Below are 43,759 nucleotides of genomic sequence, written 5' to 3' on the forward strand. Positions count from 1 at the left end.
GCCGTCCCGGCCGCACGGCCGATCCGGCGGCGGCCGGGACGGCCGGCTGAGCCCGGGGTCCGCCCGGGCCGCGGCTCGCGGATCCCGGACGGGGCGCCGAGGGCGCCGGGCGGGCCCGGACACCGGGGGCGGTCACCGCAGCGCCGCGCCCTCGACACCCAGCAGGGTGCCCAGCGCGCGTTCGCCCGCCGCCGTCACCTTCACCGCCCGCCCGGACCCGATGCGCACACACCATCCCGCGTCCAGCGCGTGCCGGCACAGCGCCGCGCCCGCGGCCCCCGCGAGGTGGGGGCGGCGCTCCGTCCAGTCGAGGCAGGCGCGGGCGAGCGGGCGGCGGCCACGCCGGCCGAGGCCGATGCCGGTCGCCGCGAACCAGGCCAGACCGGCGTCGGTGAGCGCGAACCCCGTGTCCTGGCGCAGGAGTCCGCGGGCCGTCAGCCCGTCGGTGACCGCGACGCCCAGCCGGCCGGCCAGGTGGTCGTAGCAGGTGCGCCCGCGGGCCGCCGCCGAGCCCGCGCTCACCTCCCGCAGGCCGCGCGGCCGTCCCCCCGCCTCCGGCGCGACCTGCGCGGCCAGGTCCTCCACGAGCTGGGCGGCGCGGGCGTCGGCGAGCCGTACGTAGCGGTGCCGCCCCTGCCGCTCCTCGGCGAGCAGTCCGCCCGCGACGAGCCTGCCCAGGTGCTCGCTCAGTGTGGAGGCGGCGACGCCCGCGTGCCGGGCCAGTTCGCCCGCCGTCCACGCGCGGCCGTCGAGCAGCGCCAGCAGACAGGCGGCGCGGGTCTCGTCGGCCAGCAGCCCGGCGAGCCGCGCCAGGCCCGCGGTCCGGGGATCCCTCGTCGTCATGCCTCCAGCATGGGACGGCCACCCTTCGGCACCGGCCGAAGGGTGGCTAGATCCTGTCGTCGGACTCCCGCCTGCCCCGCGACGCCCTGCACGCACTCCGGCCGCACCGGGCGCAGACCCGATTACATATCCCGTACGAGGGTCCGCGCCCGGCACGCCGGGAGCACGCACCCGACGCCGCGGGGCCCGCCCTCCGGGCGGACGACGGGAGTCCGACGACAGACCCTAGGCGGTCTGCCGCACCTGCTCGTACTGCCGCGCCAGTCCGTCCAGCAGCGCCGTCAGACCGGTCTGGAAGGCCCGCTCGTCGATCTTCTCCTGCTGCTCGGCGAGCAGGTGGGCCTGTCCGAGGTGGGGGTAGTCGGCGGGGTCGTAGGCGCTCGCGTCGTCGACGAAGCCCCCGGCGAAGGAGCCGAGCGCGGAGCCCATGATGAAGTACCGCATCAGCGCGCCGATGGAGGTGGCCTGCGCCGGCGGCCAGCCCGCGTCGACCATCGCGCCGTAGACGGCGTCGGCCAGCCGCAGCGCGGCCGGGCGGCGGCCGGGGCCGCGCGCCAGCACCGGGACGATGTTCGGATGGTCGCGCAGGGCCGCCCGGTAGGAGACGGCCCAGTCGTGCAGTGCCGTGCGCCAGTCCCGGCCGTCCTCGAACATCGACAGGTCGACCTGCGCGCTCACCGAGTCGGCGACCGCCTCCAGGATCTCGTCCTTGGTGCGGAAGTGGTTGTAGAGCGAGGGCCCGCTCACCCCCAGCTCGGCGGCGAGCCGACGCGTGGAGACGGCCGCCAGACCCTCCGCGTCCACGAGCGCGCGGGCCGTCTCGACGATGCGGTCGGTGCTCAGGAGGGGCTTGCGCGGTCGGGCCATGGCGCACATAGTAGGGCTGCTACTGGAAACTAGCAGTGCTAATTTAAATGTACGGCTTTCAAGTGGGGTGGTTGCCGGTGAACCTGGAGCTCAGCGAGGAACAGACCGCCGTGCGGCAGCTCGCCCGGGACTTCGTGGAGCGTGAGGTCACCCCCCACGCCGCCGCCTGGGACCGGGCCGAGGAGGTCGACCGCTCGATCGTGGGGAAGCTGGGCGAGGTCGGGTTCCTCGGGCTCACGATCGACGAGGAGTACGGCGGCTCCGGCGGTGACCACCTCGCGTACTGCCTGGTGACGGAGGAGCTCGGCCGGGGCGACTCGTCCGTGCGCGGGATCGTGTCGGTCTCGCTGGGGCTGGTCGCCAAGACGATCGCCGCCTGGGGGAGCGAGGAGCAGAAGCTGCGCTGGCTGCCGGGGCTGACCTCCGGCGAGCTGGTGGGCTGCTTCGGCCTGACCGAGCCCGGCACCGGGTCGGACGCGGGCAGCCTCGTCACCCGGGCGGTCCGGGACGGCGACGACTACGTCGTCAACGGCACCAAGATGTTCATCACCAACGGCACCTGGGCCGACGTCGTCCTGCTCTTCGCCCGCTCGACCGACGCGCCGGGCCACCGGGGCGTCTCCGCCTTCCTCGTCCCGGCCGGCACCCCGGGGCTGACCCGCCGCCCCGTCCACGGCAAGCTCGGCCTGCGCGGCCAGGCCACCGCCGAACTGGTCCTCCAGGACGTGCGGGTGCCCGCCTCCGCGCTGCTGGGGGAGGAGGGCAAGGGCTTCTCCGTCGCCATGTCCGCCCTCGCCAAGGGCCGGATGTCGGTCGCGGCGGGCTGCGTCGGCATAGCCCAGGCCGCGCTCGACGCCGCCGTGCGGTACGCGGGGGAGCGCGAGCAGTTCGGGAAGCCCATCGCCCGTCACCAGCTCGTCCAGGAGCTGATCAGCGACATCGCCGTGGACGTCGACGCCGCCCGGCTGCTGACCTGGCGGGTCGCCGACCTGGTCGACCGCGGCCTGCCCTTCGCCGTCGAGTCCTCCAAGGCCAAGCTCTTCGCCTCCGAGGCGGCCGTGCGCGCCGCGAACAACGCCCTGCAGGTCTTCGGCGGTTACGGCTACATCGACGAGTACCCGGCGGGCAAGCTGCTGCGCGACGCTCGCGTGATGACCCTGTACGAGGGCACCAGCCAGATCCAGAAGCTGGTCATCGGGCGGGCGCTGACCGGAGTCCCGGCGTTCTGAGCGCCCTCGCGCCCCCGCGGCTGAGTACCGCTCTGAGTACGTCGGCGGATGCCCTTCAGGGCCGCGTCCGCCGACCCTGAGGGGCATGAACGACACACCGGTCAAGCAGCAGAACACGGCCGCCTTCCACGGACAGGCCGTCGCGTCCTTCACGGTCGCCCTGGCCGCCACCGCGGTCGGCATCTTCAGCCTCCGCGCCGACGCCTGGGTGCGCGGCTTCCTCGGCATCGCCGTCCTCTACCTGGTCACCTCCGCCTTCACGCTCGCCAAGGTCGTGCGGGACCGGCAGGAGGCCGGGCGGATCGTGCACCGGGTCGACCAGGCGCGGCTGGAGAAGCTGCTCGCGGAACACGACCCGTTCGAGAAGCTCTGAGCCCGTTCCGTCCCGAGCCGGACGGGCAGGCTAAGCGCCCGCTCACCTTCAGCGGTATGGTGTTGTCCCTGCCAGCGACGAGGGGTGAGCAATGAGTACGGCGGAGGAGACGGCCGGCGGCGAGGCGCAGCCGTGGGGTGAGGTCACGCCCGACGCGGCCCGACGACTGCTGGTCGCCGCCGTGGAGGCGTTCGCGGAGCGCGGCTACCACGCCACGACGACCCGGGACATCGCGGGCCGCGCGGGGATGAGCCCGGCCGCGCTGTACATCCACTACAAGACCAAGGAAGAGCTGCTGCACCGCATCAGCAGGATCGGCCACGAGAAGGCGCTGGAGATCCTGCGCACGGCGGCCCGCGGCGAGGGCGGCGCGACCGAGCGGCTCGCCGACGCCGTGAGCTCCTTCGTCCGCTGGCACGCCGGCGGGCGCACCACCGCGCGGGTCGTGCAGTACGAGCTGGACTCGCTCGGGCCCGAGGCCCGCGCGGAGATCGTCGCGCTGCGCCGGCAGTGCGACGCCGAGGTGCGCGGCATCATCGAGGACGGTGCCCGCTCCGGCGAGTTCGACGTCCTCGACGTCCGGGGTACGACCCTCGCCGTGCTCTCGCTCTGCATCGACGTCGCCCGCTGGTTCAGCGTCGACGGTCCCTGGACGCCCGAGGAGGTCGGCGCGCTCTACGCCGACCTCGTGCTGCGGATGGTGGGGGCCGGGGAGCGGCCCCGTGCCGCGCGGGGCCGGACGGCTCAGAGGTAGTAGCGCGACACCGACTCGGCCACGCACACCGGCTTGTCGCCGCCCTCGCGCTCCACGGTGAACGCGAGGGTCAGCTGGACGCCGCCGGACACCTCCTCGACGCCGGAGACCCTCGCCGTGGCGCGCAGCCGGGAGCCGACCGGGACGGGGGCCGGGAAGCGCACCTTGTTCGTCCCGTAGTTGACGCCCATGCTCACGCCCTCGACGGCGATGAGCTGCGGGCCGAACAGGGGGAGCAGGGACAGGGTCAGATAGCCGTGCGCGATGGTGGTCCCGAACGGTCCCGCGGCGGCCTTCTCCGGGTCGACGTGGATCCACTGGTGGTCCCCGGTGGCCTCCGCGAACAGGTCGATCCGCTTCTGGTCGACCTCCAGCCAGTCGGTGTACCCCAGCTGTTCGCCCACCGCCGCCTTCAGGTCGTCGACGGACGTGAAGATCCTCGGCTCTGCCATGTCCCGGCCTCTCGCGTGACGGAGTCGCATGCCTGAGCATGCCTAAGCAACTGCTTAGCATGGTCGGGTGCGGACCCCGTGTCAACGGACGGCCCGCCGGAGGGTGTCGGTAGGGTTCGAAGCGTGCCCCAAATCCCGGAGAAGATCCACGAACTCACGGTCGGTCAGGTCGCCGCGCGCAGCGGCGCCGCCGTCTCCGCCCTGCACTTCTACGAGTCCAAGGGCCTGATCAGCAGCCGCCGCACGGCGGGTAACCAGCGCCGGTACTCGCGTGACACCCTGCGCCGGGTCGCCTTCATCCGGGCCGCGCAGCGGGTGGGCATCCCCCTGGCGACGATCCGCGAGGCGCTCGCGGAACTCCCGGAGGAACGCACCCCCACACGCGAGGACTGGGCCCGCCTCTCCGAGGCATGGCGGGCCGAGCTGGACGAGCGCATCAACCAGCTCAACCGCCTGCGCGACCACCTCACCGACTGCATCGGCTGCGGCTGCCTCTCCCTGGACACCTGCGTCCTGTCCAACCCGGACGACGTCTTCGGCGAACGGCTGACGGGCTCGCGGCTGCTGGTGGGCAACGGGGCGGCGCGCCGCAGGAACGCCGCGGCCGGCCGCCGCGGAACGTGAGCCGGCACCGGGTGCCCGCCGCACCCGGCCCCCTCACCCCCACTCCGTCCCGCCCCGCGCGTCAGGTGCGCCGCCCGAGGGCGCTCGTGGCGGCGCAGAGGAAGCGGCAGTCCCACCCCCGCGCGTCAGGTGCGCCGGACGCACCGCCTCGGCGACGGCCCGGCTCCCCGGTCACCGCGCTGTACCGCTCGACGGCCGGCCGGGTCACCACGCCCTCGCGCGGGCGCGGCTCCCGCCCGCGGACCGTCCCGCGCCCCGTCCCGGCCTCCGGCGTCCGTCCGATGCCGTACGCGCCCTCGCACCACAGCCGGGCGCCGGCGGCTCCCCGCCCGGCAGTTCAGCCGCGTCCGGCCACCGCACCCGTCCGTCGCGCTGCGCCGGCACGTCGGACACGGCGTGTCCCCGGTCCCCGCGGACGGCCGACAGGCCCACCTGGGGCAGGCCGAGGGCGTCGGGGTCCGGGCGGGCGTGGCCGGCCGGCGCTTCGGCGGTGACGCGCGGCGCCGACGGGGGAGGCTCTCCCCGGTTCCCCGGGTGTGTCCCGTCGCCCCCGGCCGTCCGGGCGGGGCAAGGGACCGAGCGAGCCCGTCAACGGCTGCTGCCGTCGCACGTCCGGTTCCTCGCGCTGCTCGTCCGCGCCGCGCGCCGGGACCGCTCGTACTCCGCCAGCCCCGCCGCCACCAGATGCGCGTTGGACCGGGCCGGCCGGCCGTCCGGGAGCACGAGGGTGTCCTCCAGGCCGATCCGGGTCGCCAGTCCCAGCCGCCCCGCGAGCCGCAGCACCGGCCAGGCGCCGCCGTCCTCGCCGTGCAGCAGGACCGGGCGGCCGTGGGCCGTGCCGAGCCGCGACAGCAGGGCGCGCGCGGTGTCCTCGGCGGTGGCCGGATCCGTGTTCGTCACCTCCGCCAGCACCCGCAGCACCCTCGGTCCGAGCGGGGAGGCGGCGAACCGCGCCGCTGCGTCCGTGCCGGACCAGATGCCGGCCTCCACGCCCACCCCGCGTTCGACGAGCGCGGCGGCCACCTCCTCGGCACCCGGTTCGTGCCAGTTGACCGAGGCGTGGTCGGGCAGGACGGTCCAGCTCCGGATGCGCCGTACGCGCGCCGCCGGATCCGGTTCGGCCCACGCGCCGGTCGTCACGCCGACCGGCACCGGCACCCGCGCCCGCACGGCCCGCAGCGTCGGCGCCAGCACGCGCGGCGACAACGTGTCGTGCCCGCAAGGCGATTTGGGATGGACGTGGACGTCCGTCGCCCCGGCCGCGACGGCCTCGGCCGCGGAGCGGGCCATCGCCTCCGGCGACAGCGGCACCGCGGCCCCGTCGGCGGCTCCCCGGGAACCGTTCAGACACACCTGCACCATGTGTCCATGGTGCCCGTCGCTCCCGGGCCGTCGCCCGGCAGCGGGGGTGCGGCATCCCCGGCGCACCCCCGGCGCCCCCCGGCACCCTTCGTCAGGCCGACACCAGCATCCTCGTCCGCCGGGAGTCCGCCAGCGCCCCGGGCGTGAGCACAGGACGCGGCACCAGGATTCCGCAGTCCGTGCAGACCGGACCGGCCGAGGGCTCGTGATCCAGGCCGTACCTCCACACGAGCCGCTCCCCGTCGCACACCGGGCAGGCCGAGCCCGGCGCGCGCTCCAGGGCGGCGATCAGCCGGCGCAGCACCTCGGCCAGCGGTTCACGGGGATGGACCGCCGGATCGTCGCACCACGCCACGCCGAAACCGCCCCAGGTCATCCGGTGCCAGTCGTCCACGCTGCCCGGCCTGCGCAGCCCGTCGTGCTTCTCCTTCCTGCGCCGCTCGGCGAACTCGGTCTCGTAGGCCAGCCAGACCGCCCGCGCCTCCTCCAGTTCCTCCAGTGCGGCCACGAGCCGCGCCGGGTCCGGTGAGCGGTCCTCGGGATCGAACCCCGCCCGCGAGCACAAATGGTCCCAGGTCGCCCTGTGCCCGTAAGGGGCGAACCGCTCAAGGCACTTGCGCAGCGAGTAACGCCGCAGCGCCAGGTCGCACCGTGGATCGCGGACCTGTCTTGCCAGACTCCGGAAACCCGCCATCGTCCTGCACCTCCGTCACACCTGCACCTGTTGTCCGGTCACTTCGGCGTCGTCGTAAGGACGTCGCCGAATAGACGGGTCGACAAGCGAATCGGCTCCATCCTTTTTCCGATGGCCCCCATAAGCCGGTCGTGGGGTCTCGGAAATCAACTCCCTTGTTGCGTCTGCCCGTTGCGCTCATCCCGAAAGTGACGCTTGTTCACCTTCCATCGCGGGGATACCGGCGGTAACGTCCCGCCCACCCCTGTCGGGAGGAGCCCCCATGCCACGGCGCGCCCCACGCACCGCCCTCGACGCACGGAGAACTCCCCGGAGAACCCCCGGGTTCCTGAAGACCGCATCCGTATGCGCCCTGATCGCCGGTCTTTTGTCGCCGTTCTCCCCGGCGGCGGCCGGGGAGAACGGCGGTGCCCGGGCGGCCGCCGCGAACGACCACTGCGGCGTCCGGTGCTCCGACATCATGCCGCCCGGCCAGAACGGCAACGCCACCCTCGCCCAGATCCTCCTCCACCAGGCCTTCGGGACCCAGCCCGCCCACGCCGCCGACCAGCTCGGCCCGTACGCCGGCCTCGCCACCGGACACCGCGGCCTCACCGACGACAAGATCGGCGCCTTCTTCAACGACGCGTCGTTCGGGGTCCCCGCCGACCAGGTCGCCTCCACCGTCAGGCCCGCCGGCCGCACGGACGTGACGATCGTGCGCGACAAGAAGACGGGCGTCCCGCACATCACCGGTACCACCAGGTACGGCACGGAGTTCGGCGCGGGCTACGCGGCGGCCCAGGACCGGCTGTGGCTGATGGACGTCTTCCGGCACGTCGGGCGCGGACAGCTCACCTCCTTCGCGGGCGGCGCCCCCTCCAACCAGGGCCTCGAGCAGCAGTTCTGGCGCAACGCCCCGTACACCGAGGCCGAGCTGCAGGCCCAGATCGACCGCGTCGTCGCAGGCCACGGCGAACGCGGCCGCCAGGCCCTCGCCGACGTCCAGGCCTACCTCGACGGCGTCAACGCCTACATCGACGCCTCCGACGGCGGCCGTTACTTCCCCGGCGAGTACGTCCTGACCGGCCACAAGGACTCGATCACCAACGCCGGGACGATCGAGCACTTCAAGACCACCGACCTGGTGGCGCTGGCCTCCGTCATCGGCGCGCTGTTCGGCTCCGGGGGCGGCGGCGAGGTCGCCAACGCCCTGTCGCTGCTGGCCGCCCAGGAGAGGTACGGCGTGGCCGAGGGCACCGAGGTCTGGGAGTCCTTCCGGGAACGCAACGACCCCGAGGCCGTGCTCACCGTCCACGAGGGCAGCTTCCCGTACGCCACCAGGCCCGGCGACCCGCGGGGCATGGCCCTGCCCGACCCCGGCTCGGTGCGGCGGGAACCGCTGGTCCACGACCGCACCGGCGGCGCGGCCGGCCCGGACGCCGCCGGCGCCTCCGACGCGGCGGCGAAGGCGGCGGTCTCCTCGGCCCGGCGCGGCATGTCCAACGCGCTGGTGGTGAGCGGCGAGCACACCGCCGGCGGCCACCCCGTCGCCGTGTTCGGCCCGCAGACCGGCTACTTCGCGCCCCAGCTGCTGCTGCTCCAGGAGATCCAGGGCCCGGGCATCAGCGCCCGCGGCGCCTCCTTCGCGGGGCTGAGCATGTACGTCGAGCTCGGCCGCGGCCAGGACTACGCGTGGAGCGCCACGACCTCCGGCCAGGACATCATCGACACGTACGCCGTCGAGCTGTGCCAGGACGACCACCACTACCTGTACCGCGGCACCTGCACGCCCATGGAGAAGGTCGAGCGGAAGAACGCCTGGAAGCCGACCGTCGCCGACGGCACCGCGGCCGGTTCGTACACCATGCGGGTCTGGCGCACGAAGTACGGTCCCGTGGAGTACCGCGCGACCGTCGGCGGCAGGAAGGTCGCCTACACCACCCTGCGCTCGTCCTTCCTGCACGAGACCGACTCCATCATCGGCTTCCAGATGCTCAACGACCCGGACCAGGTCAAGGGCCCGGAGGACTTCCGGCGCGCCGTGCAGCACGTCAACTACACCTTCAACTGGTTCTACGCCGACTCCGAGCACACCGCCTACCACAACAGCGGCGACAACCCGGTGCGGGCGGACGCGGTCGACGCCGAGTTCCCGGTGTGGGCACGGCCCGCCCACGAGTGGCGCGGCTGGGACCCGGCGGCGAACACGGCCGCCTACACGCCCGCGTCCGCACACCCCCACTCCGTCGGCCAGGACTACTACATCTCCTGGAACAACAAGCCGGCCCAGGACTACACGGCCGCGTCCTGGGGCAACGGCTCGGTGCACCGCGGCGACCTGCTGGACGAGCGGGTGAGGGAACTGATCGCGCGGGGCGGGGTGACCCGGGCCTCGCTGGTCGGGGCGATGGCCGACGCGGGGATCACCGACCTGCGGGGGCAGGAGGTGCTGCCCGGGCTGCTCAGGGTCCTCAGGAGCGCGCCGGTCGAGGATCCCGCGGCCGCGGCGGCCGTCGGCAGGCTGGAGGCCTGGGTGGCGGCGGGTGCCAGGCGCACGGAGACCTCGGCCGGGTCGAAGGCGTACGCCCACGCCGACGCGATCCGGATCCTGGACGCCTGGTGGCCGCTGCTGGTGCGGGCCGAGTTCGCACCCGGCCTCGGCGACGAGCTGTACACCGCCCTCACCGCCAACCTGCCCGTCGACGAGTCCCCGTCGGCCGCGCACGGCCCGACCGGCTCGCACGCCGGAAGCGCCTTCCAGTACGGCTGGTGGAGCTATGTCGACAAGGACGTCCGGGCGGTGCTCGGTGAACGGGTGCGCGGCCCGCTGGCCCGCAGGTACTGCGGCGACGGCAGTCTCGGCGCCTGCCGGGAGATCCTCGTGAGCACGCTGAAGGAGGCGGCCGGCAGGACCGCGGCCCAGGTGTACCCGGGCGACGACCAGTGCCCGGCCGGCGACCAGTGGTGCGCCGACTCGATCGTCCACCGGACGCTGGGCGGCATCGGGCACGGCAAGATCAGCTGGCAGAACCGGCCCACGTACCAGCAGGTCGTGGAGTTCACCTCGCACCGGTAGCGCGTCACCGGCGGCGGGCCGGCGCACGCGGCCCGCCGCCGGCACCGGCCGGACCGGCCCCCGGCGCGGGATGCCGCCGCGCTCGCCGGCCGGCGGGCCGTGCCGCGAACGCGCAGCGCCAGAAGGCCCCTTGGGGCTTCTCGGAACTCCGCGGGCCGCAAAGCCGCACTCGTCGCCGGATCCGCCCGGCTGGGCCTCTCCGTCCCGTGGCCGCGTCGGCCGGGCTCTTCCGTTCCGTGGCCGTGCCGGCCGGGCCCTTCCGTCCCGTGGCCGCGTCGGCCGGGCGCGGCGCGCCCGCCGACGGGACGGACCGGTCCCGCGCCACGCCTCACCGGTACAGCAGATACCGCTCCCGCACCCTGCGGAACGCCGCCAGTTCGGTCTGCCAGTCCGCCACCACCTCGTCGGTGCCGGCGCCCGCGTCGATCATCGTGCGCACCCGCGTGGAGCCGGTGAGCCGGTCGATCCAGTGGTCCGGACGCCAGGCGAAACCGCTCCAGGCCTTCCTGGCGGTCACGAGCAGCGCGATCCCCGTGCGGACGGGGTCGAACACCGTCCGGTCGTGCACATGGATCTGCACGCCCCCGACGGTTTTTCCCTGGAACTTGGAGAAGGTCGGCGAGAAGTACGCCTCCCGGAAGCGCACCCCCGGCAGCCCGAGCGCGTTGGCCCCGGCCGCCCAGCGCCCGTCGACCCCTTCCGCGCCCAGCAGTTCGAAGGGCCGGGTCGTCCCGCGCCCCTCCGACAGGTTCGTGCCCTCGAAGAGGCAGGTCCCCGCGTACACGAGCGCGGTGTCCGGCGTCGGCATGTTCGGGCTCGGCGGCACCCAGGGCAGTCCGGAGGCGTCGTAGAACTCCGACCGTCTCCAGCCCGACATCGTCACCGTCTCCAGCGGCACGGGCGCGGTCAGGAACTCCCCGTTGAACAGCCGCGCCAGCTCCGCCACCGTCATCCCGTGCGCCTGGGAGACGGGCTGCCGCCCGACGAAGGTCGCGAACTCCTTGTGCAGCACCGGCCCCAGCGCCGCCCGCCCGGTCACCGGGTTGGGCCGGTCGAGCACCACGAACCGCTTGCCGGCCAGCTGCGCCGCCTCCATGCAGTCGTACAGCGTCCAGATGTACGTGTAGAAGCGCGCGCCCACGTCCTGGACGTCGAAGACGACCGTGTCCACGCCGGAGGCGGTGAAGACGTCGGCGAGCGGACGGCCGCTCTTGAGGTACGTGTCGTAGACGGGCAGGCCGGTCGCCGGGTCCTCGTACCGGCCCTCGGAGCCGCCCGCCTGGGCGGTGCCGCGGAAACCGTGCTCGGGTCCGAAGACGGCGATCAGGTCCACGCGCTCGTCGGCGTGCATGACGTCGACGACGTGGCGCACGTCCCGGGTGACGCCGGTCGGGTTGGTGACGATGCCGACCCGCCGGCCGGAGAGGAGGGCGTAGCCGCTCGCGGCGAGGCGCTCGAAGCCGGTGCGCAGCCGCCGGCCGCCCGCCGGGGCCGCCTGCGCCGGGCCGGCCGATGCCGCCGCCGTGGCCGTGGCCGTGAGCAGGGTCCGTCTCGACAGCTTCATGCGGTGACCTCCGTGAGCCCGGCGGGTGCCATGGCCACGCACGCTAGCGCGCGGCCGGGGCCCGGGGAACGAAGCGGACCGGCCGGGTTGCGGACGCCCCTTCCGCCGGTACATACCGACCGGTTAGTCTGACGCGGCAGCAGAGCCGAGTCGCGTCGCGTCGAAGGAGACCGATGGTGGAAGCCGTGCAGGGCAAAGGGGTCGTCGTGACCGGTGCGGGCGGCGGCATCGGGGCCGCGCTGGCCCGCCGCTTCGCCGCCGAGGGGGCCCGGGTCGTCGTCAACGACCTGGACGCCGGCCGGGCCGGGGCGGTCGCCGACGAGATCGGCGGCATCGCGGTCCCGGGCGACGCCTCCGCGATCGTCGCCGAGGCCCGGGACGCGCTCGGCGGCACGGTCGACGTGTACTGCGCCAACGCGGGCGTCGGCTTCGCGGGCGGGGACGTCTCCGGGCCGCTGGACGAACAGGGCTGGGCGGTCTCCTGGGACGTCAACGTCATGGCCCACGTCCGCGCGGCCCACGCGCTGCTGCCGGACTGGCTGGAGCGCGGCGCCGGCCGGTTCGTCTCGACCGTCTCCGCCGCCGGACTGCTCACCATGATCGGCGCGGCGCCCTACAGCGTCACCAAGCACGGCGCGTACGCCTTCGCCGAGTGGCTGTCGCTGACGTACCGGCACCGCGGCCTGAAGGTGCACGCCATCTGCCCGCAGGGCGTGCGCACCGACATGCTCGCCGCCACCGGCAGCGCGGGCGACCTGGTGCTCCGGCCCACCGCGATCGAACCCGAGGACGTGGCGGACGCCCTGTTCAAGGGCATCGAGGAGGACCGCTTCCTGATCCTGCCGCACCCCGAGGTCGCCGAGTACTACCAGGCCCGGGCCGCCGAGCCCGACCGGTGGCTGAAGGGCATGAACCGCATCCAGCGGCAGTGGGAGGCCGGCCGGTGACCGGGTCCCGTTACGCGGCCAGGCCCTGGCTGGCCCTGCTGGAGGACGCCCAGAAGGCCCCGGTCGACCCGGCCGCCTCCCTCGTGCACGCCCTGCGCCGGGGCGCGGCCCGCACCCCGGACCGCACCTGCCTCGCCTATTTCGACGGGCGGCTCGGCTACCGGGAGGTGGACGAGCTCAGCGACTCCGTCGCCGGCCACCTCGCCGCACGCGGCCTGGAGCGCGGCGACCGGGTCGCGGTCCTGCTGCAGAACTCCCCGCTGTTCGTGCTCGCCGTGCTCGGCGCGTGGAAGGCGGGCGCGGTCGTCGTGCCGGTCAACCCGATGTACAAGGCGGGCGAGGTGGCCCACGTCCTGCGGGACGGCGAGGTGGCCGCGCTGGTCTGCTCCGACCGGGCGTGGGAGGAGTACCTGCGCGACACGGCCGCGGACTCGCCCGTGCGGATCGTGCTGACCGGCTGCGAACGGGACTTCCAGACCCGTGACGACGCCCGCGTGCTGGGCTTCGGGCGGCTCCCGCGGGCCGCCGACGCCGACGACCTGGCGGCCGTGGCCCGCGCCGGCCGCACGGCGCCGCGGGGCCGCGAGCCGGGCCCGGCCGACGTGGCCCTGATCAGCTACACCTCGGGCACCAGCGGCACCCCCAAGGGCGCCACCAACATGCACGGCAACATCATGTACAACGCCGAGCGGCAGCGGACCGGTCTCGGCCTGCCCGAGGCGCCCGTCTACTTCGCGATGGCGCCCCTGTTCCACATCACGGGCATGGTCTGCCAGTTCGCCGCCTGCCTGAACAGCGGCGGCACGCTGGTGCTGGCGTACCGCTTCGAGGCGGGCGTGGTGCTGGACGCGTTCGCCGAGCACCGGCCGCACTACACGGTCGGCCCGTCGACCGCGTTCATGGCGCTGGCCGCCCACCCGGCCGCCTCCCGCGACCACTTCTCCTCCTTCCGGGTGATCTCCTCCGGCGGCGCCCCGCTGCCGCCCGCCCTGGTGGAGAAGTTCCGGGCCGGGTTCGGGCCGTACCTGCGCAACGGCTACGGCCTGACCGAGTGCACCGCGCCCTGCGCCTCCGTCCCGCCGCACCTCCAGGCACCCGTCGACCCGGTCTCCGGGACGCTCGCCGTGGGCGTGCCCGGCCCCGACACGGTCGTGCGGATCGTCGACGAGAAGGGCGAGGAGGTGCCCTTCGGCGAGCAGGGCGAGATCGTCGTGAGCGGCCCGCAGGTCGTGCCCGGCTACTGGCGGCGTCCCGACGCCACCGCCGAGACCTTCCCCGGCGGCGAACTGCGCACCGGCGACATCGGTTTCATGGACGAACAGGGCTGGCTGTACGTCGTCGACCGCAAGAAGGACATGATCAACGCGTCCGGCTTCAAGGTGTGGCCGCGTGAGGTCGAGGACGTGCTCCACACGCACCCGGCGGTGCGCGAGGCCGCCGTCGTCGGCGTGCCCGACGGGTACCGCGGGGAGACCGTCAAGGCCTACGTCAGCCTGCGTCCGGACGCCGAGGCGGACCCCGGCGCGCTGGCCGCGTACTGCAAGGACAGACTGGCCGCGTACAAATACCCCCGCCAGGTCGAGATCCTGCCCGACTTGCCGAAGACGGCCAGTGGGAAGATCCTCCGGCGGGAACTTCGTTCCCGTACACAGGACAACTAGCAGCAGTAACTGGCAGCAGTACGGAAAGGCAGGTGGCGGCAGTGCCCAGGACGACGGACCCGGACGGCGCTCCCGTACCCCAGCGGCTTTTGGCCGCCGCCACCCGGCTCTTCGCCGAGCAGGGCTACGACCGCACCTCGGTGCAGGAGATCGTCGAGGCGGCCGGCGTCACCAAGGGGGCGCTGTACCACTACTTCGGCTCCAAGGACGACCTCCTGCACGAGGTGTACGCGCGCGTGCTGCGCGTCCAGCAGGAGCGCCTGGACGCCTTCGCGGACGCCGACGAGCCGGTCGAGAAGCGGGTGCGGGACGCGGCGGCGGACGTCGTGGTGACGACCATCGAGAACCTCGACGACGCGTCGATCTTCTTCCGGTCCATGCACCACCTCAGCCCGGAGAAGAACAAGCAGGTGCGCGCCGAGCGCCGCCGCTACCACGAACGCTTCCGCGCCCTCATCGAGGAGGGCCAGGAGGCGGGCGTCTTCTCCCGCGCGACCCCGGCCGACCTGGTGGTCGACTACCACTTCGGCTCCGTCCACCACCTGTCGACCTGGTACCGCCCCGACGGCCCCCTCAGCCCCCAGCGGGTCGCCGACCACCTGGCCGACCTGCTGCTGCGGGCGCTGCGGCCCTGACGGTGTCCCCGGCGGGGGGCGACCGCCCCCCGCCCGTGCCCCTACAGGTACTTCTTCAGCTCCCGCCGCGCCAGCGACCGCTGGTGCACCTCGTCCGGGCCGTCGGCGATCATCAGGGTGCGGGCGCCGGCGTACAGCTCGGCCAGCGGGAAGTCCTGGCTCACGCCGCCCGCGCCGTACAGCTGGATCGCCTTGTCGAGGATGCCCGCCACCGTGCGGGGCGTGGCGATCTTGATGGCCTGGATCTCCGTGTGGGCGCCCCTGTTGCCGACGGTGTCCATCATCCAGGCCGTCTTCAGCACCAGCAGGCGCAGCTGCTCCACGGCGACCCGGGCGTCCGCGATCCAGTTGTGGACCACGCCCTGCTGGGCCAGCGCCTTGCCGAACGCCGTACGGGACACCGCCCGGCGGCACATCAGCTCGATCGCCCGCTCGGCCATGCCGATCAGCCGCATGCAGTGGTGGATGCGGCCGGGACCGAGCCGGGCCTGGGCGATGGCGAAGCCGCCGCCCTCCTCGCCGATCAGGTTCGACACCGGCACGCGCGCGTGGTCGAAGACCACCTCGGCGTGGCCGCCGTGGTACTCGTCCTGGTAGCCGAAGACCCGCATGGCCCGCTCGACGGTGACGCCCGGGGTGTCGCGGGGGACCAGGACCATGGACTGCTGGCGGCGGATGTCGGGCCCGTCCGGGTCGGTCTTGCCCATCACGATGAAGATCTTGCAGTCGGGGTGCATCGCGCCGGAGATGTACCACTTGCGGCCGGTGATGACGTACTCGTCGCCGTCCCGCTCGATGCGCGTGGTGATGTTGGTGGCGTCCGAGGAGGCCACGTCCGGCTCGGTCATCGCGAACGCCGAGCGGATCTCACCGGCCAGCAGCGGCTCCAGCCACTGCTTCTTCTGCCGCTCGTCGCCGAACTGCGCGAGCACCTCCATGTTCCCGGTGTCCGGCGCCGCGCAGTTGGTCGCGGTGGGAGCCAGCTGCGGGGAGCGGCCCGTGATCTCGGCGAGCGGCGCGTACTGGAGGTTGGTGAGCCCGGCGCCGTGCTCGGCGTCCGGCAGGAACAGGTTCCACAGCCCCTGCCGGCGGGCCTCGGCCTTCAGCTCCTCGACCACCGGCACGGTGTCCCAGGGCGAGGCCAGCCCGGCGCGCTGCTCGTGCGCGACCGGCTCGGCCGGATAGACGTACTCGTCCATGAAGGCGAGGAGCTTGGCGCGCAGTTCCTCGGTGCGCGCGTCGAACGCGAAGTCCATGACGATCAGCCCTCCTGGAGGCCTTCGTGAAGAGTGGTCAGGCCGTGCTCGATGAAGACGGGGACGAGGTCGCCGATGCGGTCGAAACCGCGCCCGACCGTCTGGCCCAGCGTGTAGCGGTAGTGGATGCCCTCCAGGATCACGGCGAGCTTGAACCAGGCGAACGCCGTGTACCAGGAGACCGAGGAGACGTCGCGCCCCGAGCGCGCGGCGTACCGCTCGATCAGCTCGCCGGGCGCCGGGTGACCGGGGGCCTCGGCGGTGGTGGAGACGGGGGAGTGGGGCATGCCGAGCGGCATGCTGTACATCACCAGCAGGCCCAGGTCGGTGAGCGGGTCGCCGAGGGTGGACATCTCCCAGTCGAGGATCGCCCTGATGCTGTCGTCGTCGCCGATCAGGACGTTGTCGAGCCGGTAGTCGCCGTGCACCACGGCCGGGGCGGGGGAGCGGGGCAGCTCCCGGCCGAGGGCCGCGTGCAGTTCGTCGACGCCGGCCAGCTCGCGGTTGCGGGAGGCGGCCAGCTGCTTGCCCCAGCGCCGCAGCTGCCGGTCGAGGAAGCCCTCCGGGCGGCCGAAGTCCTCCAGCCCCACCGCGGCCGGGTCCACCGCGTGCAGCCCGACCAGCGTGTCCACCAGGTTCAGCACGGCGTCCCGGGTGCGCTCGGGGCCGAGCGGGGCGAGCTGGCCGGCGGTGCGGTACGGAGTGCCCTCGACGAACTCCATGACGTAGAAGGGCGCCCCGAGCACCTCCTCGTCCTGGCACAGCAGCACCGGGCGCGGCACCGGCACGTCCGTCGGGTGCAGCGCGCTGATCACCCGGTGCTCGCGCTTCATGTCGTGCGCGGTGGCCAGCACGTGGCCGAGCGGCGGCCGGCGCACGACCCACTTCGAGGCTCCGTCGGTGACCGCGTACGTGAGGTTCGACCGCCCGCCCTCGATCAGCCGGCCGGACAGGGGGCCGTTCACCAGACCGGGCCGCTCGCGGTCGAGCAGGCCGCGCAGCCGGTCGAGGTCGAGTCCGGGCGGGTGGTCGGGGCTCATCGTCGCTCCTACGGGCAGGCGGACACTACCCGCTCATGATGCCGACCGGTCGGTATGTCGTCCAGTGCGGGGCGCAAACGTGATCGGAGCCACGATAGGCCGACGGCTCCTCCCGCGGGACCCGGGGAAGGGACCGGGTTCGTTCGGGCCACCCGGCTTGCGCGCCGCATCCGCCCCCCGGAGGGTCGGAGCCATGAAGGCCATCAGCTACGCGCGCTACGGCGGTCCCGAGGTGCTCACCTTCGGGGAGGTCCGGGACCCGAAGGTCGGCCCGGACGCGGTGCTGGTGAGGGTGCGGGCGGCGGCCGTCAACCCCGTCGACTGGAAGTGCCGCGAGGGCCACCTGGACCGGATCCTCGAACCCGTCTTCCCGGTGGTGCCCGGCTGGGACGTCTCGGGTGTGGTGGTGCGGCCCGGCGTCTCCGTTGCGGAGTTCGAGGCCGGGGACGAGGTCATCGGCTACGTCCGCGAGGACTTCCTCTCCCGCGGCACCTTCGCCGAGTACGTGGCCGCGCCGGTGCGCACGCTCGCCCGCAAGCCGCGCAACCTCTCCTTCGAGGAGGCGGCCGGGCTGCCGCTGACCGGACTGACCGCCTACCAGGTGCTCACCAAGGTGCTCCGGGTGAGGCGGGGCGAGACCGTCCTCGTGCACGCCGCGGCCGGCGGCGTCGGCTCGATCGCCGTGCAGCTCGCCGCCCACCTGGGCGCCCGGGTCATCGGCACCGCGAGCGAACGCAACCACGACTTCGTGCGGGGACTGGGCGGGGAGCCGGTGGCGTACGGCGACGGCCTGGCCGAGCGGGTGCGGGGGATGGCCCCCGAGGGCGTGGACGCGGTGTTCGACGTCGTCGGCGGCGACACGCTGCGGGCCTCGGCGAACCTGCTGGCCCCGGAGGGCCGCCTGGTGTCGATCGCCGACGGCGGCGTGGTGGGGTACGGAGGCCGCTACTACTTCGTGCGCCCCGACGCGCAGGATCTGCGGCGGCTGGCCGAGCTGGCGGAGGCGGGGGTGGTGAGCGTGCACGTCTCCGAGACCTTCCCGCTGGAGCGGGCGGCGGACGCGCACCGGCTCAACGCCCGGGGGCGGACGCGGGGGAAGATCGTGGTGACCGTGGACCGGGAGACCGGGGCGTAGGGCGCCGCGGGGCGCGCGGGGACCCGCCGGGCGGCACGCCCGGGCCCTGCCGTCGGACTCCCGCCTGCCCCGCGACCCCCTGCACCCGCTCTCGCCGCACCGGGCGCGGACCGGGGTGCATCCCCCCGTACGAGGGCCGGCGCCCGGCGCGCCGGGAGCACGCACCCGACGCCGCGGGGCCCGCCCCCCGGGCGGACGACGGGAGGCCGACGACAGGTCCTAGAGGACCAGGGCGGCGCCGCACAGGGCCGTCGCCACGGTGCACAGGGCCGCCGCCGCGGCGTGGCGGGGGGCGAGCGCCGGGGGCCCGCCCGGGGCGGCGAGGGCGCGGATGCGGCGGTGCGCCGTCCGCAGGAGGCAGAGCCACAGGACGCAGCACAGGGCGCCGGCCGCGATCCCGGCCGCCGGCGCGCCGCCGTGCAGGACGGTCCGCACGGCGAGGACCGCGCAGACCGCGCCCGACAGGGTCGTGCGCCGCCACGCGAGCCGGGTCCGCTCGGGCTGCAGGCCGGGGTCCCGGCCGGGGACCGCCCGGGCTCCGGGGGCGCTCACCCCTCCCACCCCACCAGCACGACGACGACCATGGCGACCGCCACGACCGCGACGACGAGGCTCAGCAGCGCCGGGAAGCGGGACACCGGCAGGTCCTCGCCCCGGCGCATGGCCCGCTCGCAGCGCACCCAGTGGTCGACCGCGCGCAGCGAGCAGAGCGCGCCCGCGGCGAGCAGCGCGAGCGCCAGGCCGACGCGCCAGCCCCAGCGCAGGCCCGGCAGGAACTGGTCGACGGCGAAGCCGCCGCCGATCAGCGCCAGGGCGGTGCGCAGCCAGGCCAGGAAGGTGCGCTCGTTCGCCAGCGAGAACCGGTAGTCGGGTGTCTCCCCCTCCCGCCGGATCTCCTCGGGCACGAACCACAAGCGGGCGTTCCGTGCGAATCCGATCACGTCAGGACCCTATCGGGCCGCGACGGGGTGCCCGCGGCGGCCTGCGCGGGTCCGGTGGCGGGCGGGCGGGACGGGGCGGGAGCCGCCCGGTCCCGCCCGCCCGAGCCGCGGCGCCGGGCACCCGGCCCGCGCGGATCCCCGCGTCCCCGTCACCTCCGTCACGTCCGTCACCCCCGTCGCGCCCTGAGCCGTTCGTACGCCGCCAGTCCGTCCGGAACCCACTCCCACTCCGTCAGACGCCTGTCGAGTTCGGCCTGCGGCAGGAAGCCGTGCCAGGCCACCTCCTCGGCCTGAGGCCGGACGGGCAGCTCGCAGCGGACCTCGTACACCGCCGACCACCAGCTGCGGCCGGCGCCGTCGTCGTACAGGAACTTGAACAGGTACTCGGGGCGCGGCAGACCGGTCACGCCCAGTTCCTCCTCGGCCTCGCGCAGGGCCGCCTCGTCGTACCCCTCGCCCGCCCCGACCACCCCGCCGACGAACATGTCGTACAGGGAGGGGAAGACCAGCTTGGTGGGGGTGCGGCGGTGCACGAAGACGCGGCCCTCGGCGTCCCGCGCCTGGACGAAGACGCAGCGGTGGCGCAGACCGCGCGCGTACGCCTCGCCCCGCGGGGACCGGCCGATCACCCGGTCGTGCTCGTCGACGATGTCGAGGATCTCGTCGGCGGGGTTCGTGTGCCCGGCAGCATTCATGCGTCCATACAAGCAGGGGGTGCCGCCGGGGCCCGACGGCCCTCGCTCACTGCGGCTGCAGGGCCGGCGCCGGTTCCCGCCGCACCGCTCCCCGCGGCATCGCCGGGTGCATGCCCAGCAGCACGATCCCGGCGATCACGGCCAGGAGGCCGCAGGCTCCCCACGTCAGTGCGCCCGCGTCCGTGCGCAGCCGGTCGCCCAGGAACCCGACGCCGCAGACGATCCCGGCGATGGGCTGGGCCGCGGTCAGCGCGGGGAGGGACATGCGCAGGGAGGCCGTCTCGAACGCGCTCTGCACGAGGATCAGCCCGGTCACGCCGAGGACCAGCACCGCGTACGGCTGCCAGCTCGTGAGCAGCTGCGTGAAGCCGCCCTCGGCGAAGCGCTGCCCGCTCAGCCGGGTCAGCGCGTCCTGCACCCCGTAGAGCAGCCCGGCGGCCAGTGCCAGCAGGGCCGGGCCCGCGCTCAGGCGCGAGCGCCGGGCACAGGCCGTGAGGAGCAGGGCGAGCCCGATCATGGCACCGATGATCAGCCACTGGCGCAGCGGGTCGGCGGGCGCGCTGCCGCCGCGCGGCTCGGCCGCCACGATGAACACGCTCACCCCGCCCGCCAGCAGCCCCAGCCCCGCCCAGCCCTGGCGGCCCAGCGGCTGCCGCGACTGGCGGCGGGACAGGGCGAGCGCGAACAGCAGGTTCGTCGCCAGCAGCGGCTCGACCAGCGACAGCTCGCCCTGGCCGAGCGCCGCCGCGCCGAGCGCCATGCCCACCACCATCAGCGCGATGCCGCCGAGCCAGCGCGGCACCCTCATCAGGTCCAGGAGCAGCCGGGGCGAGAGGAAGTCGTTCAACGGGGCCCGCTGGGCGGCCTGCTGCTGGAGCACGAATCCGAAGCCCAGGCAGCACGCGGCGCTCAGGGCGAGGGCCAGAACCGGAACCGACAAGCTGCGTACCTCGATCATCGGGCCGGGTCACGGTGTCCGAAAGAGCCGTGACCGCACGTCCAGCCATCGTGCGGGGTCGGCGGAAAGCCCGCTATGACGCACATCACAAAAGGGCCAAAAGGGAGAATCGGGTGCAGTCCCCGGTGCCCCGCCGTCGCCGCGTGCCGACCGGAGCGATCACAAGTGACCCTGCCGTCACGCAACTTGACGCGTGTAACGCCCCGGCGGCCCTTGACGCCGAGCGTTGGCTGCGGGTTTGCTGTGTGTGATCAGTTCATGGCAGTCGGCACACCCCGACCGGTCCGCGCCGTGAACCGAACCACAAATGAACGCGTGAGGAAGTCCCGCGGTGTCACCACCCCCGCCTCCCCTCGGCCGCGGCCGCAGACGTGCGGCCCAGGCCTTCGACGAGGCCCTCGACGACGCCGAACTCGTCGCCGCGCGCGCCGCGCTCGCGCAGGGCCGGTGGCAGACCACCCGCTCGCTGCTGGTGCACACGGGGGACGACTGGGACCGCCGGGGACACCGCGTCACGGTCCTGGCCCGCGAGCCCTACTGCGCCGCCTGGGCCAAGGAGTGGCTGCTCGCCGAACCCGAGTCCGCCGACGCCTCCGTCCTGCTCGCCCTGGCCCGGGTCCGGCGCGCCCTGGACGGCAAGGAGAAGCCGCCCCGCGCCCGCGAGGCCTGCCGTGCCGCCGCCGCGCTCGCGCCCGCCGACCCCACCCCCTGGCTCGGTCTGCTCCTGCTGGAGCGCTCCCTGGGGACCGAGCAGGACGTGGTCCGGCTCTTCGAGGAGGTCCGCGCCCGGTACGCCGACCACCACCACGCCCACCACCTGGTGGTGGCCCGGCTGGCCGAGCGCCGTGTCGACGCCGGCCCGGACCCGCTGCACGAGGTCTACGACTTCGCCAACTGGGCGGCCGAACAGGCCCCCGCCGACTCCCCGCTGGCCATCCTGCCGGTCATCGCGCACGCCGAGCGCTACCGCGTGCTGGCCGCCGCCGGGCACCAGCCCGCCGACCCCGCCGCCTGCGGCCACTGGACCGGCCGCCGCGCCCGGCAGGTGATGAAGGCCGCCTTCGACTGGTGGCTGGAGTGGGAGCTCGAAGGCCACCCGCGCCGCCTGGTCGACCTGAACTTCCTCGCCCACGCCAAGGTCTGCGAGGGACGGGGCGCCGAGGCCGCCGCCCTGTTCCACCGCATCGGCGACCACGTCACCCCGGCGCCGTGGTCGTACCCGGACCGCGACCCCCGCACCGCCTTCCGTGCCGCCCGCGCCGGCGCGCTCGGCACGGTCTGACCCCCCGCACCCGACAGAAGGACGCCTCCCATGACCACGGGCAGTTCGCGCACGAGCAGACCCGCCGCCGACCGCATCAGCACGTTCAAGGGCCAGGAGCGGGCCCTGCGCGCCGACCGCCTCGGCACCGGGGGCCTGCTGCTCTCCGTCCTCGCCGCGACCGCCCCGCTCATGGTGGTCGCCGGTGTCATGCCCACCACATTCGCGGTGATGGGCATCGTCGGGCAGCCGCTGCTCTTCGTCCTCCTCGGCGTCGTCCTGATCCTGTTCAGCGTCGGGTACGCCGAGATGAGCCGCCACGTCCACAACGCGGGCGCCTTCTACGCGTACATCTCCCGCGGCCTCGGCGGCACCGCCGGCGCCGGCGCGGCCCTGGTCGCCCTCGTCGCCTACAACGCGCTGCAGGCCGGCATCTACGGGATCTTCGGCTTCGAGGTCTCCGGGCTGCTGGCCACCTACGCCGAGGTGGAGGTCGCCTGGTGGATCCCGGCGCTGGCGGCGGTGGCCGCTGTCGGCCTGCTGGGGTGGCTGAAGATCGACGTCAACGCGCGCGTGCTCGGCGTGCTGCTGGTCGTCGAGGTCCTCCTCGTCGTCGTCTTCGACATCGCGGCCGTCACCGACCCCGGCAAGGAGGGCCTGTCCCTGCACGCCTTCGACCCGGGCACCCTCACCGGCGCCGGCGTGGGCACCGCGCTGTGCTTCTGCATCGCCGCCTTCCTCGGCTTCGAGCAGGCGCCCGTGTACGCAGAGGAGACCAGCCGCCCGCACGTCCTGGTGCCGCGCGTGATGTTCCTCGCGGTCGGCGGGGTCGCCGTCTTCTTCGCGCTCAGCAGCTGGGCCCTCACCGTCGCCACCGGTCCCTCCGAGATCGTCGGCACGGCACGGCGGCAGAGCGCCGGACTGCTGTTCTTCCTCACCGGGTCCCGGCTCGGCGGCACCTTCACGGACGTGCTGCACGTCCTGTTCGTCACCGGCATGTTCGCCGCCCTGCTCAGCTTCCACAACGTCGTCGCCCGGTACGCCTTCGCCATGGGCCGCGAGGGCCTGCTGCCCGCCGCGTTCGGCCGCACCAGCGGCACCAGCGGCGCCCCCGGCACCGGCTCGCTGCTGCAGACCGCCGTCGCCGCCGTGGTCGTCACCGCCTTCGCGGTCACCGACGACAAGCCCGCCGGCGATCCGACCGCGCCCGTCCTGCACCTGTTCACCTGGCTGGGCAACGTCGGCGCCCTCGGCGTGATCGTCCTGATGGCCGCGGCCTCCCTGTCGGTGGTCGTCTTCTTCGTCCGCCGCGGCGCGGCCGGCACCCAGGCCGTACGGCTGGCCACCTCCGCGCTGGCCGGCCTCGCCCTGCTGGTGATCGCCGGCTACACGGTGAGGGACTTCGACGTGCTGGTCGGCGCCGGCCCCGGCTCCGCCCTGAGCTGGGTGCTGCCCGGCGTCATCGGCCTGGCGCTGGCCGCCGGCCTGGTCCAGGGCCTGGTCCTGCGCTCCCGCAAGCCGGAGGTCCACGCCCGCATCGGCCTGGGCAACGAGGCGTTCCAGCTGGAGAAGGCGGCCGGACGCACCCCCTGACGAGGGGGACGGAACTCCTCCCGGCCACCCGCGAGCCCTGGCCCGCCCCGGGCGGCGGGTGGTCGGATGAGGGCGTGACCTCCGAACAGCCCCGGGATCCCGCACTGTGGTGCGGGCGGCCGGAGCGATCGTGCATCCCGGCCGCGCCCAGCTGCCGGTAGCGGCTCGCCCGGCGGGCGGCGGTGGTGTGGCTGACCTGGAAGCGTTCCGCGGCCCGCCGCAGCGGCCGGCCGTCCTCCACGACGCCCCGGGCCGGACGAAGGCGCCCCGTCGGAGTCAGCGGGCATCACGGTGGGACACGAGGGCCTCCTGAGTACCGGTCGTAGATGTCGCAATCCACACCGAACCCAGAAGGCCCTCACCTCTTTCAAGCACCCGGCACGCGTGTCACCAACGTCCCGGGACAGCACACCTAGAGCACGAGGGACAGCAGGAGGACCACACCGCCCGCGACCACGGAGATGATCGTCTCCATCACCGACCAGGTCTTGACGGTCTGGCCGACGTCCAGGCCGAAGTACTCCTTCACCAGCCAGAAGCCGGCGTCGTTGACGTGGCTGAAGAAGAGCGAGCCGGCGCCGATGGCCAGCACCAGCAGGGCCGTGTGCGTGGCCGACATGTCGGCCGCCAGCGGGGCCACCAGGCCGGCCGCCGAGACGGTCGCCACCGTCGCCGAACCGGTCGCCAGCCGGATCGCCACCGCGATCAGCCAGGCCAGCAGCAGCGCCGGGATCGACCAGTCCTCGGAGATCTCCAGGATCATCCGGCCCACGCCGGAGTCGATCAGCGTCTGCTTGAAGCCGCCGCCCGCGCCGACGATCAGCAGGATGCCCGCGATGGGCCCGAGGCTCTTCTCGACGAGCGGGGAGAGGCGCTCCTTGGCGAACCCGGCGGGCCGCAGCAGCGTGAAGATGCCGACGAGCACGGCGGCGAGCAGGGCGATCAGCGGGGCGCCGACGACGTCGAAGACGCGCTGCACCGGCTGGGCCGGGTCGTCCACGACGATGTCGACCAGCGCCTTGGCCAGCATCAGGATGACCGGCAGCAGGACCGTGACCAGCGTGGCGCCGAAGCCGGGGCGCCTGTCCAGCTCGTCGGAGGCGCGCTGCGGGATCATCCGGTCGGGGGCGGGCACGTCCACCCAGCGGGCCGCGACCTTGGAGAACAGCGGACCGGCGACGACGACCGTGGGTATGGCGACGAGGACGCCGAGCGCCAGCGTGACGCCGAGGTCGGCCCCGACCGCGTCGATCGCGACCAGCGGACCGGGGTGCGGCGGCACCAGGCCGTGCATCACGGACAGGCCCGCGAGCGCCGGGATGCCGATGCGCATCAGGGAGTAGTTGCCGCGCTTGGCGACCATCAGGACGACCGGGATCAGCAGCACGATGCCGACCTCGAAGAACAGCGGCAGACCGATCACCGAGGCGATCAGCACCATCGCCCACGGCATCGAGCGCCCGCCCGCCCTGGCGAGGATCGTGTCGACGATCTGGTCCGCGCCGCCGGAGTCGGCGAGCATCTTGCCGAGGATCGCCCCGAGGGCGATCAGCACGCCGACACCGGCGACCGTGGTGCCGAGGCCGGTGGTGAAGCTGGTGAGGACCTTGTCCAGCGGTGCCCCGGCGAACGCGCCGAGGGCCAGCGACCCGATGGTCAGCGCCAGGAAGGCGTGCAGCTTGAACTTGGTGATGAGCAGGACGATGACGGCGATGCCCGCCAGGACGGCGATGCCCAGCTGGGCGTGGCCGGCCGACGTGATCGGCTCGGGTGCGTCCGCTGCCAGCATCTCGACGCTGAGTCTGGTCACGGTGGGTTCCCTTGCGGTGCGGGGAGCGGGGAGTTCGGGGAGAGGGGAGCGGCGGGGACCTACTGGACCGGTCCGGGGAGCGAGTCGAGCGCGTTCACCGCCCGCTCGGCGATCTCCTCCGGGCCGCCCGAGACGTCCACGGCGACCCCGGCCTCGTCCGGCTGGAGCGGCTGGAGCGTGGCGAACTGGGAGTCGAGCAGCGCCGTGGGCATGAAGTGGCCCTGCCGGTGCGACATCCGGTCCTCGATGAGCGCGCGGTCACCCGTGAGGTGCACGAAGACCACGCCGGGTGCGGCGGCCCGCAGCCGGTCGCGGTACGACCGCTTCAGTGCCGAGCAGCTGACCACCCCGCCGAGCCCGGCCCGCCCCTGCGCCCAGTCGCCGATGGCGTCCAGCCAGGGCCGGCGGTCCTCGTCGGTGAGCGGGGTCCCGGCCGACATCTTGGCGATGTTGGCCTGCGGGTGGAAGTCGTCGCCCTCGGCGTACGGGACGCCGAGCCGGGCCGCGAGCAGGGGTCCGACGGTGGTCTTGCCGGTGCCCGCGACGCCCATGACCACGACGACATGGGGGGTCTTCATCGCTGCCTCACTGTCTGCTGTCTTCGTCGACACGTGATGTCGACGCAACTGAAACCCATTAGGTACGACGAATTCAAGAGTCTGTGACAAATAAGTCTGACTTTTTGGCGCAGTGATCCACCCCGTACTCTGAGTGCATGAGCACACCGGGCCGGGGGCTGCACGGCCGCGTACTGGACGCCCTGGGCCCCGAGATCGCCGGAGGCGGATACCCGCCGGGCAGCGTGCTGCGCACGGACGAACTCGCCCAGCGCTTCGACGTGTCACGCTCCGTGATGCGCGAGGCGGTCCGTGTGCTGGAGTCCATGCGCCTGGTCGCCTCCCGCCGCCGCGTCGGCGTGATGGTCCTGCCGCAGGCCGAGTGGAACGTCTACGACCCCCAGGTCATCCGCTGGCGCCTGGCCGGCGCCGACCGCCCCCGGCAGCTGCGCTCCCTGACGGTCCTGCGCTCGGCGGTCGAACCGGTGGCGGCGGCCCTGGCGGCGAGGAACGCCACGGCCGAGCAGTGCGCCCGGCTCACCGAGTGCGCCCTGGGCATGGTCGCCAACTCCCGCGGCCACAAGCTGGAGGAGTACCTCTTCCACGACGTGGCCTTCCACCGGGTGATCCTCGACGCCTCCGGCAACGAGATGTTCGCCCGCCTCGGCGACGTCGTCGCGGAGGTCCTGGCCGGCCGCACCCACCACGCCGTGATGTTCGACGACCCGGACCCGGCCGCCGTCACCCTGCACGTCCAGCTCGCGGAGGCGGTCCGTGAAAGGGACGCGGCCCGCGCCGAGAAGCTGACCCGCGAGATCACGGTGGGCGCCCTGCAGGAACTGGACATCCTCGCGCCGTGACGGCCCGGGGACCCGCCGCAGGGGCGGGATCCACAGGCGGGGCCCTAGTCCAGGAACTCCCCGTCCACGTACACCCACGCCCCGTCGAGCCGCTCGAAACGGCTGCGCTCGTGCAGGGAGCCGCCCCGGTAGGACGCCCGGAAGGTCACCGTCCCGGTCGGGTGGAAGGCGGACCCGCCGCTCGTCCTCAGGATCTCCAGCCCGGTCCACCGCATCCGCGGATCGAGGTCGAGCCGCTCGGGCCGCGTCCGCGGATGCCACGTCCGCAGCAGGTACCCCGCGTCCCCCCGGACGAAGGCGCTGTACCGCGACCGCATGAGCGCCTCGGCGGTCGGCGCGGCGGCCCCGCGGTGGTGGCGGCCGCAGCAGGCCTCGTACGGCTCGGGGCGCCCGCAGGGGCAGGAACGCGTGGTCATGCCCGTCATTCTGCCTGCGCGGGCACCGCCTCGCGGACCGGCCCCGGGCAAGCGGAAGACCCCTGGCGAACCAGGGGTCTTCGGTGGTGTCCGAGGGGGGACTTGAACCCCCACGCCCGATAAAGGGCACTAGCACCTCAAGCTAGCGCGTCTGCCATTCCGCCACCCGGACAAGGTGTCTGTCGCGCGGGCTTCCCTCGCGGCGACGACGTAAACATTACCAGGCTTTCGGGGGTGGCCGATCACCCCCGGTCCGCCCCGGCCCGCGTGAACGGCGTGTGACGGGCCGGGACCGGTCTTGGGCGCGGGCGGCGGGGGAGGGAGGATGAGGAGGACCCACCAGCAGTGACAGCGGGAGGAAGCACGTGAGCGAGACGGGCACGGCCGGGAGCGTCACCGGCGAGGACGAGGTCGTGGACCTCTGCCGCGAGCTGATCCGGATCGACACCAGCAACTACGGCGACCACTCGGGACCGGGCGAGCGCGAGGCCGCCGAGTACGTCGCCGAGAAGCTCGCCGAGGTGGGACTCGAACCGCGGATCTTCGAGTCCCACCGGGGACGGGCCTCCACCGTGGCCCGCATCGAGGGGGAGGACCCCTCCCGGCCCGCGCTGCTCATCCACGGGCACACCGACGTCGTGCCGGCCAACGCGGCCGACTGGACCCACCACCCCTTCTCCGGCGAGATCGCCGACGGGTGCGTCTGGGGCCGCGGGGCGGTCGACATGAAGGACATGGACGCGATGACCCTGGCGGTCGTCCGCGACCGGCTGCGCAGCGGGCGCAGGCCCCCGCGGGACATCGTGCTCGCGTTCCTCGCCGACGAGGAGGCCGGCGGCACGTACGGCGCCAAGTACCTCGTCCGGGAGCACCCCGAGCTGTTCGAGGGCGTCAGCGAGGCGATCGGCGAGGTCGGCGGGTTCTCCTTCACCGTCAACGAGAAGCTGCGGCTCTACCTCGTCGAGACCGCCGAGAAGGGCATGCACTGGATGCGGCTCACCGTCCAGGGCACGGCCGGCCACGGCTCGATGACCAACGACGACAACGCCATCACGGAGCTGTGCGAGGCGGTCGCCCGGCTCGGCCGGCACAAGTGGCCGGTGCGGATCACCAAGACCGTACGGGCCTTCCTGGACGAGCTCTCCGACGCGCTCGGCACCGAGCTCGACCCCGAGAACATGGACGAGACCCTCGCCAAGCTCGGCGGCATCGCCCGGATGATCGGCACCACGCTGCGCAACTCGGCCGCGCCCACCATGCTCGGCGCCGGCTACAAGGTCAACGTCATCCCCGGCGAGGCCACCGCCCACGTCGACGGGCGCTTCCTGCCCGGCTACGAGGAGGAGTTCCTCGCCGACCTCGACCGCATCCTCGGCCCCCGCGTGAAGCGCGAGGACGTGCACGCCGACAAGGCCCTGGAGACCGGCTTCGACGGCCGGCTCGTCGATGCCATGCAGAGCGCGCTGAGCGCCGAGGACCCGATCGCCCGCGCCGTGCCGTACATGCTCTCCGGCGGCACCGACGCCAAGTCCTTCGACGACCTCGGCATCCGCTGCTTCGGCTTCGCGCCGCTGAAGCTGCCGCCCGAGCTGGACTTCGCGGGCATGTTCCACGGCGTGGACGAGCGGGTGCCGGTGGAGGGCCTGAAGTTCGGCGTGCGCGTGCTCGACCGGTTCATCGACGCCTCCTGAACGACCGCCCGCCCCGTCCCTTGGCCAACGATGACGCCACGGTAATCGGTCACGTGTGCGAGCGTGCCCGATAAAGAGTGAATGCGACCATACGCTCGTAGCCCGATTACTCCTTCCTCGTTACTGGTCATGTGATCCGCAATTGGGATCGCATTTCCAACGAGGAGGAATAATGATCAAGAAGGTCGTTGCTGTTGCGGCTGCCACTGGTGGTCTGGTTCTCGCGAGCGCGGGTCTTGCCGCCGCCCATTCCGGTGCCCAGGGTGCCGCCGTGCACTCCCCGGGTGTGCTGTCCGGCAACGTCGTCCAGGCGCCCATCCACATCCCGGTGAACGCCTGCGGCAACACGGTCAACGTGATCGGACTGCTGAACCCCGCCTTCGGCAACACCTGCATCAACAAGTGACGTTGTGCCCCGCCCTCTAGGGCCCGGCCCTCGGGGCGCGAGCCCGTCGGCCCCGGAGCGCGTGCCGCGCGCCCGGGGCCGACCGGTCTTTTCCGGAACGCCGGAACACAGGAACGTCAAGACGTCAAGAATTCGAAACGTCGAAACGTCGAAACGTCGGAATGTCGGGATGCCGGAATGCAGAATCGGGCGGCATTCCGGCGAGAAGGTCGAAGGCAGGGATTCAGTAAATGCGACAGGTCACCCGCAAGGGCCTGATGACGATGGCGGCCGCGACCGGTGTGCTCGCCGCCGCGGGCGGTTCCGCGCACGCCGACTCGGGTGCGCACGGCTCGGCGTCGGGATCCCCCGGCGTGCTGTCCGGGAACTCGGTGCAGGCGCCGGTGCACGTGCCGGTCAACGTGTGCGGCAACACGGTCAACGTCGTCGGTCTCCTCAACCCCTCGGTGGGCAACACGTGTGCCAACCAGGGCGGCTCCTCGTCAGGCGGGTACGGGGACCCGGGCGGCCACGGCGGCTCGCACGCCGGCGGTCACGCCGGTGACTCGCCCGGCGTCGGCTCCGGCAACCACGTCCAGGCGCCCGTCCACGTGCCGGTCAACGTCTGCGGCAACAACGTCGGCGTGATCGGGGCCGGCAACGCCACCATCGGCAACGACTGCGCGAACGGCGGTTCCGGCGGGCAGCACACCACCCCGCCCGGCGGCGGCAACGAGACACCCGGCCAGCCGGGTGACCCCGGCACCCCGGAAAATCCCGGTGACCCCGGTGACCCCGGTGACCCCGGTGACCCCGGCACCCCGGGTGACCCCGGTACGCCCGGTGACCCGGGCGACCCGGCCGAGCCCGGCACCCCGCCCGGCACGGGTGAGGGCACGACGCCGGGCGGCTCCTCGCACACCGGCCGGCCGGACACGCGGACCGTCACCCGGTCCGAGGCCGGGGCACAGCTCGCGCACACCGGCAGTGACCTGCCGGTGGGCCTGGTCGCGCCGGTCGGCGCGGGCGCGCTGCTGGCCGGCGCGGTCCTCTACCGCAGGGCGCGGGCCTCGGCCTGACACCCGGCACCACGCAGTGGGCCCCGCGTCCGCGGGGCCCACTGCGTGTGTGTCACCTCACCATGTCGCGCGCACCTGGCGGATGATCCGCCTCCGCAACCGCACCCTGCGGCTGCCGTCGCGCAGCAGACTGAGGCGGTACAACTCCCAGTTTCCGTACTCTGCGTGGTCCGTCAGCAGACGTGTCGCCTCCTTGCGGGAGACCCCGCGCGGTACGTACACGTCGACAAATTCGTATTCCGGCATCGCATCTATTGTGCGGGCTGGGGCCTGGTACGGATAGCGTCTGCACTATGTCTGATGCTGCGCAGCCCACCGCTGCCGAGGTACGCGCCGCCGCCGAGGCGGTCAAGACCGCGCTCGACCGCCACCTGGCCGCGGTCGAACGCAGGTCGGGTGAGGACGACCCGGCCGTCTACGAGGCGTTCAACGAGCTGGCCGCGGCCGCGGAGGCGTACGACGAACTGCTCTACGACCGCTACGACGAGGTCACGCCCTTCGAGATCCCGGGCGCGGAGGACGCGCTGCCCCCGTACACCGGCCCCGAGGAGCCGAACGCGCTGAGCGTGCTGATCCGCCGCGACTACGCCGTGGCGGAGCCGCAGCGGCTGCTGGCGCAGGCCCAGCGGATCGAGGCGGCGGACGAGGACGCGGGCACGGACGTCTCCGGCACGGTGCACGGCGCGCTCGGGCTGCTGTTCGGCGAGTTCGAGCCGGACGAGATCGCCTCCCGGCACAAGGAGTTCGGCCTGGAGGAGGGCGACTCCACGCTCTGGGTGACGGCGGCGGACGAGCCGGCCGACCCCGGTGAGTGGCTGGAGGCGCCCTTCGAGCAGGTAGATCCGCAGCGGGTGGTCTGCCGCTTCGACGTCAGCGCGGTGTTCGACGACGACGCCGACGCCGGCGACACCGACGACGACCTGGACGACGAGCTCGAGGACGAACTCGCCACGGACGAGGACGACGAGGACCTGGAGCCGCTGGACACGGATCGCTGAGCGGCCGGACCGGCCCCGGCGACGGCGGACGGCGGTGGTCACGGGAGCCCTCCCGTGACCACCGCCGTCGCCGTGTCGGGGACCGGGCTCAGCCGGCCGACGGGACCTGCGGGGCGAGCAGTGCCGGCAGCCGGGTCGTCCGCGGCTTGGCCGGCACCTCGGCCACCGCCCTGGGCAGCGCCTGCTCCACGCCGTGCACCACGGACAGATGCCGCTCGGCCCGGCCGAACGCGGTGTAGACCCAGGGACGGCTCAGCGCCTGCACGGCGTCGCCGGGCAGCACCACGACCACGGCCGGCCACCGCGCGCCCACCGCCTGGTGCGCGGTCATCGCCCACCCGTGCCGCACCCGGCCCTCCACCCGCTCCCTCGGTACGACGACGGCCTCGCCCGCGCACGACAGGTGCAGCCCCTCGGCGTCGGCCTTCACCACACGGCCCGGCAGCGCACGCCCCGGGACGGGGGAGTAGACGATCCGGTCACCGGGGTCGAAGCCGCCGAAACGGCCGGGGCCGGGGTTGAGCCGCTCCTTCAGCGCCGCGTTCAGCGCCCGCGTGCCGGCGGCACCCCCGTGCCCCGGGGTGATCACCTGCGTCTCCTCGGCGGGCACGCCGATCGCCCGGGGCACCGAGTCGGCCACGAGCTGCACGGTCCGGTGCACGGCCTCGCCCGCGTCCCGCACGGGCACGATCACGACCTCCTTGCCGGGGGCCTGGACCTGGTTCAGCTCGCCGACGCCGATGCCCGAGACCAGCTCGCCCAGCGGACCGGGGTCCGGCCGCCGCGAGGCGACCTGCGGGCAGATCCGTGCCGCCAGCAGATCGGCGAACACCCGCCCGGGCCCCACCGACCACAGCACGCCCGGATCCCCGGACAGCACCAGCCGGGCGCCGTCCGGCAGCGACTCCGTCAGCAGCGCAGCCGTCTCGACGTCCAGCTGCGGGGCGTCGAGCACGACGAGGAGGTCGAGGTCCAGCGACCCCTCGGCGTCCCGCCCCGGCCCCTCGGCGCCGGACAGCAGCCCGGCGACGGTGGCGACGGGAGGCGAGGCGGGGCCGTCGGACCGCTCGGGCTGCCGCAGCAGGGCCGCGAAGCGGTCGCGGCCGAGCGGGCTGTGGGCGGCGGCCCAGGCACGCAGACCGAGACCGCGGGCCGCGTGGAGCAGGGCCGCCGGTTCGGCCAGGGCGGCCTCCCCGCCGGTGTGCAGGACCAGGCCGTGGGAGGCGGCCGCGCGGACCAGCTCGCCGGCCGACCCCTGTGCAGTGGCGGCGGCCCGTTCCCACTGCGCACCGGAACCGTCCTGCCCGGGCGCCGAGTTGACCAGCCGGGCCAGGGCGTCGGCGAGACTCTCCTCCGCCAGCGCGTACCGTTCGAGACCGATCAGGACGCGGGCCGGACGCTCCTCGTCCGTCCCGTCCGTCCCGTCCGTCCCGTCCTCCTCGTCCGGCGGGGCACCGGGCTCGTCCAGGGCGTCTCGGAAGACCAGCGCCTCGCCCTCGGCGACGGCGGCGTGCACGGCGGCGTCCGGATCCGGTACGCCCTGCCGGGCCAGGGCGTCGGTGAGCGCCGGCATCTCCAGGGCGGTGTGCCCGGCCAGGGCGGCCTGCTCCAGGAGCCAGACGGTCACCGCCCGGCCCCGCCGCTCGTCGCCCGGGCCGCAGTCCGGCCCGAGCAGGGCCCGCGCGAAGCCGTCGGCCTGCTCCGGCCGCACACCGGTGACCCGCAGCAGCTGCCAGGGGTCCGTCCGCAACAGCTCCTCCGCGCCCGCACCGAGCACCGCGGCGGCCCGCGGCGCGAGCGCCTCGGGCGCGCCCCCCTCGGCCAGCACCCCCCGCACTGCCTGCACGGCCTCGGCCGGGGGCACGGCGGCCGTGCCGCCCGTCCCGTCCGGCACGGGGCGCGGCCGGCGCACCGGCTCCGGGGCGGGGCGCGGCGCGGCGGGTTCCGGTTCGCCGAACACCGTCCGCGGCGGCCGCTCGCCGCTCTCCACGGCCCGCACGGCGGCGAGCAGGTCGGCCGCCTTGCCGCTCAGTTTGCCCCCGGCCTCGATCGGCCCCCGCTTCTCGGTCTTCCGCCGCTCGATGCGCTCCCGCTCCAGCCGCTGGGCCAGCAGCTCGGCCTCCGCCTCGGACAGCTGTCCGGCCTCAGCCGGACCGTCCCCGGCAGCGGCGGCCGCCGTACCCTCCGCGCCCTCGCTGCGCGGGGCCTCGCCCTCCGCCGCGGCGCCCGGCGTCCCCGGCTCGGCGTCCTCGGCGTCCACGGCGGGCTCGGCGTCCTCGGCGTCCACGGCGTCCTCGGCGGGCTCGGGCCCGGGCTCCGTGCTCACAGCGTGCTCCAGTCGTGATCGGGATAGCGGTGCACGGGCGCCGACACGTCGTCGAGCGCCCGGCGGATCTCGTCAGGAAGACTAAGGGTCTCCACCGACAATGCCGCCGTGAGCTGCTGCGCGTTGCGCGCGCCGACGATCGGGGCGGCCACCCCGGGCCGGTCGCGGACCCAGGCCAGGGCCACCTGCAGCGGGGTGACCGCCAGCCCGTCCGCCGCCGTCGTCACGGCGTCCACGATCTGGCTCGCCGTGTCGTCCAGGTACGGCGCGACGAACGGCGCGAAGTGCTCCGAGGCGCCCCGCGAGTCCGGCGGCGTGGCGTCCCGGTACTTGCCGGTCAGCACCCCGCGCCCCAGCGGGGACGACGGCAGCAGCCCGATGCCCAGGTCCAGCGCGGCCGGCAGCACCTCGCGCTCCACGCCGCGCTGGAGCAGCGAGTACTCCATCTGCGTGCTCGCCAGCCGGGTCCGCGTGCCCGGCGCCGCCAGCTGCCAGGTCGCCGCCTTGGCGAGTTGCCAGCCGCAGAAGTTGGAGACGCCGGCGTACCGGGCGCGTCCGCTGCCGACCGCCAGGTCGAGCGCCTGGAGGGTCTCCTCCAGCGGGGTGTGCGGATCGAAGGCGTGCACGTGCCACACGTCGACGTAGTCGGTGCCGAGGCGGGCGAGCGAGGCGTCCAGCGCGGAGAGCAGATGGCCGCGCGAGCCGTCGAAGAGGCGGTCGGGGTCCGGCACGCTGCCCGCCTTGGTCGAGACGACGAGGTCGCGGCGCGGCACCAGACCGTCCATGAGCTTTCCGAGCAGGTACTCGGCCTCCCCGTCGCCGTACACGTCCGCGGTGTCGACGAGGGTCCCGCCCGCCTCCCAGAACGTCTTCAGGAGGTCCGCGGCGTCGTGCTCGTCGGTGTCCCGCCCCCAGGTGAGGGTGCCCAGGCCGATACGGGACACGCGCAGGCCGGTGCGGCCGAGATGCCTCTGCTCCATGAACGCCGAGATTACTGGCCAAAACCTTCGCTTCGGGGACCTGTGGACAACCGGTTCCCAGGAGACACGCGGCGCCGGCCCGGGGCGGCACGGGGGCTGCCCGCCCGCGCCGGCGGGGACGGACGCCTCCGCCGGGGCGGCGCGGGCGTCCCCGCCCCACCGTCCGGCGCCCGCGCACGCTAAGGTGCCCGCCAAGGGACGTTACTGATCGGTAAGGGGAGCGGGTCATGCAGCTCGGCATCAACCTCGGCTACTGGGGCGCCGGAATGGACGCGGACAATCTCGCCGTCGCGCAGGAGGCCGACCGGCTCGGGTACGCGGTCTGCTGGGCCGCCGAGGCCTACGGCTCCGACGCCGCCACCGTGCTGGCCTGGATCGCCGCCCAGACCCGGCGCATCGACGTCGGCTCCGCCATCTTCCAGATCCCCGCCCGCCAGCCCGCCATGACCGCGATGACCGCGGCCACCCTCGACTCCCTCTCCGGCGGCCGCTTCCGCCTCGGCCTCGGCGTCTCCGGTCCGCAGGTCTCCGAGGGCTGGTACGGCGTCAAGTTCGACAAACCCCTCGCCCGCACCCGCGAGTACGTCGAGATCGTGCGGAAGGCGATGACCCGCGAACGGCTGAGCTACGAGGGCGAGCACTGGACGCTGCCCCTGCCCGGCGGCCCGGGCAAGCCCCTCAAGCTCACCGTGCACCCGCAGCGCGAGCACATCCCGCTGTACATCGCCGCCATCGGCCCGAAGAACCTCGAACAGACCGGCGAGATCGCCGACGGCGCCCTGCTCATCTTCCCCTCCGCCGACCACCTCGAGGACACCGCGATCAGGCACCTGCGCGCCGGGCGCGAGAAGGCCGGCAAGACCCTCGACGGCTTCGACGTCTGCCCGACCCTCCCGCTCGCCGTCGGCGACGACAAGGACGTGAGGGCCCTCGCCGACACCTTCCGCCCCTACACCGCGCTGTACGTCGGCGGCATGGGCAGCCCCAAGCAGAACTTCTACAACCAGCTGGCCCGGCGCATGGGGTACGAGAAGGAAGCCGCCGAGATCCAGGACAAGTACCTCTCCGGCGACAAGCAGGGCGCCGCGGCCGCCGTACCGCACGACCTGATCGACCGGACAACCCTGCTCGGTTCCGTCGGCCGCATCGCGGACCGGATGAGGGCCTACGCGGCGGCGGGGGTCACGACCCTCACCCTCGCCCCGGCCGGTCTCACGCTGGACGAGCGGATCGCCTCGCTGCGCGCCGGCGTCGAGGCCCTGGAACGCTCCGGTCTCGCCTGACCGGAGCGCCGGGCGAAGTCTTCTGCGGCCGTGGTGGGGGCTCGGGGTCTTCCCCGCCACGGCCGTCACGCGGAACAACGCGCCCCGGCCCGCGCGGTTACGCGTATCTCCCGCCCGGCCGCGTCACCGGACAGCGCGCCCGCGGACGGACGGAGCCGCGGCCCGGGCTCCTGCGCGGCCCCCGGCACCGGCCGCGCCGCCGGGCGGATCTCCTGCGGCGGGGGCGGCCGCCCCCGCCCGCCGTCACGGGGAGCCGCCGCGTCCCGCGCGCCGGACACGGCCGGGAAGCGGGCGGGTCCCGCAGGGCCCTACAGCCACCCCCGCCGCTTGAACAGCCGGAACACCAGCACCTCCAGGAAGGCCGTCGCCGCGAGCAGCGTCGGGTAGGACCACACCCAGCGCAGCTCCGGCATGTGCTCGAAGTTCATGCCGTAGACCCCGGCGATCATCGTGGGGATCGCGGCCATGGCCGCCCACGCGGAGATCTTCCGCATGTCGTCGTTCTGCCGGACGCTCATCTGCGCCAGGTGCGCGGAGAGGATGTCCGAGACCAGCCGGTCCAGCCCTTCCACCGACTCGTTCACCCGCGTCAGGTGGTCGCTGACGTCCCGGAAGAACGGCCGCGCCCTGTCGTTCACGAAGGGCACCACCACACCGGGCCCGGCGGTGCCCGCCAGCCGGCTCATCGGCAGGGCCAGCGGTCCGGTCGCCCGCCGGAACTCCAGGATCTGCCTCTTGAAGTTGTAGATCCGGGAGGCGGTGTGGCGCGAACCGCCGTCGTCCGGTGAGAAGACCTCCGCCTCCAGCCCCTCCAGGTCGGCCTGCAGCTCGGTGGCCACGTCCAGGTAGTGGTCGACGGCGGCGTCGGCGATCGCGTACAGCACCGAGGTGGGGCCCTTGCCCAGCAGTTCCGGCTCCTGCTCCAGACGGCGCCGGACCGCCTTCAGCGGCGCGCCCTCGCCGTGCCGGACGGTCACCACGAACGAGTCGCCCAGGAAGATCATGATCTCGCCGGTGGAGACGGTGTCGCTCTCCGGCTCGTACCCCACCGGCTTGAGGACCACGAAGAGCGAGTCGTCGTAGATCTCCAGCTTGGGCCGCTGGTGGGCCTTCAGGGCGTCCTCGACCGCCAGCGGATGCAGCGCGAACTCCTGGGTGACGTGCTCGAACTCCCCCTCCGTCGGCTCGTGCAGCCCGACCCAGACGAAACCCCCCGCCGCCCGTGCCTCGCTCAGGGCGTCGGAGAAGTCCTCGGGGCCCTCGGTCCGGTGCCCGTCACGGTAGATGGCGCAGTCGACGATCACGAAGCGTTTTCTCCTGTCACTCGAACACCACCGCACCGCGGTGAACGCCTACGCTGGGCCGCATGCCCACGCTGATCCTGGTCCGGCACGGACGTTCCACCGCCAACACCGAGGGACTGCTCGCCGGCTGGACGCCCGGCGTCGCCCTCGACGAACGCGGGGCCGCGCAGGCCGCCGCGCTGCCCGGGCGGCTCGCCGGGCTGCCCCTCGCCGAGGTCGTCACCAGCCCTCTGCAGCGCTGCCGGGAGACCGTCCGGCCGCTGCTTAAGGCGCGTCCCGGGCTCACGGAGCACACCGACGACCGGATCGGGGAGTGCCACTACGGCGACTGGTCGGGACGCAAGCTCGCCGACCTCAAGGACGAACCCCTGATGGAGGTGGTGCAGGCGCACCCCTCGGCGGCGGCCTTCCCCGGCGGCGAGTCGATGCGGGCCATGCAGACCAGGGCCGCCGAGGCCGTACGCGAGTGGAACGCCCGCGTGGAGCGCGACCACGGCGCCGACGCCGTGTACCTCATGTGCTCGCACGGCGACATCATCAAGTCGCTCGTCGCGGACGCGCTCGGGCTTCATCTCGACCTCTTCCAGCGGATCTCCGTCGAACCGTGTTCCATCACCGCGATCCGCTACACCCGGCTCAGGCCGTTCCTCGTCCGCCTCGGCGACACGGGGGACTTCGCGTCCCTGGTGCCGCGCGAGGAGACGCCGGGCGACGACGCCCCGGTGGGGGGCGGTGCGGGCGCACCGTGATCGTCTCCCGCAGTAGGGTGAAGCGGTCGCAGCAGTGTCGTACCCACTGATTCCCTCGATTCCCATGGAGACAGGACGTGTCCCGTCAGGTGTTCCTCTACGACCAACCGGAACGTTTCGTGGCCGGTACGGTCGGACTGCCAGGGCGCCGTACGTTCTTCCTCCAGGCCTCCGCCGGCTCCCGCGTGACCAGCGTGGCCCTGGAGAAGACCCAGGTCGCCGCGCTCGCCGAGCGCATGGAAGAGCTGCTCGACGAGGTCGTACGCCGTAGTGGCGGCAGCGCCGCCGTCCCCGCCGTGGCGCCGTCGGAGATCACCGACACCGCCCCGCTGGACACCCCCATCGAGGAGGAGTTCCGCGTCGGCACCATGGCCCTCGCCTGGGACGGCGAGGAGCAGCGCATGATCGTCGAGGCACAGGCCCTCGTGGAGCTGGACGCCGACTCCGAGGAGGACCTCGCCGAGGCCGAGGAGAGGCTGCTCCAGGACGAGGAGAACGGGCCCCCGATGCTGCGGGTCCGGCTCACCGGCGCGCAGGCCCGGGCCTTCGCCAAGCGCGCCCTGGACGTCGTCAACGCCGGGCGGCCGCCGTGCCCGCTGTGCAGCCTCCCGCTCGACCCGGAAGGACACGTATGTCCGCGCCAGAACGGATACCGCCGCGGAGCGTGACGGCGGCCGAGCTGCTCGCCCGGGGCGAGCTGACCGTACGCGGACGCATCCGTGAGGCGTCCAACGCCGCCCTGTACTGCACCGTGACCCACGACGGGCGGGAGGCGGCCTGCGTCTACAAGCCGGTCGCCGGGGAACGCCCCCTGTGGGACTTCCCCGACGGCACGCTCGCCCAGCGCGAGGTCGCCGCCTACGAGGTCTCCGAGGCGACCGGCTGGGGGCTCGTCCCGCCCACCGTCCTGCGCGACGGCCCCTACGGCGAGGGCATGTGCCAGCTGTGGATCGAGGCGGCGTCCGACGACGCCGAGCTGCTCGCCCTGGTCGACGGGGAGGAGCCCGCGCCGGGCTGGAAGGCGATCGGGTTCGCCGAGGTCGGTGCCGGGCGCACCGCGCTGCTCGTGCACGCCGACGACGAGCGGCTGCGGCGGCTGGCCGTCCTGGACGCGGTGATCAACAACGCCGACCGCAAGGGCGGGCACCTGCTGCCGGCGGGGCGGGGGCGCCTGTACGGCATCGACCACGGCGTCACCTTCCACGTCGAGAACAAGCTGCGGACGCTGCTGTGGGGGTGGGCCGGGGAGCCGCTGACCGGGGAGGCCGTCGAGGTCCTCAAGGGGCTGAGGGAGACCCTGCGGCAGGGCGGTGAGCTGGCCGTGCGGCTCGGCGGGCTGATCACCCCGGACGAGGTCGAGGCCACGCGCGCGCGGGTCGAGGCGCTGCTGGCCTCCGGCACGCATCCGGAGCCGACCGGGGAGTGGCCCGCGATCCCGTGGCCGCCGGTCTGACCCGTCCGGCCGCTGCCACACGCGCGGGGAACGCGCAAGAGCGCCTTCCCGGCCATCCGGCCCGCTCCGGTTCGTATGTGGAACTCCAGTCCGGTTAGGCTCAGGGCATGCATGCCTGGCCCGCTTCCGAGGTCCCCGCCCTGCCCGGTCAGGGCCGCGACCTGAGGATCCACGACACCGCGACCGGCGGCCTGGTCACCCTCGCCCCCGGTCCCGTCGCCCGTCTCTACGTCTGCGGCATCACCCCGTACGACGCCACCCACATGGGACACGCGGCGACCTACAACGCGTTCGACCTCGTGCAGCGCGTGTGGCTCGACACCAAGCGGCAGGTGCACTACGTCCAGAACGTCACCGACGTCGACGACCCGCTGCTGGAGCGGGCCGAGCGGGACGGCGTCGACTGGGCCGCCCTCGCCGAGAAGGAGACGGCCCTCTTCCGCGAGGACATGACGGCGCTGCGGATGCTTCCGCCGCGGCACTACACGGGCGCCGTGGAGGCGATACCCGGGATCGTGCCGCTCGTCGAGCGGCTGCGGGACCTCGGCGCCGCCTACGAACTCGACGGCGACATCTACTTCTCCGTCGAGTCCGACCCGAACTTCGGCAAGGTCTCGCGCCTCGACGCCGCCGCCATGCGGCTGCTGTCCGCCGAGCGCGGCGGCGACCCCGACCGGCCCGGCAAGAAGAACCCGGTCGACCCGATGCTGTGGATGGCCGCCCGGCCCGGTGAGCCCAGCTGGGACGGCGGTTCCCTCGGCCGCGGGCGGCCCGGCTGGCACATCGAGTGCGTGGCCATCGCCCTGGAGCACCTCGGGATGGGCTTCGACGTGCAGGGCGGCGGCTCCGACCTCGTCTTCCCGCACCACGAGATGGGCGCCTCCCACGCCCAGGTGCTCACCGGCGAGTTCCCCATGGCCAAGGCGTACGTGCACGCCGGGATGGTCGCCCTGCACGGCGAGAAGATGTCCAAGTCCAAGGGCAATCTCGTCTTCGTCTCGCAGCTGCGCCGCGAGGGCGTCGACCCGGCCGCCATCCGTCTGGCGCTGCTCGCCCACCACTACCGCTCCGACTGGGAGTGGACCGACCGGGTCCTCCAGGACGCCGTCGACCGCCTCGGCCGGTGGCGGGCCGCCGTGTCCCGCCCCGACGGGCCGCCCGCCGAGGCGCTCGTCGAGGAGATCCGCGACGCCCTCGCGCACGACCTGGACGCCCCGGCCGCCCTCGCCGCGGTGGACCGCTGGGCCGCGCTCCAGCAGGGGACCGGCGGGGAGGACACGGGCGCGCCCGGCCTCGTCTCACGCGCCGTGGACGCGCTGCTGGGCGTCGCCCTGTAGACGCCGCCGAACGGCCGGGGCCTTCGCGGGTGGTGCCCGCGAAGGCCCCGGCCGTTCGGCGGGTGAAGCGGGTCCGGCCGCCCGCCGCGTCCGCGGCCCGGCTGCCCGGCTGCCCGGCTGCCCGGCGGGACGGTCCCTCGCCCGGACGGATCCCGCGGGCCCGGGAGCGGGTGCGCGGCGCACCGGCCGCCCCACCCGCTCCGCTCCGGTCCTGCGGGGTTCAGTCCTCCGAGGAGTCCTCGTCGTCCGTGCCGGGCTTCGGCGGCCTCGGCGGGCGCGGACGGCCGCCGCCGGGGTTGTCCCGCAGGTACGGCGTACCGGGTGCGGCCTCGCCGCCCTCGGCGGTGGCGTGTCCGCCCGGCGGGCCGGAGGCCCCGTCCCGGCGCCGCAGATAGCGTTCGAACTCGCGGGCGATCGCCTCGCCCGACGCCTCCGGCAGCTCCGCGGTGTCCCGGGCCTCCTCCAGCGTCTGGACGTACTCGGCGACCTCGCTGTCCTCGGCGGCCAGCTGGTCCACGCCCACCTGCCAGGCGCGCGCGTCCTCGGGCAGCTCGCCCAGCGGGATGCGCACGTCGATCAGGTCCTCCAGGCGGTTGAGGAGGGCCAGCGTGGCCTTCGGGTTCGGCGGCTGCGACACGTAGTGCGGCACCGCCGCCCACAGCGACACGGCCGGGACGCCGGCGTGCGTGCAGGCCTCCTGCAGGACGCCGACGATGCCCGTGGGGCCCTCGTACTTGGTCTCCTCCAGGCCCATCCGGCGGGCCAGGTCCGGGTCGGAGGTGGTCCCGCTGATGGGGACCGGACGCGTGTGCGGGGTGTCACCGAGCAGGGCGCCCAGGATGACGACCAGTTCCACGCCCAGTTCGTGGGCGAAGCCGAGCAGTTCGTTGCAGAACGAGCGCCACCGCATGGACGGTTCGATGCCTCGGACCAGTACGAGATCGCGCGGCTTGTCGCCCCCGACCCGGACCACCGACAACCTTGTCGTCGGCCACGTGATCTTGCGGACGCCGCCGTCCATGAACACCGTGGGGCGGTTCACCTGGAAGTCGTAGTAGTCCTCGGCGTCCAGCGCCGCGAACACCTCGCCCTTCCACTCCCTGTCCAGATGCGCGACCGCGGTGGAGGCGGCGTCGCCGGCATCGTTCCAGCCCTCGAACGCGGCCACCATGACCGGGTCGATCAGCTCGGGAACCCCCTCGAGCTCGATCACCCAGCGCCTCCTTCCGACGTGCCCTCGCGTACGCCCCAACCTTACGGCGTGCCAAGGGGGCGCTCGCAGCCCCCTGCACGGGGCGGTGCCCCCATCACTGCCCCGGGAGCCGCCCCCGGACACCCCTCGGTCCTCCGGGCCGTTCCGGCCGCCGCCACGGCTCGCCGCCGTCGCCGTGGCGGCCTGCTCCAGGGCGCGGAACCTCCGGCGCGTCAGGCCGTCCCGGAGGCCACGGGCCCGTACGGGTCGTCGGGATCGGGCCGGGCCGGCACTGCCGCACCGGCTCCGGGAGGCGCTGCTGCCCTGGGGGAGGCGGGAGCCCCGGGAGCACGCGCAAGGGGCGGCTCCGTCGGTGCGGAGCCGCCCCTTCGGGCGGTGGCCGGCCTGTACGCGCCGGGCCGGCTGTCGCGCTGCCGCGTGCATGTGCTGGAGGGCGTCTCGCCCACCGACATCGTCGAAGCGCTGGAGCGTGCGCTGGGTGACCGTGAGCGCGGCCTGGGCGACGAGGGTATCGAGGTCGCCCCCGAGCTGCTGCTGGAAATCGCCACCGCCGCTGACGGTGACGTGCGACGTGCGCTGACCCTGCTGGAAATCGCCGCCGAGCTGGCGGGCGGCGAGGGTGGCCGCATCACCCCGCAGACCCTGACCCAGGTGCTGGCAGATCGCACCCGGCGCTTCGACAAGGGCGGCGAGCAGTTCTACGACCAGATCTCGGCATTGCACAAGTCCGTGCGCAGCTCCAATCCCGATGCCGCTCTGTACTGGCTGACCCGCATGCTCGATGGCGGCTGCGATCCGTCCTATCTGGCGCGCCGGCTGACCCGGATGGCCATCGAGGACATCGGCCTGGCTGATCCGCGCGCGCAGAGCATGGCGCTGGAAGCCTGGGACATCTACGAGCGGCTGGGCAGCCCGGAAGGTGAGCTTGCCTTCGCTCAGCTGGTGCTCTATCTGGCCAGCACCGCCAAGTCGAATGCCGGCTATGCGGCCTTCAACCAGGCCAAGGCCGATGTGCGCGAGCGTGGCACCGAAGAGGTGCCGCTGCACCTGCGCAACGCGCCGACCAAGCTGATGAAGGAGATGGGGCTGGGGGCGGAGTACCGTTACGCCCACGACGAACCCAACGCCTACGCCGCCGGCGAGAACTATTTCCCGCCCGAAATGGCCAAGACACGCTACTATCAACCGACCTCGCGTGGGCTTGAAGGGAAAATCGGCGAAAAGTTGGCATGGCTGGCTGAGCAGGATCAAAATAGCCCGACAAAACGCTACCGCTAACGAGGCCGTTGCGGTAAGGTTAGCGGGTATCACTCTTCTTTTATGCGACTATAAATCAGCCGCATAGAACAACAACACTTCTTTCAATAACAACAAGC

General features: G+C 73.7%; 42 protein-coding genes, 1 tRNA gene and 1 pseudogene. 22 read left to right on the forward strand and 22 right to left on the reverse strand.

Annotation, left to right across the window (positions count from 1 at the left end):
• Positions 1-132: 132 nt before the first annotated feature.
• A complete protein-coding gene (locus tag AB0L29_RS23690; protein WP_365829732.1) occupies positions 133-843 on the reverse strand; it encodes a winged helix-turn-helix domain-containing protein in 711 nt (236 codons plus the stop codon).
• A gap of 225 nt (positions 844-1,068) precedes the next feature.
• The gene (locus tag AB0L29_RS23695) at positions 1,069-1,710 is read right to left on the reverse strand and encodes a TetR/AcrR family transcriptional regulator (RefSeq protein ID WP_365829733.1); all 642 of its coding nucleotides are present in this window, start codon (positions 1,708-1,710) and stop codon (positions 1,069-1,071) included.
• A 77-nt stretch (positions 1,711-1,787) separates the two neighbouring features.
• On the opposite strand from AB0L29_RS23695, the gene AB0L29_RS23700 reads away from it, so the two are divergent.
• The 3 genes from AB0L29_RS23700 to AB0L29_RS23710 all read left to right on the forward strand — a co-directional run bounded on the left by AB0L29_RS23700 (position 1,788) and on the right by AB0L29_RS23710 (position 4,066).
• On the forward strand, positions 1,788-2,939 hold the full coding sequence (locus AB0L29_RS23700; protein WP_365829734.1) for an acyl-CoA dehydrogenase family protein: 1,152 nt from the start codon (positions 1,788-1,790) through the stop codon (positions 2,937-2,939).
• Between the two features lie 85 nt (positions 2,940-3,024).
• Positions 3,025-3,312, forward strand: coding sequence for a YiaA/YiaB family inner membrane protein (locus AB0L29_RS23705; protein ID WP_365829736.1), 288 nt, complete (start codon positions 3,025-3,027; stop codon positions 3,310-3,312).
• A 91-nt stretch (positions 3,313-3,403) separates the two neighbouring features.
• Complete coding sequence (locus AB0L29_RS23710; protein WP_365829738.1) at positions 3,404-4,066, forward strand: TetR/AcrR family transcriptional regulator; 663 nt, start codon at positions 3,404-3,406, stop codon at positions 4,064-4,066.
• Here the strand turns inward: AB0L29_RS23710 and AB0L29_RS23715 are convergent.
• Positions 4,057-4,518 (reverse strand): MaoC family dehydratase, encoded by a 462-nt coding sequence (locus AB0L29_RS23715; RefSeq protein WP_365829739.1) that lies wholly within the window; start codon positions 4,516-4,518, stop codon positions 4,057-4,059. The genes AB0L29_RS23710 and AB0L29_RS23715 overlap by 10 nt on opposite strands.
• Before the next feature lie 123 nt (positions 4,519-4,641).
• Here AB0L29_RS23715 and soxR point away from each other — a divergent pair, with 123 nt between their 5' ends.
• Positions 4,642-5,142: a redox-sensitive transcriptional activator SoxR gene (gene soxR, locus AB0L29_RS23720; RefSeq protein WP_365829741.1), complete on the forward strand. Its 501-nt coding sequence runs from the start codon at positions 4,642-4,644 to the stop codon at positions 5,140-5,142.
• Positions 5,143-5,730: 588 nt separating this feature from the next.
• Here soxR and AB0L29_RS23725 read toward each other — a convergent pair.
• Together AB0L29_RS23725 and AB0L29_RS23730 are read right to left on the reverse strand one after the other, a co-directional pair.
• The gene (locus tag AB0L29_RS23725; RefSeq protein ID WP_365829742.1) at positions 5,731-6,504 is read right to left on the reverse strand and encodes a 3-keto-5-aminohexanoate cleavage protein; all 774 of its coding nucleotides are present in this window, start codon (positions 6,502-6,504) and stop codon (positions 5,731-5,733) included.
• Positions 6,505-6,595: 91 nt separating this feature from the next.
• A complete protein-coding gene (locus AB0L29_RS23730; protein ID WP_365829743.1) occupies positions 6,596-7,198 on the reverse strand; it encodes a hypothetical protein in 603 nt (200 codons plus the stop codon).
• Positions 7,199-7,460: 262 nt separating this feature from the next.
• On the opposite strand from AB0L29_RS23730, the gene AB0L29_RS23735 reads away from it, so the two are divergent.
• Entirely contained in the window at positions 7,461-10,256 is a 2,796-nt protein-coding gene (locus AB0L29_RS23735) for a penicillin acylase family protein (protein WP_365829744.1), read from the forward strand.
• A 328-nt stretch (positions 10,257-10,584) separates the two neighbouring features.
• Here the strand turns inward: AB0L29_RS23735 and AB0L29_RS23740 are convergent, their stop codons facing one another.
• Positions 10,585-11,820, reverse strand: coding sequence for a DUF1343 domain-containing protein (locus tag AB0L29_RS23740; RefSeq protein WP_365829745.1), 1,236 nt, complete (start codon positions 11,818-11,820; stop codon positions 10,585-10,587).
• A 173-nt stretch (positions 11,821-11,993) separates the two neighbouring features.
• Here AB0L29_RS23740 and AB0L29_RS23745 point away from each other — a divergent pair, with 173 nt between their 5' ends.
• The 3 genes from AB0L29_RS23745 to AB0L29_RS23755 are packed head-to-tail and all read left to right on the forward strand — an operon-like array spanning position 11,994 to position 15,063.
• Positions 11,994-12,767 (forward strand): SDR family oxidoreductase, encoded by a 774-nt coding sequence (locus tag AB0L29_RS23745; RefSeq protein ID WP_365829746.1) that lies wholly within the window; start codon positions 11,994-11,996, stop codon positions 12,765-12,767.
• Positions 12,764-14,428, forward strand: coding sequence for an AMP-binding protein (locus AB0L29_RS23750; RefSeq protein ID WP_365829747.1), 1,665 nt, complete (start codon positions 12,764-12,766; stop codon positions 14,426-14,428). The genes AB0L29_RS23745 and AB0L29_RS23750 overlap by 4 nt, the downstream gene beginning before the upstream one ends.
• 41 nt (positions 14,429-14,469) lie before the next feature.
• A complete protein-coding gene (locus tag AB0L29_RS23755) occupies positions 14,470-15,063 on the forward strand; it encodes a TetR/AcrR family transcriptional regulator (protein ID WP_365829748.1) in 594 nt (197 codons plus the stop codon).
• A gap of 41 nt (positions 15,064-15,104) precedes the next feature.
• Here AB0L29_RS23755 and AB0L29_RS23760 read toward each other — a convergent pair whose 3' ends face one another.
• Positions 15,105-16,319, reverse strand: coding sequence for an acyl-CoA dehydrogenase family protein (locus AB0L29_RS23760; protein ID WP_365829749.1), 1,215 nt, complete (start codon positions 16,317-16,319; stop codon positions 15,105-15,107).
• 5 nt (positions 16,320-16,324) lie between these two features.
• Positions 16,325-17,359, reverse strand: coding sequence for a phosphotransferase family protein (locus AB0L29_RS23765; protein WP_365829750.1), 1,035 nt, complete (start codon positions 17,357-17,359; stop codon positions 16,325-16,327).
• Between the two features lie 193 nt (positions 17,360-17,552).
• Here AB0L29_RS23765 and AB0L29_RS23770 point away from each other — a divergent pair, with 193 nt between their 5' ends.
• Positions 17,553-18,494, forward strand: coding sequence for an NADP-dependent oxidoreductase (locus AB0L29_RS23770; protein ID WP_365829751.1), 942 nt, complete (start codon positions 17,553-17,555; stop codon positions 18,492-18,494).
• Between the two features lie 219 nt (positions 18,495-18,713).
• On the opposite strand, the gene AB0L29_RS23775 is transcribed toward AB0L29_RS23770, so the two are convergent.
• The 4 genes from AB0L29_RS23775 to AB0L29_RS23790 form a co-directional block, all read right to left on the reverse strand.
• Positions 18,714-19,046 carry a DUF202 domain-containing protein gene (locus tag AB0L29_RS23775; RefSeq protein ID WP_365829752.1) on the reverse strand — a complete coding sequence of 111 codons (333 nt, stop codon included), beginning with the start codon at positions 19,044-19,046 and terminating at the stop codon, positions 18,714-18,716.
• Entirely contained in the window at positions 19,043-19,435 is a 393-nt protein-coding gene (locus tag AB0L29_RS23780; RefSeq protein WP_365829753.1) for a DUF202 domain-containing protein, read from the reverse strand. Before AB0L29_RS23780 ends, AB0L29_RS23775 begins: the two co-directional genes overlap by 4 nt.
• A gap of 167 nt (positions 19,436-19,602) precedes the next feature.
• The gene (locus tag AB0L29_RS23785; RefSeq protein ID WP_365829754.1) at positions 19,603-20,130 is read right to left on the reverse strand and encodes an NUDIX domain-containing protein; all 528 of its coding nucleotides are present in this window, start codon (positions 20,128-20,130) and stop codon (positions 19,603-19,605) included.
• A gap of 46 nt (positions 20,131-20,176) precedes the next feature.
• The gene (locus AB0L29_RS23790; RefSeq protein WP_365829755.1) at positions 20,177-21,070 is read right to left on the reverse strand and encodes a DMT family transporter; all 894 of its coding nucleotides are present in this window, start codon (positions 21,068-21,070) and stop codon (positions 20,177-20,179) included.
• Between the two features lie 349 nt (positions 21,071-21,419).
• Here AB0L29_RS23790 and AB0L29_RS23795 point away from each other — a divergent pair, with 349 nt between their 5' ends.
• Both AB0L29_RS23795 and AB0L29_RS23800 read left to right on the forward strand, forming a co-directional pair.
• Entirely contained in the window at positions 21,420-22,370 is a 951-nt protein-coding gene (locus AB0L29_RS23795) for a hypothetical protein (protein WP_365829756.1), read from the forward strand.
• Positions 22,371-22,400: 30 nt separating this feature from the next.
• A complete protein-coding gene (locus tag AB0L29_RS23800) occupies positions 22,401-23,942 on the forward strand; it encodes an APC family permease (protein WP_365829757.1) in 1,542 nt (513 codons plus the stop codon).
• 103 nt (positions 23,943-24,045) lie between these two features.
• Here AB0L29_RS23800 and AB0L29_RS23805 read toward each other — a convergent pair.
• From AB0L29_RS23805 to AB0L29_RS23815, 3 genes and pseudogenes are all read right to left on the reverse strand, one after another.
• Positions 24,046-24,222, reverse strand: a pseudogene (locus tag AB0L29_RS23805) (leucine zipper domain-containing protein); the annotation flags it as partial.
• 132 nt (positions 24,223-24,354) lie between these two features.
• Positions 24,355-25,752 carry a gluconate:H+ symporter gene (locus AB0L29_RS23810; protein ID WP_365829758.1) on the reverse strand — a complete coding sequence of 466 codons (1,398 nt, stop codon included), beginning with the start codon at positions 25,750-25,752 and terminating at the stop codon, positions 24,355-24,357.
• A 59-nt stretch (positions 25,753-25,811) separates the two neighbouring features.
• Positions 25,812-26,330, reverse strand: a complete 519-nt coding sequence (locus AB0L29_RS23815) for a gluconokinase (protein ID WP_365829759.1) — start codon at positions 26,328-26,330, stop codon at positions 25,812-25,814.
• 137 nt (positions 26,331-26,467) lie between these two features.
• Here AB0L29_RS23815 and AB0L29_RS23820 point away from each other — a divergent pair, with 137 nt between their 5' ends.
• Positions 26,468-27,169, forward strand: coding sequence for an FCD domain-containing protein (locus AB0L29_RS23820; protein ID WP_365829760.1), 702 nt, complete (start codon positions 26,468-26,470; stop codon positions 27,167-27,169).
• 44 nt (positions 27,170-27,213) lie between these two features.
• On the opposite strand, the gene AB0L29_RS23825 is transcribed toward AB0L29_RS23820, so the two are convergent.
• Positions 27,214-27,585: a YchJ family metal-binding protein gene (locus AB0L29_RS23825; RefSeq protein ID WP_365829761.1), complete on the reverse strand. Its 372-nt coding sequence runs from the start codon at positions 27,583-27,585 to the stop codon at positions 27,214-27,216.
• An 84-nt stretch (positions 27,586-27,669) separates the two neighbouring features.
• Positions 27,670-27,757: transfer RNA gene (locus tag AB0L29_RS23830), tRNA-Leu, on the reverse strand.
• Between the two features lie 193 nt (positions 27,758-27,950).
• Between AB0L29_RS23830 and AB0L29_RS23835 the strand changes: the two genes are divergently transcribed.
• The 3 genes from AB0L29_RS23835 to AB0L29_RS23845 all read left to right on the forward strand — a co-directional run bounded on the left by AB0L29_RS23835 (position 27,951) and on the right by AB0L29_RS23845 (position 30,740).
• Positions 27,951-29,276 carry a M20/M25/M40 family metallo-hydrolase gene (locus tag AB0L29_RS23835; RefSeq protein WP_365829762.1) on the forward strand — a complete coding sequence of 442 codons (1,326 nt, stop codon included), beginning with the start codon at positions 27,951-27,953 and terminating at the stop codon, positions 29,274-29,276.
• Between the two features lie 172 nt (positions 29,277-29,448).
• The gene (locus AB0L29_RS23840; protein ID WP_365829763.1) at positions 29,449-29,682 is read left to right on the forward strand and encodes a chaplin; all 234 of its coding nucleotides are present in this window, start codon (positions 29,449-29,451) and stop codon (positions 29,680-29,682) included.
• Between the two features lie 230 nt (positions 29,683-29,912).
• Positions 29,913-30,740 (forward strand): chaplin, encoded by an 828-nt coding sequence (locus AB0L29_RS23845; RefSeq protein ID WP_365829764.1) that lies wholly within the window; start codon positions 29,913-29,915, stop codon positions 30,738-30,740.
• Between the two features lie 57 nt (positions 30,741-30,797).
• On the opposite strand, the gene AB0L29_RS23850 is transcribed toward AB0L29_RS23845, so the two are convergent.
• Positions 30,798-30,986 (reverse strand): DUF5703 family protein, encoded by a 189-nt coding sequence (locus AB0L29_RS23850; RefSeq protein ID WP_365829765.1) that lies wholly within the window; start codon positions 30,984-30,986, stop codon positions 30,798-30,800.
• A gap of 47 nt (positions 30,987-31,033) precedes the next feature.
• On the opposite strand from AB0L29_RS23850, the gene AB0L29_RS23855 reads away from it, so the two are divergent.
• The gene (locus tag AB0L29_RS23855; RefSeq protein ID WP_365829766.1) at positions 31,034-31,738 is read left to right on the forward strand and encodes a hypothetical protein; all 705 of its coding nucleotides are present in this window, start codon (positions 31,034-31,036) and stop codon (positions 31,736-31,738) included.
• Positions 31,739-31,826: 88 nt separating this feature from the next.
• Here AB0L29_RS23855 and AB0L29_RS23860 read toward each other — a convergent pair whose 3' ends face one another.
• Both AB0L29_RS23860 and AB0L29_RS23865 read right to left on the reverse strand, forming a co-directional pair.
• Positions 31,827-34,064 (reverse strand): helix-hairpin-helix domain-containing protein, encoded by a 2,238-nt coding sequence (locus tag AB0L29_RS23860; protein WP_365829767.1) that lies wholly within the window; start codon positions 34,062-34,064, stop codon positions 31,827-31,829.
• Entirely contained in the window at positions 34,061-35,044 is a 984-nt protein-coding gene (locus AB0L29_RS23865) for an aldo/keto reductase (RefSeq protein ID WP_365829768.1), read from the reverse strand. Before AB0L29_RS23865 ends, AB0L29_RS23860 begins: the two co-directional genes overlap by 4 nt.
• A 227-nt stretch (positions 35,045-35,271) precedes the next feature.
• Between AB0L29_RS23865 and AB0L29_RS23870 the strand changes: the two genes are divergently transcribed.
• Positions 35,272-36,327: an LLM class F420-dependent oxidoreductase gene (locus AB0L29_RS23870; RefSeq protein ID WP_365829769.1), complete on the forward strand. Its 1,056-nt coding sequence runs from the start codon at positions 35,272-35,274 to the stop codon at positions 36,325-36,327.
• 308 nt (positions 36,328-36,635) lie between these two features.
• On the opposite strand, the gene AB0L29_RS23875 is transcribed toward AB0L29_RS23870, so the two are convergent.
• Entirely contained in the window at positions 36,636-37,631 is a 996-nt protein-coding gene (locus AB0L29_RS23875) for a magnesium and cobalt transport protein CorA (protein WP_365829770.1), read from the reverse strand.
• Between the two features lie 62 nt (positions 37,632-37,693).
• Here AB0L29_RS23875 and AB0L29_RS23880 point away from each other — a divergent pair, with 62 nt between their 5' ends.
• The 4 genes from AB0L29_RS23880 (at position 37,694) to mshC (ending at position 41,170) form a co-directional block, all read left to right on the forward strand.
• A complete protein-coding gene (locus AB0L29_RS23880) occupies positions 37,694-38,380 on the forward strand; it encodes a histidine phosphatase family protein (RefSeq protein WP_365829771.1) in 687 nt (228 codons plus the stop codon).
• Between the two features lie 77 nt (positions 38,381-38,457).
• Complete coding sequence (locus AB0L29_RS23885) at positions 38,458-39,048, forward strand: DUF3090 domain-containing protein (RefSeq protein WP_365829772.1); 591 nt, start codon at positions 38,458-38,460, stop codon at positions 39,046-39,048.
• Positions 39,012-39,833 carry an SCO1664 family protein gene (locus tag AB0L29_RS23890; RefSeq protein ID WP_365829773.1) on the forward strand — a complete coding sequence of 274 codons (822 nt, stop codon included), beginning with the start codon at positions 39,012-39,014 and terminating at the stop codon, positions 39,831-39,833. The genes AB0L29_RS23885 and AB0L29_RS23890 overlap by 37 nt, the downstream gene beginning before the upstream one ends.
• Positions 39,834-39,940: 107 nt before the next feature.
• Positions 39,941-41,170 carry a cysteine--1-D-myo-inosityl 2-amino-2-deoxy-alpha-D-glucopyranoside ligase gene (gene mshC, locus AB0L29_RS23895; protein ID WP_365829774.1) on the forward strand — a complete coding sequence of 410 codons (1,230 nt, stop codon included), beginning with the start codon at positions 39,941-39,943 and terminating at the stop codon, positions 41,168-41,170.
• A 220-nt stretch (positions 41,171-41,390) separates the two neighbouring features.
• Here mshC and AB0L29_RS23900 read toward each other — a convergent pair whose 3' ends face one another.
• Positions 41,391-42,383: a PAC2 family protein gene (locus AB0L29_RS23900; RefSeq protein WP_365829775.1), complete on the reverse strand. Its 993-nt coding sequence runs from the start codon at positions 42,381-42,383 to the stop codon at positions 41,391-41,393.
• Between the two features lie 375 nt (positions 42,384-42,758).
• Between AB0L29_RS23900 and AB0L29_RS23905 the strand changes: the two genes are divergently transcribed.
• The gene (locus AB0L29_RS23905; protein ID WP_365829776.1) at positions 42,759-43,661 is read left to right on the forward strand and encodes a hypothetical protein; all 903 of its coding nucleotides are present in this window, start codon (positions 42,759-42,761) and stop codon (positions 43,659-43,661) included.
• Positions 43,662-43,759: the final 98 nt, after the last annotated feature.

Origin of the sequence: Streptomyces sp. NPDC052701, assembly GCF_040678355.1 — a bacterium.
GTDB lineage: Bacteria > Actinomycetota > Actinomycetes > Streptomycetales > Streptomycetaceae > Streptomyces.

What these genes read in the sequence shown, in the direction of transcription:
- AB0L29_RS23690 (WP_365829732.1), bottom strand. Translation starts at nt 843, where the DNA reads ATGACGACGAGGGATCCCCGGACCGCGGGCCTGGCGCGGCTCGCCGGG.
- AB0L29_RS23695 (WP_365829733.1), bottom strand. Translation starts at nt 1,710, where the DNA reads ATGGCCCGACCGCGCAAGCCCCTCCTGAGCACCGACCGCATCGTCGAG.
- AB0L29_RS23705 (WP_365829736.1), top strand. Translation starts at nt 3,025, where the DNA reads ATGAACGACACACCGGTCAAGCAGCAGAACACGGCCGCCTTCCACGGA.
- AB0L29_RS23710 (WP_365829738.1), top strand. Translation starts at nt 3,404, where the DNA reads ATGAGTACGGCGGAGGAGACGGCCGGCGGCGAGGCGCAGCCGTGGGGT.
- AB0L29_RS23715 (WP_365829739.1), bottom strand. Translation starts at nt 4,518, where the DNA reads ATGGCAGAGCCGAGGATCTTCACGTCCGTCGACGACCTGAAGGCGGCG.
- AB0L29_RS23725 (WP_365829742.1), bottom strand. Translation starts at nt 6,504, where the DNA reads ATGGTGCAGGTGTGTCTGAACGGTTCCCGGGGAGCCGCCGACGGGGCC.
- AB0L29_RS23730 (WP_365829743.1), bottom strand. Translation starts at nt 7,198, where the DNA reads ATGGCGGGTTTCCGGAGTCTGGCAAGACAGGTCCGCGATCCACGGTGC.
- AB0L29_RS23735 (WP_365829744.1), top strand. Translation starts at nt 7,461, where the DNA reads ATGCCACGGCGCGCCCCACGCACCGCCCTCGACGCACGGAGAACTCCC.
- AB0L29_RS23740 (WP_365829745.1), bottom strand. Translation starts at nt 11,820, where the DNA reads ATGAAGCTGTCGAGACGGACCCTGCTCACGGCCACGGCCACGGCGGCG.
- AB0L29_RS23745 (WP_365829746.1), top strand. Translation starts at nt 11,994, where the DNA reads ATGGTGGAAGCCGTGCAGGGCAAAGGGGTCGTCGTGACCGGTGCGGGC.
- AB0L29_RS23760 (WP_365829749.1), bottom strand. Translation starts at nt 16,319, where the DNA reads ATGGACTTCGCGTTCGACGCGCGCACCGAGGAACTGCGCGCCAAGCTC.
- AB0L29_RS23765 (WP_365829750.1), bottom strand. Translation starts at nt 17,359, where the DNA reads ATGAGCCCCGACCACCCGCCCGGACTCGACCTCGACCGGCTGCGCGGC.
- AB0L29_RS23770 (WP_365829751.1), top strand. Translation starts at nt 17,553, where the DNA reads ATGAAGGCCATCAGCTACGCGCGCTACGGCGGTCCCGAGGTGCTCACC.
- AB0L29_RS23785 (WP_365829754.1), bottom strand. Translation starts at nt 20,130, where the DNA reads ATGAATGCTGCCGGGCACACGAACCCCGCCGACGAGATCCTCGACATC.
- AB0L29_RS23800 (WP_365829757.1), top strand. Translation starts at nt 22,401, where the DNA reads ATGACCACGGGCAGTTCGCGCACGAGCAGACCCGCCGCCGACCGCATC.
- AB0L29_RS23815 (WP_365829759.1), bottom strand. Translation starts at nt 26,330, where the DNA reads ATGAAGACCCCCCATGTCGTCGTGGTCATGGGCGTCGCGGGCACCGGC.
- AB0L29_RS23820 (WP_365829760.1), top strand. Translation starts at nt 26,468, where the DNA reads ATGAGCACACCGGGCCGGGGGCTGCACGGCCGCGTACTGGACGCCCTG.
- AB0L29_RS23825 (WP_365829761.1), bottom strand. Translation starts at nt 27,585, where the DNA reads ATGACCACGCGTTCCTGCCCCTGCGGGCGCCCCGAGCCGTACGAGGCC.
- AB0L29_RS23840 (WP_365829763.1), top strand. Translation starts at nt 29,449, where the DNA reads ATGATCAAGAAGGTCGTTGCTGTTGCGGCTGCCACTGGTGGTCTGGTT.
- AB0L29_RS23845 (WP_365829764.1), top strand. Translation starts at nt 29,913, where the DNA reads ATGCGACAGGTCACCCGCAAGGGCCTGATGACGATGGCGGCCGCGACC.
- AB0L29_RS23850 (WP_365829765.1), bottom strand. Translation starts at nt 30,986, where the DNA reads ATGCCGGAATACGAATTTGTCGACGTGTACGTACCGCGCGGGGTCTCC.
- AB0L29_RS23855 (WP_365829766.1), top strand. Translation starts at nt 31,034, where the DNA reads ATGTCTGATGCTGCGCAGCCCACCGCTGCCGAGGTACGCGCCGCCGCC.
- AB0L29_RS23865 (WP_365829768.1), bottom strand. Translation starts at nt 35,044, where the DNA reads ATGGAGCAGAGGCATCTCGGCCGCACCGGCCTGCGCGTGTCCCGTATC.
- AB0L29_RS23870 (WP_365829769.1), top strand. Translation starts at nt 35,272, where the DNA reads ATGCAGCTCGGCATCAACCTCGGCTACTGGGGCGCCGGAATGGACGCG.
- AB0L29_RS23880 (WP_365829771.1), top strand. Translation starts at nt 37,694, where the DNA reads ATGCCCACGCTGATCCTGGTCCGGCACGGACGTTCCACCGCCAACACC.
- AB0L29_RS23890 (WP_365829773.1), top strand. Translation starts at nt 39,012, where the DNA reads ATGTCCGCGCCAGAACGGATACCGCCGCGGAGCGTGACGGCGGCCGAG.
- mshC (WP_365829774.1), top strand. Translation starts at nt 39,941, where the DNA reads ATGCATGCCTGGCCCGCTTCCGAGGTCCCCGCCCTGCCCGGTCAGGGC.